This window comes from Exiguobacterium sp. UBA5002, from assembly GCF_002396765.1.
Taxonomy (GTDB): Bacteria; Bacillota; Bacilli; order Exiguobacteriales; family Exiguobacteriaceae; genus Exiguobacterium_A.
Window position 1 is genome coordinate 1 of sequence record NZ_DGYQ01000036.1, and the last position, 55,118, is coordinate 55,118.

The window sequence follows — 55,118 nt, forward strand, 5'->3', positions numbered from 1 at the left end:
AGACCCGCTTTCCTGCTTGAAGGAAGCAGGATAACTGGCTTGTGTCTCGCCTGAGGAAAGGGCGTGAGAAGATGCGTCATTTTTTTGGAGTCAGCCCGGTCTACTCCTTGAGTCGATGCTTATCGGCTTTTTTTAGGGAACAAAATAAATCGAAATCATTACGATTGACGTCAGGTGAAAAGTCGGTTACTCTATAAAACGTAACGATTACGTTTTAGGAGATGAATGATGATGCAACCGATATCGATCACCGTTTTATCTGGATATCTTGGATCCGGTAAAACGACACTATTGAACCATTTACTACATAATCGCGAAGGGCGCCGCCTCGCGATCATCGTCAACGATATGAGTGAGGTCAACATTGACGCGGCATTGATTGAGCAAGGCGGATTCTCGCGAACGGAAGAGTCGTTCGTCACACTTTCGAACGGGTGCATTTGCTGCACGTTACGCGATGATCTTTTGCTTGAAGTCAAACGCCTCGTCGACCAAGGCGATATTGACGGTATCGTCATCGAATCGAGTGGTATCTCGGAACCGATTCCGGTCGCCCAGACCTTCACGTACGAAGATCCGGACAGTGCCATCGACTTATCACAAGTCACGAAAATCAATGCGATGGTCACGGTCATCGATGGGTACCGTTTCCTGAAGGACTTCGAGTCTGGTGAATCGTTGATTGAGCGGAAACAGGCCGTCGATGAGACAGACGTGCGTGAAGTCGTTGACCTACTCGTCGATCAAGTCGAGTTCGCGGACATCATCGTCTTGAACAAAGTCGATCGTCTGACTCCAGAAGAACGCCATACCGTCATCGGCTATCTAAAGGTATTAAATCCAGTTGCCCGCTTGATTGAGACGACTTATGGTGAAGTCGATCCGGCAGAGATCTTAGACGTTGATCTATTTGATTTTGAACAAGCGGCAGCGAGTGCCGGTTGGATCCGCGAGTTGAATGCGGAAGAACATATTCCGGAAACGGAAGAGTACGGGATCAGTTCGTTCGTCTACAAGCGCGACGTGCCGTTCCATCCTGAGCGCTTGTTAGCCTTGATTGAAGACTGGCCGCAAGAAGTCGTCCGGGCGAAAGGCTTCTTGTTCCTTGCGACACGTCCTGAGATGGCATTATTGTTCCATCAGGCAGGATATGCGTCAAACATGGAATACGCTGGTCGTTTTGCATCAGATGAGGATCGACGGACCGAGCTTGTCTTGATCGGCATCGGACTGGAACAGGAGAAGCTCGAAGCGCTATTTGATGCGTGTCTCGTCCGGGAACACGAAACGGATTGGGCGTCACTGAATGATCCAATCCCTGGTCGCGAGATGTACGAAGAAACATTTTTATAAGAGGTCAATCTTTCGAGAAACCGTATCTGCGGTTTCTCTTTTTTGTTATATTTTCATAGTGAATGGGGAAAGAATACTAGTGAAGGTATGTTAATTGAAGGAGGAAGGTCTGTGCGTAACCGGATTTTACAATTCGCACTCGTATTTTTAGTCGCCGGTGGTATCATTTGGGGACTATATCAACTCGGCTATTTATTTTATGTCTTAACGATTTCAGCGACGGTCGTGCCGCTTGCTGTCATCATGATCATCTTCATCGAGAACCGGACCGCAGAATCAACGATCGCTTGGTTTCTCGTTCTAATTTTCTTACCGATTCTCGGAGTCATCATCTGGTTGATGTTCGGTCGAAATCCACGGCGCCGGCGCCGGAATCGTCGTTCGCATGACGAACGGAAATTGCTCAAGCAAGCGATTCGTCCAGTTCGGTCGCTTGCTGTCAGTGGGTTGCCATCGAATCACTTGAAGCTTGCGAACACGATTCGTAACTTCGGTGGCGGCGGGGTGGACGTTCATACGGCAAGCGACATTCTGACGAATGGAGAAGAGACGTTTCCGGCGATCCTTGACGCGATTCGTCAAGCACAGCATCATGTCCACATCCAGTACTACATCTATCGGAACGATGAGACAGGTAAAGCGATCCGGGAAGCATTGATCGAGCGACTCGAAGCCGGTGTGACGGTTCGATTCATGTATGACGGACTCGGAAGTTATATGCTCGGTGAGAACTTCTTGCGCCCGCTACGCGACGCGGGAGCGCATATCGCAGCCTATGACCCAATCTCAAGTCCCTTGTTCATCTTCACGGCGAACTTCCGCAATCACCGGAAAATCATCGTCGTTGATGGAAAAGTTGGCTTCACCGGTGGATTGAACGTCGGGGATGAGTACGACGGTAAGAGTAAGAAGTTCGGTTTTTGGCGTGATACGCATTTGCGGCTTGAAGGACGCGCCGTCAAGGAATTACAAGCGACGTTCCTCGACGACTGGATCTATGCCCAAATTGAATCGAGTGACACATGGGAGACGTTTGCAGGGGATGAGTCGATCCACCAGTACTTCCCGAAACATGATGTGACGTCAGACGGGGCGATCCAAATCGTCACGAGCGGACCGACGTCAAAGGATCCCGCGATTCGCAATGCCTTGATTGCCGCAATCATCGCGGCACAACGTTCGATCTGGATTGCGACACCGTATTTGATTCCGGACAATGAGACGATGACGTTGCTCCGACTAGCAGCACGTGCCGGACTCGATGTCCGTATCTTGACACCGGGAAAAGGCGATAGTTTTACGTCTTATTACGGGACCCGGTCCTACTTCGGACCACTTCTGAAGGACGGCGTCAAGATTTACACGTATAACCGTCACTTCATCCATGCGAAACTGTTTCTCGTCGACGGGAAGATCGGTGCCGTCGGAACGGCAAACATGGATATTCGCAGTTTTATCCTCAACTATGAACTGATGGCGTTCTTGTACGACACAGAAAGTACGGAACAACTCGAGCGTGACTTTATCGCTGATTTCGATGTCTCGATTCAGTTATCATCGAACGATTACGTCAAACGTCCGCTTCGCTTCCGCATTTTTGAGTCGCTCTCGCGCTTGATTTCACCTTTATTATGACGCAACGTTCCGCATCGATTTTCAGGTGCGGGACGTTTTTTTGGTTCATTCTTCCTTGAAGTGGGAACATGAACTCTTATACACTAGATGTGTAATCGGTTGCACACTACTTAGCCTGGAAGGAAGTGAAAGGGGCGCAAGTCCCGAACCCGTATGCGAACAATTGATGAATCCCATTTCTACACGCGCGACATGAAACCACAAGCACGACCAGACGCCATCATCCAAGGAGATGTCTACCGTTTCACGGTCTTGACGAGTCGGATGATCCGACTTGAGTACGCGGCGGATGGACAGTTCGAGGATCGACCGACCCAAACGGTCTTCAATCGTGATTTTCCGGTACCTGCTTACCGCATCGTCGAAAACGAGGAAGAATTGCAAATCATCACCGAGCACGTCCATCTGCATTATACGAAGGGACCGTTCGCTGCGAACACGCTCTATATCGATGTCTTAGGGAACTTCAGTACCTACTACAGCCGCTATACGTTCGGCGGACCGCTCCGGACGTTAAAAGGAACGGCACGGACGCTTGACCATGCGGACGGTGTCATCCCACTCGAAGAAGGAATTGTCTCCCGACAAGGTTACGCAGCGATCGACGACTCGAACGCTTTCGTCCTGACGGAAGACCACTTCGTTGAACCGCGACGCTCCGGTACGCATGACATCTACTACTTCGGATACGGTCACGACTACAAACAGGCATTGCGTGACTTCTACCACCTGACAGGACCGACACCGATGTTACCACGTCAGGTACTCGGCAACTGGTGGAGTCGCTACTGGCGTTATAGTGAGAAGGAATACAAGGATTTGATGACGCGCTTCAAGACAGAAGACATTCCATTCTCGGTCAGTGTCATCGATATGGACTGGCACGTCACCGATATCCCGGAACGGTACGGGAGCGGTTGGACGGGTTATACGTGGAACCGTGATTTGTTCCCGGATCCACGCGGCTTCTTGCAGTGGTTGAAGGACGACGACAGGATGGTCACGCTTAACTTGCATCCAGCGGACGGGGTGCGTGGGTTTGAGGAAGCATACGAGGCGATGGCGGTCGCAATGGGCGTTGATCCCGAATCGGATGTCCGGATTCCGTTTGATTTTTCGGACCGGACGTTCATTGAGAACTACTTCACGAAGCTGCATCATCCGCACGAGGCGGATGGCGTCGACTTCTGGTGGATCGACTGGCAGCAGGGCGCGAACTCGAAGATGAAAGGGCTTGATCCGCTCTGGATGCTCAATCATTATCACGCGCTTGATATCGCCCGCGATGGTAATCGACCGTTGATTTTCTCACGTTACGCGGGACCCGGAAGTCACCGTTATCCGGTCGGGTTTTCGGGCGATACGATCATCTCATGGGCATCGCTCCAATTCCAGCCGTATTTCACGGCGACAGCGTCGAACATTGGCTACGGCTGGTGGAGTCATGATATCGGGGGTCACCAGCGCGGGGAAAAAGATGACGAGTTATCGACACGTTGGCTCCAGTACGGTGTCTTCAGTCCAATCATGCGTCTGCATAGTACGATGAGCATCTTCAATGGGAAGGAACCATGGCGCTATTCGACCGATGCGGCGAACGTTATGAAGAAATATTTACGACTCCGGCATCAGCTTGTGCCGTACATTTACACGATGAATGCCCGCAATCACTTTGACGGCTTGCCCCTCGTCTCACCCATGTATTATGAGCATCCAGAAGACGATCAAGCATACAACGTCCCGAATCAGTTTTACTTCGGAACGGAATTGATCGTCGTGCCAATGGTCACGCCGATGCATCGGAAACTGCACATGACGGCTTCGACTGCATGGCTGCCAGAAGGGGAATGGTTCGATTTCTTCAATGGGCACCGGTATCGAGGTGGCAAACAAATCCGTCTGTTCCGCTATCTCGAAGACCAAGGCGTACTTGCGAAAGCCGGTGCAATCGTCCCACTCGGTCGTCATCTCGAACAGTCGAATGCATTGCATAATCCAGACGATCTCGAAGTTGTCGTCTTCCCGGGAGCCTCGAACCGGTTTACGTTGTTCGAAGACGACAGCACAGGGGTCGCACACCGCGATGGCGTCAATGTTGAGACGACATTCGCGCTCGACTGGGAAGCGCGTGAACTGACGATCGCTGCACCGACTGGACATCGTGACTTGCTACCGGAAAATCGGTCGATCACATTGATTTTACGTGGGGTCCGCGAAGGTTACGTCCAGCGCGACGGGGAAAGTGTCACCGGCGTCTATGATCATGCGACGCAGTCACTTCGTGTCGAACTGGGTGAAGTGACGGAGACGATCACGTTGTCGCTTCAAGTCGAGATCTCGACGAACGAGAACAAGATGGACCGGTTGTATGCGTTCCTCGACCAAGCGGAAATCAGCTATGACCTGAAGGATCAATTGTACCGTCTATTGTCACAAAAGCTTGACCCGGTCAACATGATGCACCAGTTGCAAGCACTCGAACTCGAGAAGGATCTCGTCGACTGTCTGCTTGAGTTGATGCTCAATTAACTCTAAAAAGCTTCTGGATGTCCCATTACGATTAATGGACATCCGGAAGCTTTTGTTATTTATCGAAAAGAAGGCAGATCATTCAGCGACTGACGTATCCTGCATTTTGTTGTCCTGTTGAATGATTCCAATCAAGACTTGTCTGACGATGTCTAGTTCTTCCCGTGAAGCATGCTGCGTCAGCGATTGATTTAATTCTGCTACTGTCGCCTCAATGTCAGTTTGTAGTGCGACTGCCTTTTGAGTACAACGCACTAAGACATTTCTGCGATTGGTGACATCGACGGACCGATCGATCAGTTCTGCTTGCTGCATTTTGTCCAAGATTCCGGAAACGGTAGACGGTTCTAAATGTAACATTTCTGCGATTCTTCTTGGGGCTAACGTATCGTGCTTCCACAGGCAGTTTAAGACACCGTATTGTGCCGGCGTGACATGATATTGATCTAGCTCCTTGCTGAATTGCTTGAAGACTTTATTTTGACTGACGCTTAATAAAAAGTTGATGCATTCAGTTAATTCCATACTATCTCCTCCAGTTTGACATCTTAATAGTACCATGCTAAGTTTTGTGGTGTAATTATTTTGTGACCGAATGATTCGTTCGGCGAATGAAAAGAGGGAGTTCGATGGAGTCTTTTAAAGCGATCGTCGTTCGGGAGATGGATGCAGGAGTTCGTTTTGGTATAGAGGAAGTCGGGATCGATCAATTATCGCCAGGTGAAGTCCTGATTAAAGTGGCGTATTCGTCGATCAACTATAAGGATATGCTAGCGGTACAAAAAAAGGGAGGCGTCATTCGCGATTATCCGATGATTCCGGGAATCGATGTAAGTGGAACGATCGTCGCGACTGAAGACACTTCTCTTTCCACCGGACAAGAAGTGCTCGTGACAGGATTTGCGATGGGGATGTCGCATACGGGTGGTTTCGCAGAATATGTTCGAGTGCCGAAGGAGTGGGTCGTACCCGTGCCATCTGGAATGTCTTTAAAGGAAACGATGGTCATCGGTACGGCTGGATTTACGGCAGCATTATCCATTCTAGCGTTGGAGCGTCATGGCATGCATATCGATGGGGATCCACGTATTTTAGTGACAGGTGCTACGGGAGGCGTCGGGAGTCTAGCACTTCGAATGTTGCGTAAGGCAGGTTATGGTAACGTCACCGGGATGATTAGAAAAGAGCATCAGGAAGAGATCGCACGAACTCTTGGAGCAGGCGATATCATACATGCGGAGGATGTCTCAACAACAAAGAAACCTTTGGAAAAACAACAATATGACTATATCTTGGATACAGTCGGTGGTGAGGTTGCTGCTGCGTTACTCCCGCGGCTTGCCTACGGAGGCAGTATGAGCATGTGTGGGAACGCAGCCGGGATTGATCTAGAAATGACGGTATTGCCGTTTATCTTAAGAGGAGTAAACATCCTTGGAATCGATTCAGTTAACGTCCCATTAGCGGAGCGACACGCCGTTTGGGAGAAGTTGGCACAGGAATGGAACATCGCGCTTGAAGCGCTTGTGCACGAGATTTCTCTTCAAGAGGTTCCAAAAACGATCAAGGACTTGAAAGAAGGAAATCATCTAGGCAGAACGATCATCGCGTTTTAAGTGAAGTCGAACAATGAAAAAAGGGTCATCGAAACAAACGGTTTCGATGACCCTTTCTATTGGAGCCCCTTATTTACGACGCAATTTTTTCGCTTTTTGTTTCATGTCGTTATACGTGATCATCGGGCTATCGTCCATCGTCAAGCGTAGATGGTTCGGTTCCCCTTTGTTCGTGATGCCGGAGCAATAAAGGATGTCAGCATATTGATCAAACAGTTCCTCATATGCCGGCAGGTGGTGCATCAGACGACCAGGAGACCCCCAGCCACAGAGGACGACGCCATTTTTCGCTTTGACATCGGCAAGCGTCTTCGCGACGAACTCATAGTTCGTCTCATCGAAGCTTGCTTGCGCGAACGGTAGATCCTCGCTGACAAGTAGGTCCGGCATCAAACTGATGATGTCATATTGTTTGACGGGATCACTGACATACTTCTTCATCAAATTGTACGCACGTTGTGTCGTCGTTCCAGAGAGAAAGGCATCCGTCGTCCGTGGTGTGTAAATTAAAGCGGCGACGTGCGTTCCTTCTGCGATGTCGTCAAAGATATAGCTGCGTAAATAGCGTTTCGTCTTGTCTCGATCAAACGTCGTCTGGACGCGGATCGACGATTCCTCAATCAAGAGTTCGGAAGAATCGGCTGGTGTCATGGGTGGTGCCTCCTTTTAATTGGTCAAACGTGAGCTGATGCGAAGGAAGAACGCGAGTGTCTTCTTCTTGAGGTCGAGGTCGTTCGCATCGATCGCCTCGACGTGTTGCTGGTAACGATCGTATTGGGCGAGCACGTCAGAGACATATTGTTCACTGCGATTGTATTCAAACAGTGCTGTCGCGAGCGTGTCTCGGTCGGATGTCTGTGTGACATCGTGTTGCTTCAGGTATTTCGCTGCCGTGTGGGCGCTGTCGACGAGACTTGTCGGATCGGCTTTCCCGTCACCGTCCGCGTCAACTCCGAGACCCCCATACTTCTCGATGGCTTTTGGATCCGTGACGTCGATGCCGTCATGCTCGATGTCACCGAGCGACGTGCCACCTTCGTATCCCCAACCGACCCATGTTTTCGGCATGAATTGGAACGGGCCGATTGCGCCAACGGACGATTGCATCGCTGACGAGTTCGAGAAGATCGTCTCGACGCGATGAATGGAGGCGAGTAGCTTCCAGTCGATGCCGTAACGTGCCGCGGCTTGTTCGTAGATGTCGATGTTCTCGGCAGGTACGCCATGCTGTCCATAATACGTACGATACATTTCATTTTGAACACGTTCCCGATTTTGCCAGTAGATGAAGCTACTGACGATGAGGGCGAACAGTACGAACAAGATGCTGATTCGAAAAACTTTTCGCATATTGTTCTCTCCTCTGTTTAGGATTCCACTGAATGGTATCATATTTTAGTAGGGTCTAATAGCACTTTCTGTGACGGGAGTGTGGAATCAAAAAAGGAGTCGAAGTCATGTATCTCTTCGTAAATGGGTTTTTACTCGGATTACTCGTCGTCCTTTCGATCATCGCAGCGGTTCGTCCGGTCGATTTGACGATCGTTCCTCGCAAGGAATTCTACCCCTCGATGGTCCAGTCGAGCGGGATCTTATGTTTGTTGCTCGTCGGTGGAACACTGATCAGCGGCACGCAGTTGCTAGAAGTCGGCTTGACGTTTTTTGTCCCAAGTGGTCCTGTCTGGTACGCGACGATTGGACTGATCGTCCTTCTCTGCTTCGTTTTAATTTTGACGGCGACTGTTCCGGCGTTTCGCAAACGTTTGTTGCCGCTTTATCAAAGTGAGGCGGAGCGACTGATTCTGCCGCGAACGAAAGAGGAACGGACCGGGTTTCAGATGGTCGCGCTGATGGCAGGAGTGACGGAAGAGTTGATTTATCGCGGATTTCTCTTTCATGTGCTCGGATTATTTTTACCGTTTTCTGACGTCAGTTTCGTCTGGATCGGAGCAATCTTGTTTGGTGTCGCGCATCGTTATCAAGGGTGGTTCGCAATCCTCGTGACAGGACTGATCGGGGCGGGATTCGGTTACTTGTACCTAGCACTTGAGACACTCTGGCCGCTGATCATCATCCATGTCTTGATCGATCTCGTTGCCGTCTACATTTACAAGGATGATGTTAATTCCTGACATCGTCAAAAAGCGCTGAATTTGATAGACTGAATGTCAAGCGAAGTCATCATTTAAATTGGTCAAGTTGACGGTTGCAGAACAGGTCAAATGACAGGTAGAATGAGAAGGTAAACGCTTACACATCAAAAGGAGATGGATGAAACCATGCGAACGATCACTTCCACTGGCGAGCGAAAAAAGACGAGTTGGACATTGAATATCGGCAATCAGCCACATTTGATGATGGATGGTGTGACAGAACAGACCCTTGATGCCGAACAACGTGTCGTCTATAACGAATTTTTGATTCCAACGACGGACACTTTGATTCATCGGTTCAAAGCCCGCTTCCCGAACCATCTCTGCGAGAACGGGTATGATGTGTATGGCGCTGCCGCTTTTGACGAACAGGTCGTCGAACTGATCTCGAATTGGTTCATCGAGCTGGTCACCGTCTTAACAGCGATGCAGCGGACGAAAGGCATTCAGCATGTACAGATTGAAGGCGGTGTCGCAAAACGGACCGACTTCTTACCGACCGTGCGTCGGACATGCCGGGCACTGGAGTCAACGATTGATATTTATTGAAGCACCAGTCACGTTTTCAGAGGGGACGTCCGTTAGGATGTCCTCTCTTTTTTTGTAGACGCATAGAACGAGTCGGTCGTTGCTTCCCGGCTCTTTTTTCATTTTCTGGATAACATGAGGAAAAAACAGGTTGACGCTAGACTGTATGGCATGTACCATACAGTTAACAGATGTACTATTGTCTTAATACAATGGTGACAATCAAGGAGGGTGAACCGGATGCTTGAGGTAAAAGGATTACAGAAGCGATATGGACGAAAAAAACAGGTCTTACGTGACGTGACGTTCTCCGTCGCTCTAAACGAAGTGACATGTTTGATCGGCTTGAACGGGGAAGGGAAGTCGACGATCCTAAAAGCAATTCTCGGTCTGATTCCGGTTGATGCTGGGACGGTGACGGTCGACGGTAAAACATCGCGCGACAAAATTGCGTTCGTGCCTGATCTTCAGACGATGCCGAGCTACATGACGATCGGACAAGCGCTCGCATATATGGCAGATCATTATCCAGACTGGAATCAAGAGACAGCGGAACGACTGCTGCAGACGTTCCAGCTGTTTACGACGGATAAAATGGCGAACTTATCAAAAGGGAATAAAGCGAAGTTCAATCTCGTCTTAGGATTCGCCCTCGATCGTCCATACATATTACTCGACGAACCGCTCGCGGGAATCGATTTATTCATGAAGGAACAGATTGCCTGGATTTTCTCAAGTGAGTTCATGGAAGGACGGAGCATCCTGATGACGACTCACGAAATCGCCGAAGTCGAGCAAGTGATCGATCGAGTGTTGTTCTTACGAGACGGTCAGATCGTCGAAGTCAAAGAGACGGATGAACTGCGCGGTCATCATCATCAATCGGTCCAAGACCGGATGCGGGAGGTATATCAAGGATGAAACGCTGGTTGTTATTAACGAATGAAGAACTGAAACGAAGTACGAAATTACTGGTGTTGTTGATTTCAGGCTTGATCGTCGCGGAAATCGCGTCACTGCTCTATCAGATTTACGATTATCAAAGCACGATCGAGAAAACGATGCGGATCGAACAGATATCAGAAATGGACGCAATTGCGCGAGCAGGTGGTGCGTTGACATTCGCACAAGCAACGGATTTTTACGATTCAATCATTGTATTAGCAATGGGGATGATCATCCTGTTTGCGTTCTGGATTTGGTACCGCGACTGGATGGGTGAGACGAAGTACATCTACAGATTGCTATTGTTACCGGGATCACGCCGGGCGATTTTTGGATCGAAAATGACGGCACTCTTACTTGTCGTGACTAGTTTGATCGGAATTCAGTGGGGACTGTTGTTACTTAGTCGTAATCTCTACTTATGGTTGTTACCAGATGCTCAACAGGTCACAGCCAGCATCAATGAATACTCCTTCTACATGAATCTGTTCTATACGATGTATCCGAGTGATATTTTATTCATCTTACTGATGTCATTCATCGTCATCTCGTTCGTCTTCATGACAGTATTACTTGAACGATCGTTCCGAAAGGGAAAAGCGTTCTTGCTCGTCGGATTACACGGAATCGCATTGATTGTCGGTTATATCATTTTAGGTGTAGCATTGTCAGCTATTTCGAACGATTTGAGTCAACTGCACATGCAATTTTATCTCGGGTACATCGTGCTCTTGACGTTATATGTGTCGTACAAAAATCTGCGGTTAGTCCAGACGCGTCTATCCGTCTAAAGGAGAAATCTCATGAAACGATATCGTCAACTTCTGATCTATGGAGTGATCATTCTCATAACAATCGGAAGCTACATCGGCTACACGCTGTCGATCAAAGGAGCAGACTTTTCGCTCGAGACCGTCAGTGGAAAACCTTCGCAAATCGAAAATTTTAATTTACGTCTTCAGACGAAAGGCATGCGTTCGACGATTTATGATGTCAACGCTAAGGGAGACATCGAAAAACAGTCAAATTCGTACATCGGGCAACTATTCCGTGATGATAGCATGACGGATTTGCCGGATGAATATTACGAATTCACGACGCATATGGAAACGAATGTAAGTGGAGATGGACAATCAGAGTATGCGATTCAGATCAAACACAATAAACTGCAATTTAAGATGTTTACGTTTAAGACGGAGGAGATGTTCGAGAAAACATTTCAGTATGATACAAAACTTGAGACGGGGATGGACATACGAGCCAGTGTCGTCGATAAACAGGCGATGAGGGTCTACATCCAACTCGATCGAGTCGATCAGCCAAGGGAAACGAAACTGCTTGTACTCGATTTAACAGGCGAGCGGGTCGAAGAGATCGTTCTTCAAAAGCCAGTAGCGCCTAAACACGCTCGTCAATTTTTAGCGATTCATCAAAATGAGGTGGTCTACACGGAACAACCGTCTGACAGCGATGAGGAGAACACTAAACTATCTTATTTCCTCGATGACGGCAAAAGCGTTCGTTCCATCAAGGAGTTGAATCAGCAACAAATCGGTTATACGCCCTATGCGAACGGTCGTTATCTCATCGGCTTCCACCTGCCGGAAGGGGAGACGAAACGAATCGAATGGTCGATGTTCGACTTGGAAACGAAGCGATTATCCGAGCATAGCGTAAGCAGTCCGCTCGTTTTGAAAAAGATTGAATGGTTGGACTCTAAGGACGAGATGCAGCTTTATCTCTCTTCCGAGACAAACGATGGATTCCAAGTGTCCGTGATCGATCTGAAGAATGACCAACTGATGTATCAAGGAGAAATCAAAGATGCGAATCGTAAAAAAGGAACGCGTATCTATGATTTTGCGGTTCAATGATCCACGAAAAAAACGCTTCGCACCGGAAAAAGTTATCCGGTCCGAAGCGTTCTTTTTTTCGTTTTGACTAGGAATCGATACATTCTAGGGCGAAAGCATCAAGACGTGAAATTTTTCTCTGTCGCTTTACAAGCACGCAATAAGGCGTCCTTGAAGAAACGATCTTCCTGCGAAGCGAGTTGTTGTGTCGCTTCCTCGTCTCCACGCAGTGAGCGGGCGAGCATCTGGATGACCTTGACCCAGCGCCGGACGTGATCAAGTTGCGGACGACCCATCGCGACGTACACTGTGAACCAATCATCCTGATCGCGACGGATCATCCGTTGGAACAGTGATTTCGCGAGATCGACTTCTTCGGTCGTCGGGAGTTCGTTCGTCTCGAAATAACGACGTAAAGCGGCGACGGCAGTTGCATACGCTGCTTTAACGTCGTCTGACGGCTGATGTTTGCCGTAGTCGGATGTCGACAGATGAAGTAAGGCAGGTTTTTTCTCGACACCCGTGATCCAGGCAGAGATCGTCTTATTGCCTTTATAGGCTTGACGGTTCGCGACCGGGAGCTTCGCCGTGACGTTTCCGACTTTCCCGATCAAGGTCACTTTGTTGTTGCGATCCTGAATTTCGGTCACTTTCATCTCGACCGTATCGCCCATTTCATGAGGAATGGCTTTCGGCTGGAGCTTTTCTCCTGCCGAGAGCGGCGAACGCTTGCGGATCATCCGCAATGCTTCTTGTTCAATCCGGTCGTCAAGCGACCACAGATGTTCCGGTGGGACGTTGCGGAACCGGCGACGCCGGACCTTGATGTACTGGTCAAGCGCGTCAGCAGCTTGCTCCCGCGTCGATTCACCACGTGCGACGGGGCCGATGATGTCTCGGAGCGTAATGGATTCGAGACGTTCCATGATGCCTTCGAACGGGATGAGTTCCATTACGTAGAGACTACAGACGACGAGTTCGCATTCGCGAGGAGTGAGTGGGCGTTTGGCCATAAATTGACTTCCTTTCAGCTGGTTGATGTTTCTAGTATACCAAAAAAAAGCCATCGTCACGTAATCCCGTGACGATGGACTGAAAAAGCTTACAAGACGAATGGCGATTCCGAACTATTTTGCAATTCAGCGGACGCGAGTCGTGTGACACCGTTCATGAACGGGTCATGGGCGACGAACAAGTCACCGATTGCTTTGATCTCAGCCACGGTCGCATTTTCCTTCGCACCAGCGATCCGCAAGCGATATGGTTTTTTTGTCACCGTATCAAATGTCAGGACGATCGTATGTTCCATCAATGGTCACTCCTTTCATGAAATGTAGGGACGAGTTATGCCTTGAGTAGAGCGTAGTCACGGCTGATTTCCGTCAGCGCGTAGCGTCCGTCGAGTAAGCTGCCGACCGCTTGACCGATCGAAGCGACGACGTCTGCTGGAAGATTCGAACGTAAGCCGTTGTAGCGGCGGCGAGCGACGACGGCATCACCGTTTGCTGTCACTTTGTCCTTCCGCTCGAAGACAATGACGAGACTCGTCTTGATTTCTTCTGCTTGTGTCATGTGTATCACCTCCTTCGCCCTTATTGACAGGGAAAGAGACCGGATTGTTCGAAAGGAATGAAAAAAAGATGGTCTGGTTACGTTTTTTACGAAAAGTATCGTTTTTACGCATGCGGACGCTCGGATATGCATCTTTGATCTTCGTCTTTGGTGTCGCGGGCATCATGTATGCTCTTGAGCCAGAGACGTTCGGTTCCTACTTCCGGGCCGTCTACTGGACGATGACGACCGTCGTCACGGTCGGGTACGGCGACTTCTTCCCGAATTCTGATACCGGTCGGATTCTGACGATTTTCGTCTTCATCTTTGGAATCGGGATCGTCGGTGGATTGATCTCAAAACTGGTCGACGGTGTCCAGTTGATTCGCAATCAAAAGGAAAGAGGGTTATTACAAGTGAAAGAAACAGGGCATACCGTCGTTTTCGGTTACAGTCGGCGTTCGAAGCACGTCATCGAGTCATTACTCGAACATACGGATGTCGTCCTCGTCGATGATTTAGAGCGCGAGCCATTCAGTCACCCACGATTTCATTACGTCTGTGGTGATCCGGCACTGACATCGACGCTCGAACGGGCACACATCGAAAAGGCGGTTCGCGCGATCGTCCTCGCCGATCATTCGATTCCACCGGTCCATGCTGACGGACGGACATTGTTGATTGCTTCAAGCATCGAACGGGCGAATCCGAACATTTATACAATCGTCGAAATGATGCTTGAAGAACACCTCGACAGCTTCGAACAGGTTAAGGTTGATGAGGTGTTACTTGGTGATGAGACGATTGCCCGGATGGCGATCCTCGCGTCCCATCATCCTGGTGTGACGAAGGTCGTGACGGATTTGTTGACGAAGGACGGTGAGGGCATGTTCTCGATTCCGAGTAGACCGGAGTGGGGGACGTACCGTGACGCCTATCATGCTTTGCTAGAAGAAGGCGTCACGATCTTATCTGATGGAAAACGACTCGATTTGAACCGTCGACTCGATGAAGCGATTCCGAAAAACGGGACGTTGATCGTCTTGTGTTCGGAGGAAACCGCCCAACGAATCGGAGCGATTTAGAGAAGAAAGGATTTAACCAATCTTTTTTCGGGTATAGTAAATAAATTTACTAGACGGAGGAAAAAGATTATGACACAACCACAACCAGAATGGATTCAAGAATTATTTGAGACGGTCGATCAAGGCGAAATTAAAAATGCACCAAAATTACTCTATATGGCACTGACGCTTGAACCAAATTATTTTACGAAAGCAGTTAGCCGATTCAATCAACGGCTAGAAGTCGAACCATTAACGGACGTTTCGGAATTGTTGACGGTCTATCGTCAATTTTTCCTTTCAGCTAATCCATCAGAGGAGTACTGGTCACTTGCCTGGAACGAACTCATCCAGACGCTACAACATATGATCGATCGACCAGAAGCACAGCAATTACTTAAAGAGCATGTCGATTTACTCGACTGGTGGTCGAGCGAATCGTTGCTTTCACTCCCGAGCTGGTTGACGATTTTAGATGTCGCTGAACGAATCGACGCGCTTGATCAATTTAGCAGTTATCTTCCAGATATCTTCGAGAGTTATGCGCTTGAAACGGCGAAGGACGAACCGTTTGCCCGTCTTGCCTGGTACGCACTCGCAAGCAATCAACAAGAGTTGCTTGCCCCTTACAGAGACCGGATTGAAGCCGGTTCTTCAAAGGAAATTCAGTCTCTTCGTCAAGCGGATCTCGTCGATCAAATTGAAACGACGCGGGTCGTTATCGTTATGTTAAAGTCGAAAGATAACGAGCCGATTGAATTAACATTTGATCGAAAATGGACATTATAAATTATCGAAGAAAAAATGACACCTAGAAGCCGCACGAATTCAGTCCGAGGGGGGTAGGGATGATTCACGTCAATTTACCGAGTGGTGACTATGTCGTGTTAGTAGAAATAAATCGTGAAGTGCTGCTGTGTCATTCGATTGAAGAAGCGGAACAAGCACAACACGACCGGTATGAACTGGTCGGACGGATGAGCGAACGCTTGCCGGCAGAAGTGATTGGACCCTCGATTGCGGATTTTGTCCGCTTTTCGACCGGGTTCATCGGCGAAGAAGTGACGTGGCATGAGGAGGAAGAAGCCTTCTTTTGCCAACAGTTCGAGACATTCGACGGTTCCCCGTTAGGTGAAGACCTGACGGGGATTGATGCAACGCGTTGGCGTGCGGTCCTTGCACGCTATTATGCTTACGTGACGATCGGAAAGATCATTCCTTTTGAAGTCAGCGAAGAACCGGACGGCACGGTTCCGCTTTAGTCCAGACGATTCTTCGGTCGGCGCGTAATCAGAGAAGGGCAGGGTTCCCATGAAAAAGCAACTTGCACTACTCACGCTAGCGACAATCGTCGCCATGCCAACGTCTGCTTTCGCGCAGTCTCAATACGTACAATATGATCCGACGTTTACAGAACAACAAAAACAAGAGTGGTTGGCGAATCAGGGGCTGACCGAGATTCGTGCCTTGAAACAAAAAGGATTCTCGCTCGTCGAGCCGCTTGCGCATCTCGAGGAAAAGGATATCGATGTCGATTTGATTCCAATCACGGACGTCAAGAGAGCGACGGATTCTGCTCAGTTTCAACAAACGTATCTTGATCAGTCGCGCATTCCGGCTTACTGGAAGTACAGCCGCGGAAAATCGGACATCCGGGTTGCAATCATCGATGATGCGATCGATACGAAACACCATGAGTTCAAGGACGTCATCTATAAGACGACGACGATTTCTGGAATCCGGAAACCAGACGACCACGGGACACACGTCGCCGGCATCGTCGCGGCGCGTGAAGACGGTCAAGGGATCGTCGGTGTCGCATCTGGTGTCAAACTGATCGGGGCCGATGTCTTCGATGGCGACTTTGCTGCATCAATCGACATCGGCGACGGTATTTTGTATGCAATCGAGCAGGGAGCAGATGTCATCAATCTGTCACTCGGACAATATGAGTTTGATCCGTACATGGAAGCAGCGGTTAAAAAGGCGGAAGCGAAAAATATCCTTGTCGTCGGAGCAGCCGGAAACGACGGACGCAATAAGGTACTCTTCCCAGGATCGATGAGTCAAGTCGTCGGTGTCGGATCCGTCGGAACGCTGGGGCGTGCCTCGACGTTCTCGAACTACGGTAAAGGACTCAACATCATGGCACCGGGGGAAGGGATCTACTCGACGATCGTCGGCAACAAGTACGGCTACTTGGACGGAACATCGATGGCGACACCGGTCGTCAGTGGTGTGTTGGCGCTCGCAAAATCGAAGAATCCATTCGTCTCGAACACGACGATGCGCAGTAAGTTATATGCTGCAGCGTCGAAAAAATCAGGTGATACGAAGTTGCATTACGGAACAGGTCGCTTGAATGCCGGTATCTTAGCGACACTGCCGGCACCGATCTCGAAGATTTCGTTACCGGCAACGGTTAAGCCGAATCAGGCGTTTACCTTCTATTTTGATGAGTATGCGAGTGCGAAGACGACGACACGTCTCTATAAGGACGGGAAGGTCGTTAAGACATTCACACAATCGAATTTAACGAACGGTACGCATAAGTTTACGTATAAGTTGAAAGACAAGGGAGCGTATAAACTTGTCTTTACAACGACAGGTGGACGGCATACGCGGACCGTCGAACGCTTACTGACAGTCAAATAAAAAAGCGCCTCCCACTGAGTGGGAAGCGCCGTACGAGACCTGAAGGTTACTTCGGGTCTTTTCCTTTTTTATAGACGGGCGTCGGAGGCGTCAATGCCTCTCCAGTCCATGTGATCATCGCTTCCATCTTGTATCCTGTGTCATCCTCATGGACGAACGACAGGCGACTGGAATCGATCAATTGGTATAAACCATAAGCGACCTGGTCGGCCCAAGAGCGTAACGTCATCGCTTCATCATACAACGGGATTTGCTCAGGGAACCGTTCGTTCATAAGCAAGATATCGTGTTGATCGAAATGATAGCTACGTTTTGAGAGTGCATCGGGCGCCTTGACGTTGAACGGCTCGAACGCGTGGATGAGCTCTCCTTGACGATAGAAGGCGAAGATGCCGTTTCGCAGATGAAGTGCCTTGATCTCGTCGATCTCGATCAGGAATGTCAACTTGCGAACCGTTCGCCGGTTCGTACCAGAGCGTCGTTTTTTCATGCTGCATGCCTCCTTCTGAACTCTTGTACTATACCGTGAAATGAGGCAGGGACGCAACTTTTTCGTTTGTAAAACGAGAATTACCTCTTGCAGGAAAGCGGCATCTACGCTACACTCATAAGCAGTGACTATGTTGGTTCGGACAATCGCGGGGCATTTCGGTGCTTTGAGGAAAGTCCATGCTCGCACAGCCTGCGATGGCTGTAGTGATCGTGCTACACAAAAAGATAAGTGTAGGCAGCGTCAAGCTGACGGCAGAAGGAACGCCTAAGTCTTCGGATATGGCCGAAACTTCTTGAAGGTGCCACAGTGACGGAGCTTCATGGGAAACCATGAAGGTGGAACGAGGTAAACCCCACGAGCGAGAAACCCAAATTTGGTAGGGGAATTTCCGGAGCGGAACTGAACGCAATGGAGAGCGTATGCAAATACGGAGATAGATGATTGTCGCCTGCGTGTGAGGGTCAAACCGTTTGGAACACTAAGGAACAGAACATGGCTTACAGGACCACATAGGCTGTTATTTTTAAGTTGAACGAGAGTCCAGGTCCACCCTGGGCTCTTTTTTTATTGCAATGAAACGATACAGTGGAAGAAACGATAAAGGAGTGAACGCAATATGGCAAAACGCTTAGTCATCGCGACAGCGGCGATGGGAATCGAAGCGCTCGTCGCAAAAGAAGTCCGTGCGTTAGGATACGAGTGTACGGTCGAAGACGGAAAGGTCTACATCGATTGTGAGATGGAGGACATTCCCCGTTTGAACATGTGGCTTCGGACAGCGGACCGGATCAAACTTGTCGTTGCTGAGTTCCGCGCGACAACATTCGAAAAATTGTTCGATCAAGTCAAGGCACTACCGTGGCACGAATTAATGCCGTGGGATGCGAACTTCATCGTCAACGGTCGTTCGGTCAAATCGAAGCTGTTCTCGATCCGTGACTGTCAAAAGATCACTGAGAAAGCGATCGTCTCGCACATGCAAGAAGCGTACAACAAAGGAACGGAATGGTTGCCGAAGACAGGCGCGAGCTATCCGATCGAAGTTGCTTTGTTAAAAGACATCGCGACATTAACGATCGATACGTCTGGCGACGCGTTACACAAACGCGGCTACCGTGAGTTCCACTCGGCCGCTCCACTGAAAGAGACGATGGCAGCAGCAATGTTGATGCTGACGAACTGGAAGCCGGATATGCCGCTCTACGACGTCTTCACCGGTTCAGGCACCCTGGCAATCGAAGCGGCGATGATCGGGCGTAATATCGCACCAGGCATCAACCGTGAGTTCGTCTCACAAGAATGGAAATGCATTCCGAAGAAAGCGTGGTTCGATGCGATCAACGAAGCGAACGAAAAAGCGGAGTGGGACAAACCATTGAAGATTTACGCAAGCGATGTCGATCCAGAGATGGTCAAGCTTGCGAAAACAAACGCAGAACTCGCAGACGTCCGCGATGCAATCAACGTCATGCAACGCGATGCAGCAGACTTCAAACCGAAGGAAGACTTCGGTGTCATCATCGGGAACCCGCCGTACGGGGAACGTCTTGAGGATGCGCGTGAAGTTCATCAACTGTACCGCAAGATCGGAACAGCGTATAAAGAATTCCCATACTACAGTGTCTACATGATCACGTCGTATGTTGAGTTCGAAAAAGCGTACGGTCGTCCAGCGACGAAGCGCCGAAAGCTGTATAACGGGAACATCGAAGTTCAGTTCTATCAATATTATGGTTTGCGTCGGAAAAGACCGCAGTCTTAAGCCATTTCTAGCACATATAAAAATCTCATTGCACACTTATTGCACAGTTGATGTGAAAATCGGGATTTTTCTTACGAACCGCTCTGTTGAGCGGTTTTTTTGTGTTTTAAAAGCTGTTCGAATTGTTTCGCCGTATCCGATTGTAAAGTGTGCAATACGTGAGCATAGGTGTCCATCGTCAAAGTGGCGTCCGCATGACCCAGTCTTTCCTGGATTACCTTCGCGTGGACACCGATTTCCATCAAGAGTGAAGCATGCGTATGACGAAGACCGTGCAATGTGATTTTCGGGAGTGCAGCGGTCTTGAACGTCTCAATGTGACGCCGACGTAGCCCTGAATGCCATAGATAGGCGCCCGATACACCAAGGCAGACCAAGTCCTCTTCATTTCGCCAGCCCATACGCAAACTATCGTAGCGTTGTTCGACACGGATACGACGAAGTTCTTCAGCGACATGCGGAGAGATGGTGACGACTCGGACCTTCTTACCTTTCGTGTTTGAGAATGAATAGCCTCCCTTGACCTCGATTGCCGTCCGTTTCACCATGATGACCATCCGTTCGAAGTCGACATCCGACCAGCGCAAAGCCGTCGCCTCACGAGCACGAAGACCGGTGTAGCTGATCAACATCACCGCAGCGTAGTTCCCTGTCGTCATCACATCACGTGCGGTACGCAAGTAGCGGGAAAGTTGTTCTGCGGAATACGTCTGCATCTCCTTTAGACCTTCGTTCAACTTCGTGACCGCCGAGAAGGGATTTGACCCTCTGTAGTTGTTCATCCGAATCGCCCAGCTGAACATGCCGACGAAGATGGCACGTCTAGAGTTGACCGTCGAAGCTTTGATTTGATCCCGGTGCCAATCCGCGAGCAGACGTTGCGCATGGATGGCTTCAACCCGATCGACCTTTAGCTTCATGAACCAATCTGGTATTTGTCGGACGATGGAGCGGTAGGAATGATAGGTGGTTGTGGCCTTGGTCAGTCGGACATGGTCCTCGAGCCACAGTTCGATGAGTTGTTCCATCGTTCTTACTTGAATGACTTTCTGGATCGTCCCATCTCTTCGCGCAGTCAGTTGCTCTGCGATCCAAAACTCAACCTCTTGTTTTCGTTTGTTGGAGTAGTAGTGCTGGATTCGTTTTCCTCGTTCATCTGTACCGAGTGAGAGTCGAACCCACCATAGTCCAGTCTTCGGATTTTTTTTGATATTCGCCATAGTCATGGCCCCCAGTTCATGCTTTTTAGAACATACGTTCGATTTTAAAGTCTCAAAAAAGCACCAGAGAAGGTGCTTTGAGTATATCTGTTTTAATTAAAAATGTCTTTTTGTAATCTCTGTTACTAATTATAAAGAATTTGTTTCAAAACACCAGATCATTTTCCTTATTTAGTTAATAAGTATATGTATATATGGAAATGTTTTATAATATTTTTACAGAATAAAAGATGGGGGGAGTATGAATGGATTACTTTGGAAAGTTTGTTTATATGATTCATTGTATCGATTGCGATAGTGCTTGGAGTTTAGACGAAGAAGACTTAAAAAAGGATAGATTGAGTTGCCATGATCCTTCTTGTGAAGCTGAATTTTCTATATACGATGGTATTAAAAAGGGACTAAAAGTGTATGAAGAAAACGCACTTCAAGCAAATTCTTTTTTAGCAAACTATATTTTTTTTCATACAATTGATGTGAAGATAGGCTTCATGAAAAACTGTAAACTTCCAGAAGGAGTTTTAAGGGTCCATAAAGTTTGGGCTGTACCTCTCGAAAATTTTTCGGTTGGAGTATCCAATATTACAAGCGAAGGTTTTGATGTTTTTACATCTCTTCATGAGAATACCGATACTAGTCTTTTTGGTTTAGACGCCAAAGTAATGCTATATATAAATGCAAATATGGAGAATTATTCTGCTACATGGATGCATTTGTTACAACTCTCATTGAAAAATTTAGTTGATGGAGATTATTCAACTTCTATTTTATTTGCTGAAATTGCATTTGAATCCTTCGTAGATACATTTTTATTTCATGGCTACTTAGAAAAAGGTGAACTATCGGAAGGTGAAATTTATGATTTGTTAGAAGATAAGAAAATACCCTCTAAAGTTAACACTCTCATGAAAGAATTATATAAAACAAAACTTAGCAAAATGGATGATTGGATTGGATGGGAAACAAAAGTCTTGAGATGGCGAAATCAAATCGCACATGGATCAAGAGTTTTATTTGACAAAGAGGAAGCTCAATATGCGTATTCTCTTGCTGTAGATGCAATTTTCTATTTTGCTGAAAACATTGATTTGTACTTCAAAAGTATCGGAGAGCCCAATGGTTTGTTTTATAGAACATAGGATCGATAGATGTGTAACAATTAAAAAAAGTGACCCATAAGGATCACTTTTTTTAATTGCGTTCGCATGCAAAATTATCTTTGTCACGATCCATACTTGAATCATATGCCGGATGAGAGCTAGGTACACCGTTCGGATATTCAGTTCTTAAATCATCACAGTTATCAAAACTAACTTGGGTCACAGCAGCCTCATCTTCAGCTTTTTGAGCAGCTTCTTCTTTCGCCTTTCGTTCAGCTTCTTGTTGAGCAGCCAGTTTCGCGGCAGCCTTTTTCTTTTCTAAAGCAGCTTTCTTTTTCTCTTCAGCTTCTTTAGCCTTTTTAGCAGCTGCTAGTTCTTCAGTTTTTTTCTTCTTTGCGGCTTCAGAATCTGACTTCTTCGGTTCTTCTTCTGCCTCTGTCTGAACGACGGGTTGCTTCACGGCTTGTTTAGTATCATCTTCAACATCCTCCAAAGCACTGGCGAAGATCATTCCGAGGAAGAAGAAATAGAACATTGAAGCCATGACCATCTTCCAAGCGACCTGACTACGATATCCGGGAACCTTTCGATACCAAGGAAACTTCATCCAAGGTAAAAGTTTCCGACGTCCTTCAATCAGTTCAGCTACCATTTTACCCTCTTTATCACCGACAAAAATCGTCAGTAATAATTCTTCTTTTGTACGATATGTCTTGTCTTTCTTATCCTTTCGAAGATATAGCGTATCCGGAACTTTTACCCAAGGTAAGTGAAGATCCATATCGAGAGATCCACGTCTATTGACATAGAAGAAAAGCCCCTCTTTAGCAGTCGCAACGACGTAATAGGGAATACTGTAAGAATCACTTTGGTGCTGTCCGCTCGTTACGTACCCTTCAGGATGATTTGATTTCAGGGTACGACGAATTTCTTTAGAATCCATAGTTATCCTTCCTTTCAGTGTTTTACTTCAGTATACATTTAATAGAAAATATTCCCATAAATAAAAGATTTTATTAGATAATTAAGTAAAATAATGAAACTATTGCAATACTAATCCGAATATAATAGGGAGAATGATGAATTGAAGGAGGATGAACAAGATGGAGGAGAAACAGGAAAAGAAAGTCGAAAAAACATCGATAGAACGTCTTAAAGAACAATACCCAGGTCTGAATATAGCGAGCGGACGTTATAGAAAGAAGAGAATTGGTGTCGATTGGTATATTGTACAAGAAAGTGACGGACTTCGGTTTGTCGAGGAGAAAGACGGTATATTCGTACTCGTTGAGAAGGTAAAATGGGATGCGTTGCCCGAGCAGATGTATTTAGATGAATTGTTCTTGAAATCTTTTTATTATAGTGATGAAAAAGAAAGAGACGTTGTTTTAACTATCGCGAGGGCATATGACGGTGATGAGATACGTAAGGAAATCCAGAAACAGAAGCAAATCATTCTTAAGAAGCGGAAGGCAATCCAAAAGGTGCTAGGTTTCCGCAGCGGGTCCATTTGGAAGTCTGCGATTGCAATTAGTGTATATGCTCTTATGCTTTTATTCGTAGTCGGACTGTTCGTTGGGAATGAAGAAGAAGCAGTTGCGAAACCCGAAACGATTCAAAAAGAAAAAACAGAAATCAGTAACGACAAAGTAGTGTCGGAGCCTCAGGAATCAAAAAAGGAAGAGGCAGAGGTAAAGACACCGAAAAAGCAATCAATTACGTCATTCTATAAGAAAATCGGAAATGATTACATCTTCAAGACTCAAAAAGTCGAAAAGAACTTTTCTGCTCTAAATGAATCAAACCACACTATTATGTTGCGTGTTAAGCCTATTGGTGGATCTTTGGAACAAATCCATAGTCAATCCAAGCACTTAGCTGCTTCTGTTGTTAAAGAAGCGTTAGATAAAGATAAGAAACTAGATCAACTAGCTTTGTTTATAGATGATGAGAATGGAATCTTCATAGTAAAGTATGTATTTGATAAAAATTCTTTGATGGCGTTAAATGACTCTCGTACTTCAGATGGCTATATACTAAAGGACAACATCGAAAAATTAGCCTCTTCGGTAACTCTCACAGAAGAATTGAGATGATTTGTAAAGGATGAGAAATCATCCTTTTTTATTTCGACAAAAACTGTACTAATTTTTATAAACTATTATGAAAAACAGAAAAAGAAAAATGCTTGATTGTCGTTATGTGTCGAATTGATAACGTTGTAAAATACAGGGTATTGCTTGAAAATGGGTTATGCGTCATGCATAATGATGGAAACGAATAGAACAAATGTTCTTGTTTAAAGGAGAGTTGTGATGGATTACTCTGGCAATGAAAAATTGATGTTGAAAACTAATGATGGTCTTGTTCCGCTAAAAGGATGTTGGAGCGAGGAATTAGGCGCATACGTTCTCTTTGTGAATAGTGAGATTGAATCTGAGATCTCTAAAACGAATTTATGGCACAGTTCACTAAAAAAACTGATTGACGCAGCTGAATAGTTGGCGTCAATCAGTTTTATTTTTTAGTCTTATCATTTATTCCGGTTGATATCGCTAAAGCGATTTGGTCCTTCATGTAACTTACAATCTTATCGATTTTTTCTTGATCAAGAGAGTTAAGTTCTTCTTCTGAAAAATGCATCCCGATCAGTTTATTAGTTTTAGAGACATGTTCAATATAGTTGTTCAAAGTATTTCTAGGATCTTCGACTCTGCCAAGTAAATAATCTACAGTGACATCAAACGTGTCCGCTAATAAAACCAAAGTCGATGGATCCGGTTGACGCTTTCCAGTCTCAAATCTTGATAACGTCGCAGGTGTTATACCTAACTTCAATGCAGTGTCATCTTGTGCCCATCCGCGATTCAGACGCAGTTCTTTAAGTCTATCCCCTCGAAAAGCCTTCTCCATTAGTATCAACTCCATATTAGTATCTCCTTTCAAATATATCATTTTTGCCAAAACGGAAAACTGTTTTTACCGAATTGGAAATAAAGTATTGACGATTACCTAAATGGTAATGTATATTGAGTTCATAAGTTACCGATATGGTAATAAATAAGGAGGTGATTCATTTGCCGGAACCCAAAGTTGACCTTGAAAAATTAAGAAATGCTCGCAAGGAACGGAATCTTTCTCTAAAGGAAGTTGCTGATTTTACAGGTTACGAGTCAGCCGCAACGATTAGTAGGATTGAGGCTGGAAAGCGAGGAATCAAATCAACATTCTTGATGAAGCTCTCTAGATTGTATGGTAAGCCAATTGAATATTTTTTTGTCGACTGATTACCGAAACGGTAATTTATAAATGCAATAAAACTTTTCGTTTATTTTTACCCAATTTCTAAAAATGAAAATCATACGGAGGTTAATAATGAATCAGCTAACAAAAGTGTTCGAAGGAAACTCTATTCGCATGATCGGCGATAAAACAAATCCGCTATTTGTCGCTTCAGACGTAGCAAAGGCTCTTGGATATAAAGAACCGCATAAAGCTGTCAATCGGCATTGCAAAGGTGAGGGGATATTTCATCCCGTCATCGATAACTTAGGTAGATCACAGGAAACGAGAGTTATTCGAGAACCAGATGTCTATAGACTCGTCACGAACTCAAAGTTACCTGCAGCACAAAAATTCGAGAACTGGGTGATGGAAGACGTTCTTCCGTCGATCCGCCAGACCGGATCTTATGAAATGCCGAAGGGTATCCCGTTTGCAGAGTTGTTCGCTGCGACATCGCAAATGCTCGTCAAGCAAGAGGAGACGGAAGCAGCCATTACCGTGCTGACGGAGAAGATCGATGAGCGGATGACGCTCGACTATGGACAGCAACTTGCTATTGAACGTGCTAAGAAGAAACGTGCGGAACATATCTGGAAAGAGTTAGATGAGCGACCATCGGAACTGTATGACACGAAAGGGAAATTGTACGGTCGATTCGGTAGTGACATCAAGCGTGCGTTCGCTGTTGCCTCTTACCGCGACATTCGGCAGAACCAATTCGACGAAGCCTTGAAGTACGTCAGCAATTGGCGCCCGACGCTTGTATGAAGGAGGGAGTTCATTCATGGATGCGATAGAAATTATCACATTATCCAAGATTCAACTAGAACATCTACTGGAGGAGAGCGCAGACCGCGCAATCCGTAAGCTGAGTGACATACAGCCTCAGTGGATGCAACGACAAGCAGCCGCGCATCATCTTGGGATTGATGCAGCGACCCTCGACAAATATACGATACGCGACGGTATTCCCTATCATACTCCGCAAAATTCGAAGCTCAAGCTTTACAACAAAGTGGATTTGGATGCATGGGGACGCGGAGAGGTCTGGAAATGATTTCACAAAGGGAGGAAGAAAAGACATGAAGCTTTATACCAATTTAGATGTATTAGCTAATACGCTCGTGGAGCGATTTTATGAGAACCCGACTCTGTTGCCGCTCATCAATGTAGAGGACGTCGTATCGAACATTCTCGTCGATGTGACCCAGGAGATGGTTGAAGAAGGTCAGCCGGATGCGTTAGTCCAGTTCAAACAGATGGTCAAGAATGATCCGATCATCGTGATCGACGCCGTTAACAAACAGCATGTCCTGCATCTGATGGAAGACACGTTCGACATGCATCTGCTTCAGATGGATCCTCCGAACAAGCTGAAATGAACGCATACGTCATCTATGGCTTCGGCTTGATCGCTTTTAGCATCGCCTTCGGTGGCGTCGGGTTCGACGTCCTGAAGAATCGTTCGGAAAGGAGGTGAACAAGTTGTCACCAGAGCTCATCTACATGGCGGGCGTCACTTGGCTCTTCGTCATGATCATCGCGCCACTCGCATTCGTCTTCCTCCGTTGGCTCGAACACGAACCGGAAGACGCAAAAAATGCCATCACTCAAGAGAGCGATGACACACTTTAGCCTAGGAACTCTAGTGTATCACGCTCCGGACAGGAGGGAAACCATGAGAGTCATACAAGTTAGCCGCACACGAGCGGAAGATCCGCATGAGGTGATCCAACAGGAAGCAGAGACGATCCGTTATTTCATCGAACAACTGGACGTCCTCTTCCCGAACGCGGTACCGGAAGGGTCAGCCGCATGGAGCGCCTTGAACGCCATCCACACCGCGTCGACTCGAATCACAGAAGCAAATGAACGTACACGAAACGTGTCACAGAAAGCACTGGGGTGAATTACATGTCCATCATACGCATCAAGAAGGAAGACAACTATGTCGTTCTCGACAAGACGCTCTTGAACGAAAAGACATTGAGCTGGAAGGCAAAGGGACTGCACAGCTATCTCATGGGATTGCCGGACGATTGGAAGGTCCGGGAGACGGATCTCGTTAATCGTTCGAGTGACGGAAGAGCGAGCACACGATCGGCCATCAAGGAACTGACGGACGCTGGTTATGTCAAGCGCGTCCCTGTCCGAGAGAAAGGCAAGTTCAAGGAATGGGAGTTCGTCGTCCATGAACGCCCGGTGTTCGCAAGCGATTCAGAAGAACCGGATGCCGACAAGGGACGAAATGAAGAGCCGGATGAACCGGAGGGAGAACCAAGCCCACCAGAATGCGAAAATCAGAAACTGGTCCCACCAGAATCCGATTTTCCAAAAGTGGAAAAACCAAAAGTGGAAAATCGAACACTACTAAGTATTGAAGGTACTAAAGAACCAAAAGAACTAAAAGATTTAGTAGTAGCAGACGCACTGACGAAACTGATCGACTTCTACCGAAAGAACATCGAACCACTCGCGCCACCGTTCACGATCGAGAAGATCGAGGACGACGTCAAGAGTTATGGCGCTGAGCTGGTCCAGTTCGCCATCGAGACGGCGACGCTCTCGAACGTCCGTAAGTACACCTATATCACCGGCATCCTGAAGACCTGGGCACAAGCAGGCGTCCAAACGGTCGAACAAGCGAAGGATCAAGCGAACCAGTTCCGTGAACGACAACGGACCCGTGGCGGAAATCGACGTCATGCATCGTCCGGCATGAAGGAACCGGAATGGCTTGCGAAAGAGAAGGCGAAGCAGCAAGCGCACGAAGCGAAGCAGAAGGAGGCGTTCACATCAGACGTCCCCGATGACGAAGAGGTCGCGGCACTCCTTCGATCGCTCGAGACACCGGAAAGGAGTTGAGCATTCCGCACATCATCGAACGGTTGACGACTGAGCATCTCCGGAAGCTTCGGTACGCGCTCGGTCTGAACAAACGGAAGAAGCCGTGGCGAAACTACTACGGATCGATCGGTGCGAACGCCGACTGGGAGCACCTTTGCGACCTCGGTATCGCTAGACGATCTCCGAGTGCTACGAAACACGTCACCTATACCGTGACCTTTGAAGCGGCAAAGGCACTCTATAGCAAGCCGATGTCACGGAACTACTTCGACAATTGTTTAGACGAACAAGGGACGACCGGCAAAGAGCATATTCGTCGCTCAGGAAGGAAACGACGTCGCTGTCACCCGCTTGGTTGACATGGTTAGTTTCTCTCGAGGAGGCATAAGATGCGAATCAGACTGACAGACACGGATGAAGCACGTCTGGACCGTCGCATCGCGGAGCATGAGAGCCGCGGTGCACGGTTCCTCGGTAAAGAACAGTATCTTCACAACAAGAAGGAGTTCGCGACCGAACACTACACCGGTCGTAAGCGATACGTCAGCAGTCACGGCAATACCCGACACACGGCATACATCGAGTTGCCGGACCGGGAGAAAAAAGGAGGGGTGACATGAAGACGCTCGTCTTCCGGAAACACACACTCGAGCACGAGCAGATCCTGCTCATCTCGAACCAGATCCGTCGGCATACGCTGATCGACGGGAAGCTCGTCAAGGTCGAGGAAGGACTACGACCGATCACGACGGCAGTAATGCTATCGAACGAACGACGCGAGTGGACGCTCGAAGGGCGTGCCCTCGAGGAACACGAGGTAACGGCACGATGGCCAAGCGTCGAGCACGCATAAAATACAGCGGATCAAGCCCCCAATTATTCTAGCGTCGCGAGAAGAACCAGTACATAGTGCTGTACATCCCGGACGCACCACAACATGAAACGCAACGCTTGATCAAGGAAGGGTGGAGACCGCTGAGACTCTAACACGAAAGGGAAGACGGCACAGGATGGAATTCATCGCACATAAGTTGACCAAAGCACAACGGACGTTGGTCGAGAACAAGCTGAGAAGCCTGTTCACGCTCCCGTCCCGCATCGAGTCACTCAAGGCACGGAGCGCACCGTCCATCACGGCTGGGTATCAGGCAAGCGAGGTACAACACAACACGAGACCGTCGAGCAACGTCGAGAAGGCGGTCATGCTACTCGAACAACTCCGGCAAGCAGAAGCGGAACATCGGCTTTTGCTCCGGATCCGGGAGGAACTCGAGGAGACCGATCCAGACTTGAACCAGATCTGGGATCTTCGATTCCGTCCGAAGTTCAAGTACACGGATAACGTCGTCATCGAGATGATGCGCTACGGCAACCGCAACACCTACTACGAGGCGAAGGACAAGTTACTCGGGACCGTCGCCGACCATTTCGGTATCTGGGAGGACTGACATAATTATCGATTTCAAACGTTATCGCTACGAACGACTGGTCCAGCAACGACCACGCAGCGTTTCCTTGTTCCTCGCGGACGAGACAACGAATCCATTCCGGAAGGAGAATCCTAATGAGACACCACGCAAACCGTGGAAAACGGTTCGAGACGATGCTCGAGATGTCGAACCGTCACTACAGACTTAAGAAAGTCGCGCACGTCCGGAAGACCTTTCCGGAAGCGAAGTTCCAGCTCGACAAGGAAGGTAATGTCCGCAAGTACTGGTTCGAAAAGTCAGGTGGACTGGACTTCGCTGGGATGCATCAAGGGCGGTACCTCTCGTTCGACGCGAAATCGACGAAGAATGCGACCTCCTTCCCGCTGAAGAACATCGAGACGCATCAATTCGACGAACTCCGACGCATCGAGGATTTCGGTGGCATGGCGTTCCTGTTGATCCACTTCGAGAAACTAGGCAAGACGTTCTATCTCTCGAGCGGTGACGCACTAGACTGGGCGAACCAACGCGAACGCAAGTCGATTCCGCTGAGTTGGTTCGAGGAACAGACGAGCGAGGTCGTCTCGAGAGACGGCGTCCTGCTCGACTATCTGAGTATCGCAACGGAACATCACTAAACATGAAATGGGGCGAATGACATGGAACAAACAACACAACTAGCTGGGCAAGAAGAGACGAAGGTGACGTTCAACACGCTCTACCGTCTCGTCGAGGACGAGTATCACATGCTCGGCGCTGGAGGGAACGGACAACGTGTCATCCTGATCGACATGATGGGCAAGATGGACGCCATGCGTCCGGAAGTCGAGACGGACGAGGAAGCGGTCGTCGGGATGATCCTAGAGGACTGGGAACGATGCTATGAGGAAATGCGCATCCCGCGCTTCCGGAGTGAGCAAGGCATGCTGTTGCGCCTGATCGATACCGTGAAGTCTGCGTCATGAAACGTAGACCACCGAAGTCACGGACCGGCTATTGTCCGGTCTGCGGACGTCGGCTCACGACGACGGCTCACGACGAAGGAAAGCCAAAGGGAAGGCATCGGACCCGTCTGCAAGGAAAAATGGCTGCGGCGACAGAATGATGTCGGTAATCAACTTCAACTTGCACTCGAAAGGAGCGACACACATGAGTCCTGATCCAATGCTCGAACGCATCCTAGCGGACAAACGCCCGATGACGACGACACAAGTCGCGAAAGGATATGGCATGTCAGCAAGGAAGCTGAACGCTCTCCTCGAGCACGCTGGTATCCAGCGGAAGGTCAACGGGAGCTGGGAACTCTGTACAGCACACTTGAAGCGCGGTCTCGTCACGATCAACGAATATCCATTCATGCACCGTAACGGTAGCATGGGCTGCAAGACCACGATGACGTGGACGCCGATCGGTCGGCTCCAAATCCACGACATCATCCAATCACAATCAACCAATCGGAGGGAATCACATGCCACAACCTAAAATCAACCTCAACGAATTCGCGGAAGGCGCATTCGCAGAACGTGTCAATAATGCCTTGAGAGAAGTCTATGCGAACATCGCGGACCTCAACACGGATCCGACGAAGAAGCGGAAGGTGACGATCTCGATGACCTTGTCAGCGGATGAACAGCGTGACCTTGCGATGGTCGACATCAGCGTTAAGACGACGTTGACGCCAGCACGTGCTATCGGTTCGAAGATTATCATCGACGTCGATGGCGAAGGGAACGCAGTTGGCCAAGAGCTCAAGTCGAGCATGCCAGGTCAGATGATGATCACGGAAAACGGCGACATTGCGAATGACGTCGGTGTACCGATTGAAGAGAGTCCAGAATACCCGAACGAAGTCGTCATCGACTTACGAGACGCACGTTCTTCACGCGCATAATCCCAACACAACACAACCCACCACAATCAAAGGAGCTGTTCATATGTCATTACTGAAAGACGCATTCAACTGGATCAAAGATCACGGTCAATTCCAAACTACTCAGATACACGGTCGTATTGTCTCAGACCGCGAACTTTACGCGATCAAGGCACCAACTTCAAGCGTACTTCAGGTTCATACGCTGACGGCACTCGTCGAGTATATCCAAAGCGAGTTCGACACAAACGAACCGCTACTCATCCACATTAAAGATCCAGAAACGGTCACTGTCATGAGCAAACTCAACAATGATCAGAATCGGAATCACTACATCCAAGCTAGTACCTACGTCCCGTCCTTCCGATTCGACTCGTACTACGATCCGGAAGACATCAACATCAAGCTGCAGTCGGTATTCGTCCCGAACAAGGATCAAGCATTGATTCTGAAAATGGTCGGTAACCTCAAGGAAGATAATGTCCGAGGTGTTGGAGACGACGGTATCTCGCAAGCGGTGACGATGAAAACGGGTGTCGCGACTGTCGCAGACGTCAAGGTCGTCAATCCAGTGACGCTTGCACCATACCGGACGTTCATCGAAGTCGATCAGCCGGAAAGCAAGTTCGTCCTTCGGATGCAGAACGGTCCGCGTGTCGCCTTGTTCGAAGCAGACGGTGGTGCTTGGAAGAATGAAGCCATCCGGAACATCGAAGATTACCTGATGGAAGCCTTAGCTGAATACAACGAAGCGGATAAACTCACAATCATCGCCTAATAAGGTGAACGACGGAGACGCCGGGCGGAATGCCCGGCAGTACTCCAGCAGTAGGAGGCAATCATGACACCACCCGAAACCTTATTTATCCTCACACCGATTCTGATTATCGGGATTCTCAGCGTCGAGTTCATCGGCAAGAAACGTTCGAACCCTTCAAAACCGAAAGTGGAACACGATAATCAGCACGTGTTCGAAGAGACCTTCTCCCGATTGAGACGAGACACGGAAGCACGACGAGCGGACATCCAGCACTCGTTCGAGGATCAGCATAAACGAATACCCTATCTCATCAAGGCGCACCCTACGCGGACGAGCACCAGTCAACCCAAAACAGCAGCAGTCATTCAGAAGGAGGACGAGATAGATGGGACATACCCAGCTGAGAGAGAACATGACGCATAACACGTGCATCGAACTCGCCGAGAAACGCGTACACGTCACACGAGAGGAACCGATGAAACGCTACTTCCATCACCCGTTCGGCATGGCATACCGTATCAACAACGAATGGTTACCGTGCCCATGCTACGATGAAGCCGAACTGATTGCTCAAGAAAAACTTAATCGCACAAACGTATATAGTAAGACTAATAGTTTCGATTAAATTAAAAATTGTCGAAAAATGTCATACGTTTTTTCGGTTGGATATTAGGTGAATTTACAATTTTAGCTTTACCATGAATTAGTAGATTGATTTTTGGGGGCTAAAACATGGAGAAAACAATAGAAATAAACATTCAGGATAATTTATTAAATATTTTTACGAATGCTACTTTGGATGATATCTTAAAAAGCATGATTAAGCTTGATATAGATAGCTTTACAAATCGTCATTATGAAGAACTTCAAAAGAATAAAAGAGGATACAAAAGCGAAGAGAAAAAAATTGAAGCCATATTATCTATTATCGATAGAGAAAATGCTTCTGCAGGTACTAGGGCAGACGGATATGTTAAAAAACTAAAGAATGAATTCTTTAACCGTGAACAGAAATATGCAGAACTTTTTCATGAACAATATTTAACTAATTTAGAATATCATTTTAATGTTAGAAGAGTTTACGGGATGAGTTACTCAATTGAAAATTATGATTGTTTAGAAGATTACATGAACTCACTGTATCTATTGCTAATAAAAAAATATGATCCAAAAATTACAGGAGAATATAATCCCTCAAAGATTACAGACATAAAACTAAAAAATGATCATTACTTTAGTATATACAAAGATAAAAATAAAATTGAACTGTATGAAAAAATTGGTGTGATTTATCAAACAGAAAAGAAAAATACAAAATCAGTATTTGTTAAGTATACATTTGACTTTGAAAATGACTTTTTTGAATTATCATATAATGAGAATACGTTAAAAGACTTATGTAATCCTACAATTGATATGAAAAAAATCATTTTAGAATCAGCTGATATTAATAAAACAATTACTTCTAAATTCAAAAACGAAAAATCTGCTACTTTAACTTTGTATAGCAGAATTAAGAGTCTTGTAGAGTCGGAACTTTATATTCATTCTATTGGTGACCAAGTTGCTAGGATTGCCTTAGAAGAAATGAATAATGAGAAAGATGACGCAACTAAATTCAATAATCTTAAAACATTTAATACAGAAAACGAAGCATTTAATAAGTCTCCTTTTGAACTAGCTATGTATAAGTTATTTAAGGAAGACAGAGATTTAATGATTTCGAGAATTCTAGGAGAAAATGAGGAAAAAGATACAGGTGATATTGAAAAATTTATAAATGAAAAATTTAAGGATTTTGATAATCATAGTGTTGGAATGAGTGTTAAATTTTTAAAAAATATGAAGGCTTTCACAAAGCTAAAAAAGAAATATCATATTATTAATGGGCTTGAAGATTTTATTTTCTCATTTACAGTACGTGATTGGGAAGTGACAAAATCAACTACTAAAAATCAAGAGAGACTTCCAGTATATACATCAGATTTTTACTGGCATCTTCAGGAGGTAGTCGATGGTATCAAGTTGATAAATGAACTTGGTCTGCATGTTTCAACAGTAATTCCATCAGGAGAAAAATTTTCTCAAGAAATTAAAATAACACTAAGTAACGATCACTTGATTTTTATTTATTATCAAAATGATAAAAGAATCAGCGGAAGAGTTAAACCAATAAAAAATACGTTGAAAATATCTGAAGCGAGGGCACAAATCAATGACAATGTTAAAAACAAATTTAGAAAAATTATATCAGAGAAATCCGAGTCTCAATGAGTTATATCCATTTGACGAAACTTATGAGAAATTAAATTACTTTATTAATTCTGAGGTTAAGAGCGGGAAAAAATTTCTGAATCCATATCGATTCTCAAAAGTTTTTAATATTGAATTATCAAAAGTTTTCGTTCTGTTCGTATATATCAGCTCGATAAACGATAATAGAACACTTGAATTAAAGTATCGTTATACATGTAAAAATAATACTGATGTTTTTCTTACTGAAGATGAACTAGAAGATTTTATTTGCGATGAGGATTGTGGATGTGAGGAAGAATTCAATTTACGAGAAGCGATTGAATCTGAAGCGGTAGATGTTCCAATATTTTTTGAAATTGATGCTTATTTAATCTCAAACATCCTTTCTTCAATTGGAGACGAATCTTCTTTTTTCAAAAGAGATGAAGGAGGTATGTCTAATGAAAGCATAAATAACTTAAAAATTTCAAAAGATGAAATTGACCTTTTGGAAGAACATGCTGATGATAATCAAATGATTATTCGGCAATTATCACAACTCGAATATTTAACAGAAGCAGCGAATAGAGCTAAACTACGTTGACACTTTCTTTAGACATTATCGTACCTGTATTAGGATCTGCATTGCTTACTATAATCATTAGAAGTTTTTATGAATTAAGTAAGAACTTAGTTGTTGCAAGGAATATAAAAAAGTTATTAAGAGTTGAAATCGAAAAAAATAATCAGATTTTAGAAAATTTAGAGGAAGCATTAAATTTCTTAGATAATAAAGGTGAAGTAACTCAGAATATTGACATTATGAATTTGACAGAAGAGGAATTTAAGAATCATTACGTTGATGACGATTCTCTTCTTAAAGTAATCAAAATTTTAATTAACACAGCAGACAGGCAAATTAACTTATTATCTGTACTGGTTTATAAAGATATTTTTTTAAAGAGTGCAATTAATTTCCATTCAAAGGAAGACAGATTAATTCATAAAATTTATGTTTCAATCATTGACATAGAAAAATATATGACATTCATTTCTTCTTTTGATAAGGAAAAAAATGAACTAGAAATGTACCAAGCTTACTTTAAAATACTCGATAAAGTTACGAATTCCCTAGAAGAGATAAAAAATTGGAATAGAACAAGTAGAAAAACTTATGAAAAATTTATGTATTTATTTATACCAAAGGATATGAAAGAAAAAAGTAATACAAATACGTAAGAAAACGTAATACATTTTTGATACAAACTTGATACAAAAACTTGCCAAATACGTGATATTCTTTCCATGTAGACGAATTGGGTGCGACGACGGTTGCATTGTTCTACAGGACATAGGCATTACTCACATACCAAGCGCCTTGTAACGGACAGGGCGCTTTTTGTATGCAGAAATATCCGGATGAGTGAATTTGACCTTTGACCTCCCTTAGTCAGCCTATCGATCGGTTCCATGTCATTCCCCCAGATGCTTGCAATGATCGGTCTCATCCGGATGTTTGTACATATAAGGAGTGATTGCATGAAACGCAAACCATACACGATCCACTGGAAAGTGAGTTCAAGTCGTAAAGATAAACGCACAGGACCTGTCACGAAGATTCCTCAAAGTGACTGGCTGAAGTACCTCTGGAAACAGGAGACCAAACGCATGAAGTAATTCACTTCTTGCCAACAACGTATGACGCAGCCAAAAAAATGTGAAGCAAGCTTTGAAGCGTGAGGGCGGAGTGGTCGTGCGTTGTTGGTTAGAGAATGGATTTAATTACAATAAATGACATGGTATCATCTAACCCTTACAATGTTAGTTAATTAACAATAAGGGGTGCCTGCGATGAACGATGATGATTTGTTAAAGGGATATAGGGTTAGAAAACAAAAACTGCGAGAGAGTTTGGAAGAGCAAGCCGTTTGGAATGAGGAAATTGAAAGAGACTTTAAAGTAAGTGATCTTACAAAAGACTATATTTCTTTAGGCGAGTTAACAGAAAAACCTTTGTATGACCTCGTTGAAAATAATATAAGTAGTCTGATGAATCATAATCATGTGCCTTTCAATTATAGAGAAGGGATTGAAGCGCATAATAAAACTATAAAGGAAAAAGAGGCAGAAGAGCTTAGAAGACATAATGAACAAGTAGAGCTTTTAAAAAAACAAATTCAAATACTTTCTTCGCTACTTCGCAATAGTCAAAACTCAAATGAGCAACGTGATGCCATTATTCATTTTATGGTCCGAATGATGATACAAATGGAAGCGTCACAAAAGGAAAAGAAAAAAACTTTGAGCGGGATTTTAATGCAGATATCTTCCTTTACGGCTTTTGGAGCTGATGTGAGCAGTATATATGAATTTATAGAAAATGAACTAAAAAAGTTATCGAAAGAAGATTAAAATTTTAGGCATCCTTCTGGATGCTTTTTTTGTGCCTTGCAACGAGCGGACGGGAATCGACCTAGTCGGTTCGTTGGAAAGCATAAGAGAGGAGGGAGACCATGACAGAGATGAATTTAGAAACGATTCGAGATGCGCTTAAAACAGTAGTGATAGATTTCGTCGAACGTGCATGGAACATGGTGAAAGAAATTCTACGAAGAGTCGGAGACAACCTCCGGAAGATGACACGGACTGCACTAGTAGCGGATGCCCCTCAGCATAGCTATACGGCACGTTACGAGCGGGAGACATCTTGGCATGTGAATCGCCTTGTCGCATCAGGAACGAAGCGTCAGACGCATCGAATGATGAAAGAGCGGCATAAGCAAGGTCGTCGGTCGTCCTGAAAAACAACACAATCCAGTAATTAGGAAGGCGGTGGGAGCGTGGCGAGACCAAGAGACCCCCGGCGGGATGAGGCTCGCGAGAAGTGGCGCATCGCCATCAAGCAGGATCCGACATATAAATTGGTCGACCTGGCGAAGGAGATGGGTGTCTCCCCGAGCGCGATTCGCAAGTGGAAATCGACGGACCGCTGGGATGATGAAGAAACAGACGGCAAAGGGAGCGCTCCTAAACTGAAAGAGAGCGCTCCTAAACGACGTAAGAGTGGCGCACCAAAAGGGAACAAGAACGCCGCCGGCAACTGGGGTGGTGCTCCGGAAGGGAATAAGAACGCGTTGCTGCATGGCCTGTTCCGTCAGTACATACCGGAATCCATCCTTGAGATCATGCATGGCACACAGGAACGGAATCCCGCTGATTTACTCTGGGATCAGATCCAGCTGATGCATGCGAACATCATCAATTCTTTGAATATCATGCATGTCAGCAATGCCGATGACATGTCGAAAGAATTGAGCGCAAGCGGCGAATCGAAGGATGAGTGGGAAATCCGCTTCGCCTACGAGAAACAAGCGACGTTCATGTCTTCCCTTGCTACAGCGATGGGACGGCTCGACGCGATGATCCGCTCCTATGAGAAGTTGACCAAGGGAGACGAGGAACGCGTCCTGAAGCTAGAGAAACTGAAACTCGAAGTCGAACAGCTAAAGAATGCGGATACGGATGACGAGACGACGATCGACTGGAAAGACGGCGTCCTTGCCGCTGCCGAGCGACGTCGTAAGCAACAGGTGGAAACGCCATGAAGCAAACGAAGCCGTATAACGTACTCGCTAGCGTCATCGACGTCTACTGGGACGATCCCGCGGCATTCGCGGAAGACATCCTCGGTTTTTATCCGGACGAATGGCAGCGTGGCGTACTCGACGATTTATCGAAGAAGAACAAGGTCAGCGTCCGCTCCGGACAGGGTGTTGGGAAGACGGGACTTGAAGCTGTCGTGACCCTTTGGTACCTGACATGCCGACCGAATCCGAAAGTCATCGCGACCGCGCCGACCAAGGATCAACTGTTCACCGTCCTCTGGGCAGAGATTGCCAAGTGGATGGAGAAATCCGAACTGTTGAAGCGGCTGCTGAAGTGGACGAAGACGAAAATCTACATGATCGGGAGTGAAGAACGTTGGTTCGCTACCGCTCGTACCGCGACGAAGCCAGAGAACATGCAGGGCTTTCACGAAGACTACATGCTGTTCATTGTCGATGAGGCATCCGGTGTCGCTGATCCGATCATGGAAGCCATCCTCGGGACATTGACCGGGGACGAAAACAAAATCTTGATGTGCGGAAACCCGACTCGAACGAGTGGGGTCTTTTTTGATTCCCATAACCGCGACAAGCATCTCTGGAGTACGCACAAGGTCAGCTCCCTCGATAGTCCGCGTACATCACGAGACACGATCGAGATGCTGAAGCAGAAGTATAACGAAGACTCGGACGTCTACCGTGTCCGAGTCCTAGGTGATTTCCCGAAAGCAGAGGCAGACGCCTATATCCCGCTCGAATTTACGGATCAAGCCATCAACGTAACTGTGACACCTGTTAAATACGCGGATATCCATATCGGGATCGACGTCGCCCGGTACGGGGATGATGAGACCGTTATGTATGCCCGTGTCGGGAACAAGGTCGTCGCACGACACACCCATAGCAAGAAAGGAACGACGGAGACGACAGGAGAAGCCATCCGCTTCGCTCGGAACACGCTCAATCGTTTCCCGCAAGCACCCCGCGTCGTCTTCAAGGTCGATGATACTGGTGTCGGTGGTGGTGTCACGGATGGGATTGACGAATGGATTGATACCCATAACATGCAGAAGTTCGAAGTCCACGGCATCAACAACGGATCGAGAGCGGATGACCCGGATGTCTATGACAAGCTTGGCGATCAGTTGTGGGGTAACCTACGCGATCTACTCGAGACGAACTTCAGACGCCGGATGCTAGGGGAGGAGCCGACCCTCGAATTGCTCGAGGACGACAAGCTCGTTTCCCAGCTGACGACGCGGAAGTATCGGGTCCTCAGTAAAGGCGTCATCAAGGTCGAACCGAAGGACAAGATGAAGAAGCGCGGACTGGCATCTCCTGACCGCGCGGACGCCCTCGCCTTGTGCTTCTATGAGCCGGAGGGTGGCAAAGGCTTCAGCGCCTTCGAGCGGACATTCTAAGTGAGGTGAAAGACCATGTGGCGTTCATTCATCGAATGGCTACGTTCATTATTCAACAAGAAAGGAGGCGGTGGCGTGGAAGCGACGACGTTCACGCAAGAACTACAGAAGAACAAATGGGCAGGATTGAACCAATACATCGCACAACACGAAATCCTGCTGAAATCAATTGTCCTGCAGCAATCCTACTATGACGGAAAGCATGCCGTACTCGTCCGACAACCGAAACGAGCGGACGACCCGAACCATCGCCTCGTCATCAATTATGCGAAGCTGATCGTCAACCTCCCGACGGACTATATGGTCGGGAAGCCGGTCAGCGTCGAGGTACCGGATAGTGCAGCCAGTAAATACGGTGCGGATCTCGAACGACTGAAGGGATTCCGGCAGAAGCTCGAGGACGTCCGCGAGGATAACAGTGATCATCACATCGACTTCACGACCGTCCGGAACGGATTGACGGCTGGTGGAGCGGGTGTGCTGTTCTACTTCGACCATCGTCTGGATATCCGCTATCGTGCCTACCCGCTGAACCGCCTCTTCCCGGTGACGAACGAATACGGCGACATTATCGGTGCGATTCATCGGTACACGAAAGAAGAGATACGGAACGGGACGACAGAGACCGCTGAATACGTCGAGTGGTACGACGACACTCATGTCTACTACCTGAAGCGAGACGGTACCGATCTCGTCGATGATCCACGAAAAGAAGTTAAGGTCGCCTATCACCAGTTCCCAATGGTACCGATTGCGTGGTTTCGTGGGGATGAAGCACAGACACCGCCGACGACGAATATTCCGACGGGCATGTCAGCCATTGACGAACCGAGCATCACGATCATTGATGAAATCAACCGGGCGCTGAGCGATAACGCGAACAAGATGGATGTCTTCAACGATCCCTTCCTCAAATTCATCGGTGAACTTCCGAAACCGGAAGAAATGGCGAAGATGCGCGCCTCTCGTGCGGTCGGCTCTAAGAATCCGGAAGCCGTCATCGAGTACCTAACACCACCGATCGACGAGAAACCGATCGTCGCGCACCTGAAGGAATTGACGGAGCGGCTCTTCGATGTCGCGCAACTCCCAAAAATCTATAAGGATACAGCGAACGGCAATCTGTCAGGTGTCGCCATTCAACAGATGTATGCACCGCTCGAGATTGCGACGAATGCGCGAGAGATTCACTTCAACGAATACTATCGCCGCAAGAACATGCTCCTGACCTACGGCATCCAAGCGAAGGACTGGATGATCGAGGGGAAGGACACCATCACCGAGTGGCAGAACGTCGCGAAGTCGCAAGACACCTCGATGTTATACAACTGGCGCTGGATCTACTGGACCGTTCACCGGAACCTACCGATCAACGTCAGCGAATACGTCACGATGTTGACGGGCTTGAAGGACTTCATCTCGGATGAGACCATCCTGCAGCTGAATCCGCTCGTCGAGAACGCGACGGAAGAGAAGGAACGTCTTGAGCGACAGAAGGCAGACCGGAAACAAGTCGACCTCGACAACATTGATGGTTACATCGATGGAGCGGACAAGAAGATTGAGAAGCGTTCGACGGAAGACGACGAGGATTAAGCCATGCTCTTGACAGCTGAACAACTCGATCAGATGGTCATCGACCAGCAGAAGCGATTGATCAAAATCAAGGACAAGGAAATCAAAGTGCTTCTCCGCGGCTATGCGGAGTTCTTGCGTCAAATCAAGGGAGACATTCTCTCGCTCGCTGTAGATGTTTCTGGAGAAGACCAACTCGTCTGGGACTGGGGAAAGCTCAACAGTCAGCAAGCGCGTATTCAAGCCTTGCTTGCGCAGACGAACGTTCACATCGAAGAACTCGCTCGTACGACTGTCGCGATGACAGACAGTATCCTACATGCCGTGGCGATGCAAGAGTATGCTTTCACGGGTTACTTGTTGACGATGCAAGGAGAGGGCAGGTTCCCCGTCTTGCCATTGCTCGACAAGGAAAGCATCCAGTCCCTCGTCAATCGGGATTGGTCCGGGAAGCGATTCTCGAATCGGATCTGGGATAATACCGCACGCCTAGGTAGGCAGCTCCAACAGGAATTGCTTTCGTCGATGATGCGCGGTGAGTCGGTCGCGAAGACGACACGTCGTCTGAAAGAGATGCTCGAGACGGATGCCTACAAAGCAGAACGTCTGGTACGGTCTGAAATCATCGCTGCCGGAAACTCCGCGAAGAAGAAATCCGTTCAGGACTTCATTCAGGATCATGGAGCGGACGGCATCGAAGGCATGCGTCGTCTCGAGACACTCGACCGGAAGACATGCGCGGTCTGTCGTGCCGCTGATGGTCGCATCTACAAGATGGACTCCATCGCTTCAGCACCAGACATCGAGCACCCGAATTGCCGCGTCACCTATACGCCGGTCGTCAAAGGATTCAATCAAGTCAGCCGTCGGAATGTCCGGATCTATCTGGATGATGGCAGAACCTCGACCGGCATTGCACAGGACATCGACACCTTTGCTCAGTATCAACAGAAATTCAACATCCCGACGTACCAGGAGTATCGACGGATGTATGAAGCGGAACGTCAGGCACGTGCCGCGAACTAGGAGGACATTGCACATGGAAACAGCAAAACCGTTGAAACCGACCTATCGTTTGAAACTCCCGATTCAGTTCTTCGCGGATGACCCGCCAGCGGATCCACCGAACGATCCACCAAATGATCCACCGGCTGACCCGCTAGTCGATCCGCCGAACGATCCACCCAATGATCCGCCACTCGATGAGAAGGATAAGTTGATTGAGAAACTTCGTCGGGAGAATGCACGACACCGTACCAATGCAAAGGAGAAGGGTGACGACAAGGATAAGCTGATCGCCGTTCTGAAGAAAGAACTCGGCATCGACGAGAACAGCGACGTCGCAGCGCAAATCAAGGCTGCGAACGACAAGGCGAACGAACGCATCATCAACGCGGAAGTCAAAGCCTTGGCGACACAGATGAACTTCATTGATCCAGCAGATGCGAAAGCGTTCCTCGACCGCTCCGCTATCGAAGTGGACGACGAAGGCAACGTGAACGGACTCCAAGAAGCGCTCGAAGCCGTGAAGACCGCGAAGCCCCACCTCATCAAGCCCTCGGCGACGCATCCACCGACGCCTCCAGGCGGTGGGAATCCGCCAGCACCGAAAGAGGGGTACGACCTCGGAAAGTCTCTAGCAGAGCGTTTGAACGGAAAGAATAAACAATAAGACTACGAAGCGAAAGGAAGATTCCTCATGAAACTAACACCCGTAACGAAGAATTACGCAGCCGGAAAAGAGATTCTAGCGGACACGGTCGGCTCAAAGACAATCAACGTGACGCTTGACTCAACGAAGTTCCCGGCAGGACGCCTAGAAGCAGGAGTGGCGTTGCTCGTCGTCACAGCGACGAAGAAAGCGGAGCCGTGGGATGACGCGAAAGCCGCTACTGGTAAAGCGGTCGTTCTTGGTCGTGAACTCGTCCTTGATGGAACGGACGTCGTCGGGATCGGCTACATCGGCGGATACCTCAACGAATCGAAGTGTACCGGTATCACGGCAGCCTTCAAGACAGCCGCTAAGATGATTTCATTCCAGTAATCCATTTGAAAAATAGAAAGGGTTGAACTACATGCCAACATTCCTCACGTTAGACGAATTCAAACCACAAGCCTTACTCGGACTAGTTGAGAACCGTGAAGTACCATTCACACCGATTCTCCGCTCGTTCTTGCCGCTCGAGGAATCCTTCTCGACGAACTTCATGTACGACATCATCGACCAGACGCGCGTTACTGCAGCGTCGCTCAGCGAGTTCGGTGCACCTGCGCCGTTCCGCGACAAAAAACAGGTGGCACAATCTCTTGGTGAGGTCGCGAAGATCCAGCACCGCATCCGCTTCAGTGAAAAAGACCAGCTGGAGTACATGAACGGACGTAATGACCGGGAGAAGCAAGCGCTCCTCGACCATGCCTTGACGAACGTTGCGGATCTCCGGATCGGCGTCGAGCACACGGAAGAGTTACTTCGAGCGGCAGCCGTCTATGAAGGGAAGCTTATCTACGATCATGACGGCGTCAAACTCGATATCGATTTCGGCATCCCGCTCGCGAACAAATTGAACGTGACGGGTGCCGACAAATGGGATCAAGCCGATACAGCGAATCCGCTCGAGGACTTGATCGAAGCGTCGCTCGTCTTCAAGGACAAGAACGCGGGTCATATGCCGCTTGAGATCCACATGCCTTTCGCGCAACTCCGCGAGATCATGAAGGCGAAGAGCACGATCAGCGCCATCAAGGGTGTAGCGGGCGGAAACGTCTTGCCGCGTGACATCGATGAGTACCTACAGGCGAACATGTTGCCAGCAATCAAGGTCAACGACCAAGTCGTTACGTTACCAGACGGTGTGACGACGAAACGCTATCTACCAGAGCGTCGGATTGTATTGCTCGGAACGGCGATGGATCCACAACTCGGTTACACGGCACTCGGTCCGACGGTCGAACGCCAAGGGCAACCAGGTATCTTCGTCAATCCATGGGAAAAGCTAGAGACGAAAGACGAAATCGTCGAAGTCGGTGAAGCGGCATTCCCAGCGCTCCAACGTCCGAACGCGGTCTTCCACATGAACGTCTGATGCATCACAACTACCATCCATCGAAAGGAAGTGAATGATATGAAAGTCAAGGCTCTCACGCATATCAAGTACAAAGGAGTACTCCATAAGCCGGGTTCTCGCTTCGAAGTCACGAAGGCAGTCGCAGAAGAACTGCTGGAGGGCGGAGTGATCGAACAGCTAGACGGAGGTGTCGAAGATGATTCAAATGACGACTACGGAAGCGGCGGAAAAGCTCCCGACACTAAGTAACCTACCTGAAACAGAATTAGCCGCTGCTCTGACCCGCTCGATCATCGAGGTCGAGCAGCGTTTTTTAGTGAAACAGATTCCGGTACCGTTACCTGTTCCGGAAGCCATCAAGCTAGCGGTCTGCTATCTCGTCATGGATGAGGCGGTTCCGAAGGTGAAGAGTATCGAACGCTCGGATTACAAGGAGACGCTCGATACATCGGGTCAATACCTGAACAAGGCATTGCTTTTCCTCGAACCGTATCTCAATCCACCACCTGAACCGGAGTCGTCTGGCGTGGTATTCCTATGAACCCGTTCAGTCCTTATGAGTCTCTCTTGTTCCAACGAGCGGACGTCTTCCGGATGGTCCAGTCGTCCGCGAAGTACAACGCGACCTCGACGCGGACGGAAGTCCTGCATGATGTCGCGGTCGGCTTAGCGGAGCAAGAGAACCGGCTCAGCGTGTCCTATCAGCAGAATGAACTGAATCGTCGCTTCCTCGTCCATACGAAAGTACCGTTGTTAGCGGGTGACGAACTGCGGATCTACTCGAAAGACCGATCGCATGCATACGGGACGTTCACATGCGGACGTCCTTATGCTGTCCATGATCGTCTAGGCATCCATCATTATGAGATTCCGGTCGAGGCAGTGGATAGCGCATGAGTGATTTCAAGTTCGAGTTGAATGATAACGGCATGTTCGACCGCTTCAATGCGCAACGTGAACAACTCGATGAGGAGCTGGAGCGAATCGGGAAGCTGACCGCTTTCGCGTTCCTTCATCGCGTCACGGCTGTCGCACCGGTCATGGATGGACGGCTCAGAAACTCGTTAGCAGCGGCATCGAGCGGAACGGATGGCGAAGACTCCATCTTCAAGATGCAGAAAATAAGAGGGATCAAACTGGTGTTCGGCACGAACGTCGAATATGCGGACTGGGTCGAAAACGGTCACCGGCAATCCCGGCGATTCGTACCCGGTGAATGGAAGAATGACAAGTTTGAATATCGTCCGGACCATGACGGCGGCATGTGGTTGAGACCGATGACCGTCATGGGAAAGCATTTTTTCAAGAACGCATGGCACTCATTCGAGAGCGACGGTCAGGATTTCATCAATCGTGAATTGGAGGCATTTTTCAATGAGCTACTTTGATAGTGATCAGTTAGGTGTCCAAGACGTACGATCCGTGCTTAAGTTCGTGCAGGACACCACCAACGTCCGCGGCTATGACCGCCCAGTCGAGCAAGGGGCAGAACGTCCCTTCTTCGTCTTGGCGCCACCGCGCGGGACACCGGAGATTTTCAGCGCCGGCTGGTACCGATACAAACCGATGATCCTCGGTACGCTATTCGTGGATGAACCCGAGCAGATGCAAGAATTCGTCTCACGGATTGCGACGATGCTCATGGTGAACTGTCAAGAAATCCCGTTGATCAGCGTAACAGCTGAGGGAGACTGGGTTGAGACAGAAGGGAAACTGGATGAGTGCGAGTTTGCGAACAACTTGATCTCGGACGATGCGCTGAACTTCCAAGTCATCGGCCAACGGTACGTATCGGAACGAGAAGTCGAACTCCCGTCTCTCGATACGGCAGTATTTAACAAGGAGTTGAACACTTATGGCACGTAAGCAAGTAAGCGAAGCGGTCACAATCGTTTCGGATGAACCGGTCTACCCTGCGGAAGAACTGATCGAGGCGCATGCCTCCCTCGGTTATCCGCGGCATATCGTCGTCGGTGCCTTGTTCGGGCAGGCGGAGATGTCACAAACGGATGCGATCGAACGCATCGAAGCATTCAAACAGAAAGAGGTGCAATGATCCATGGCAAAAGCAATGATTCCAGGTCGCCACGAGCGACAAGCGGACGTCTATGTCCGGTTCAACATCGCCACGACGTCCGGCGTCGAATCGTCAGCACGTGGCACGCTCCTGATGCCTATCCGGGCAGACTGGGGTCCGATCAACCAGATCGTGACCGTCCGCTCGATGGATGAAGCGAAGACCGCGTTCGGAAGCGGACAATCCGCGTTCCTTTTACAAGATGCGTTCCTCAACAGCGCCTTCATCCGAGAAGACGGGACGAGCGTCGTATCCTTGAAGGAAATCAAGGTCTATCGTCTAGCAGCAAGTGCCGCGAAAGAAGCCTCGCTCGATTTGACATCGATCAAGGTCAAGGCACGGTACAAGGGCGCACGCGGAAACCAGTTCGCGGTGACGGTCCGTCCGGTCATCGGCGACAACAACAAGAAGGAACTGCTCTTGACGGAGAATGCACTGCAGCTCGAGAAGTTGACGTTCGCATCGAACGACGATCTTGTCGCGCTTGCGGCGAACTCGAAGTACATCCGCGTCGAGAAAGTGACCGATGCCCTTCCAGCGAACGTCGTCGCGCAATTGTTGACGGCAGGACACTCAGGGGAAGCGGTGACGGCACTCGATTACGGGGAATTCCTCGAAGTCGCGAAGCCGGAATATGCGAATGCCATCATCCATGACGGTGTATCGGATAGCGCGATCCAAGCGATGTTCCTTGATTTCGTCCGGACGCAACGACCGAACGGTCAATTCGTCAAGACGGCACTCGGTGGACTCGCGTCAGCGGACGTCAATTACTATGGTGCCATCTCGACGATGCAGAAAGCGTATAAGGAGGGTGTCGAGTACTCCCCAGCGCAACAAGCCGTCCTTGCGTTAGCAGCGGCCATCTCGATTCCGGTCAACCGCTCACTCGCGGGTCATCTGACGATCTTCGACGATCTCGAGAAGCTTTCAGACGTCGATGCGAACCAGAAGATTGAAGAGGGTTACTTGTTGCTGAAGGCGGAAGGCAAGAACGTCGTCTACAATGCACCGGTCAACTCGATGACGGACTTCTCGCGACTCGATCCGCTCATCGGTATCGACGCGGACGCCGATCCGGACGCTGCCTTACGTGACTTGCAACAAATCCAGACGATCAACGTCTTCGATTTGATCACGGAAGAGCAAGAGTTCGTCTTCAAGAAGTACTTCCGCTCCCAGTCGAACAGTCCTTCGAAGCGGGACGCTGTCGCGGAGAAAATCAAACAACTGGTCCTCGAGCCGCTTGCGAGTTCAAACATCGAAGTCATCGAGCCGGTCTATGATTGTGTCCCAGACAGCCGCTACCATGGCGAGGGAGCGACGGAACAAGCGTACAAGACCGAAGCCTACTTCAAGACGGTGTTCACTGTCTACGGGACGGCTACGCAAATCTACGCAAACAATACGGCGTCCTAAGTCGCTGAAACGAAACAGGAGGGAATCAGATGCCACAATCCTATGATGATAAGTTACCGGTACTTGATCCGCGGAAAGTTCTCCGCGGGAAGTACGGGCAGGTCTATGACGAAACCGGGCGTGCGATGGTCGAAGTCACGGAAGCAGAAGCAAAGGTCAAGTTCAACAAGAAGAAGGTCGAACGCGGGAATGCGAAAGCGGACGGCAACCGGACGATGGGTTCGGAGATCAGCGGGAAGATCAAGATGCACTGGACAGAAAAGATTGCGGAATTCCGTCGTAGTATCTTGGATGACCCAGATGCTCCGCGGACGCTCATCTTCGAATTACGCGACCCGGATCTCCGTGGAGAAAAAATCGCATTGATGGGCGTCACGTTCGATGAGGTCGACTTGGTCAACTTCAAGGTCAAAGATACGGGTGACACGGATCTCGCCTTCACGGCGGACGATTACAAATTCCTATAAGACGGACATAAAGGAGACTTCGGTCTCCTTTTTCATTTCAATTTCAGAGGAGGATACATATTCATGGAAACAGCAGACCGTTACGCACATGAAGTAGACGAAGCATCACAGGACGAGGTGGTACAGGAGAAGAAATACGTCTCCTTGTCCGACTTGATGGACATCGACATCTCGAATCGCCGCGCAGGAAGCGTCAAGATGATGTCGATTGACGGAAAATGGTTCGAGATTCCGATTACTGCCCTCAACGCGGATGAAGAAAGCAAAATCCGGAAAGAAGCCATTAAAAAGAAGCATGGTCCACGTGGTCAAATCACGGAAGAACTTGATGAACTGAAGTACAACAGCTTGATCGTCGACAAGGCACTCGATTCACGTCGAACGCCAATGTCATTCCGGAGTCCGGAACTCGCATCGAAGCTCGGACTACCGGTTCCGCTGCCAGAATTGATCATCCCGAAACTGTTCGGAACAGTCAGTCTCGCGGATGCTTCACGGGAAGTCATTGCCTTGTCTGGACTCGATGAGCCAGATGGTGCGATGGGAAAGTAAAGACGAGCATCCTCGAAGGTGAAGATGCAGAACTCCGCTGGGCGCACGTCCTTTGGCAACGGAAGCAAGTCAGACCGGAAGATTTCTGGAATGCGCCCTATAACGTGAAGCTGTTCTTGATGGCATCCGAACAGATCATCATCGACGCGGAAGAGGAAGAACGGGAGGAATGATGAATGGCAAGCAATCAGACATTAACGGCATCCATCATCCTGCGTGATATGTTCACGGAGGTCTCTGGACGCGTCAGCCGCTCGATGCGCAACATGCAAGAGGATGCGAGACAGACACAAACGACATTCGAACGCCTGCAAGGAGCATCCGGATCACTGACTGCAGTCGGTGGCGCCGCCTCACTCATGGGATTAAGTGTCGCCGCTGGACTAGGTATGGCAGTGAAGACTGGAGTCGATTTTGACGCACAGATGAGTCGTGTCGGTGCCATTGCGGGTGCATCGAGTGGTGAACTCGATCGTCTGAGACAATCCGCGCTCGAACTTGGTGCGGCTACTTCAAAGAGTGCGACAGAGGTAGCGGCTGGACAAGAATCGCTAGCCGCGCTTGGGATGACGACGAAAGAGATTCTTTCTGCGATGCCGGGAGTCATCAGTGCGTCAGAAGCATCGGGTGCAGACATGGCACAAACGGCTGAAGTCGTAGCTTCCACGCTCAATGTTTGGAGTATGAGAGCATCCGAAGCAAGTCGCGTATCCGATATCTTAGCAGAGACAGCGAACCGTACGGCTGCTGACATCACAGATATGCAGTACGCTCTGAAGTATGCAGGACCACCTGCAGCGGCATTAGGTGTCAGCATAGAAGAGACGGCAGCGTCAATTGGTCTCTTGACCAATGCAGGAATGAAAGGTGAACAAGCCGGTACCACATTACGCGGCGGACTTCTTGCGTTGCTGAAACCATCGGAAGAGACTGGCAAAATGATGGCGACACTTGGCATCAACATTACGGATGCATCAGGAAAGTTTGTCGGTATCTCTGGATTGATCAAAAATCTGAAGAGTTCTTTTGAAGGCATGACTAATGCGCAGCAACTGGCAGCATTGGCTCAATTGGTTGGTACTGAAGCCGCTTCCGGATTTCTGACCTTGATGCGAGCTGGACCGAGCGAAATCGACAAGATGACGAAGTCGTTAGAGAACAGTGCCGGAGCCTCGAAAGAAGCAGCGGACAAGATGAAAGATAACTTGAAAGGTGCGTTAGAAGAGATGACGGGTGCAGCGGAGTCCGCTCAAATCGCTCTCGGGGATGGACTGAAAGGTCCGATTCGATCTGCGGCGACGGTCATCACGAGTCTCGTTAATGCATTCAACCAATTGCCGCAACCGATGAAGACGATGATTGCTACGAGTGCTGCCATTCTAGCGGGAGTCTTAGTACTCGGTGGAGGGATTGCGATTCTTGTCGGGTTACTGCCGATGATGGTCGAAGGATTCGCGCTCATGGCACCGTTCATTGCGCCAGTCGCCTTAGCAATCGGAGCGGTCGTCGGTACCATCGCATTACTCATCGGAGGATTCAAGGCAGCATGGACCTATTCCGACAAGTTTCGCGGTGGGATTCAAGGTCTGAAAGCCATGTTGTCAGGAGACTTCGTAAAAGCGCGGAAGATTATGATCAGCGCGCACTTCAATCATGAACAGATTGACGCCTTCCGGGATAAGATTTTGTTCCTGAAAGATGCAGCGAAGACCGCAGAAGAAAAGTTCAAACAGTTCGGCACCTTGGTCAAAGGTGTCTTTGCGTCGTTGGTCGGAAATGATGGAGCATCAAAAAACATCTTGAGTCGATTAGGTCTCTCAAATGGATCAATCGCACAGGTACTCTCCATCACAGGCAAGATTCGATCGACACTTTCGAGCGCATCCACGGCTATCGTTAATATAGCGAAGTCAATTTTCTCGAAAATTCGCGCTTTTTGGCAGAGTGATGGAGCGCAACTGATGCAAGCGTTTAAAAATATTTTTCAATTTATTGTTAATGTAGTTAAGTTTTTCATGCCAATTGCTTTGTTCATCATTAAGGGAATTTGGATTAATATCAAAGGTATTTTTCAAGGTGGACTAAATATTATTTTGGGAATAACAAAAATTTTCTCAGGATTGTTTACTGGTGATTTTAAGAAAATGTGGGAAGGCGTCAAGCAATCATTTTTCGGAGCGATTCAATTTATTTGGAACTATGTCAACTTATTGCTCGTTGGGCGAGTTCTAGGCGGCTTCCGCTTATTGGCTGCGGGTGGGAAAGGAATCATTTCAGGATTTTGGGGCGCTATAAAGGCGTTCTTTTCTGGAGGAATTGCAAGTATTAAAAATGCGACTGTCAATGGGTTCAATTTTGTGAAATCGAATATATCTAATGTCCTCTCGGCTGTACGAGGTTTTATTATGAATATGTTTAAAAGTTATATAAATATAATAAAATCAGCAATAAATCTTATACTGTCAGCTGTCAAGTCAGGATTTAATTTTATAGGAACGTCTATTCGTGTTTCTATGAACGCGGCAAGTTCGCTGATTCGATCGACATGGAGTGCGATTACCAATATTTTCCGAAATGTAACACAAACAATTTCCGGGATTATTTCAGAAAAGTTCTCTAGTTTCGGAAATGTTATTTCATCTGCAATGAAATTTGTAAAGACGGCTATTGACGACGGCTGGAATGCTGCGGTCAAATTCTTGAAGGACATTGACCTGAGTTCAGTCGGGAAAAGTATTATCCGNNCGGTCTTGTGGATGGTATGGGAAGTGGATTCACTTGGGTTTCAGATAAGGTGTCTGAATTGACAACGATGATTCCGAGTTGGATGAAGAAAGGGCTTGGCGTCAACTCACCCGCGAAGAAAATCATTCCGATCGGCGCGGACACAGTGCGTGGTCATGAGGAAGGGATGAAACAACGTATCCCTGCTCTCCAACGAATGGCACAGACCGTTGTTAGCCAAGGTGTAGTGGCGCCATTCAAAACGCAATCTAGGCAGGCATTACCGTCCGCGACGGGCAAACGCATCACGAATCAAGTCAACCAGTCGCAGAATACGCAAGCGCAGAACGTCTTCAACGTGCATATCCGTCCAGACGATTTAGGCGCTTTAAGCGATGATCCAGCGAAGCTCGAGCAAATGGGCTTGCAATTTATGGCGTTCATCGCAGACAAGATGGAAGAACTGGACCGGAACCTACCGACACATAACTTGGAGGCGATGTTGGATTGATTACGATCAAGCATAGTAAAGGAACACTTACGTTCCCCGTCACGCCTCCGGGTCTTGGGTTATCCGGGGGAGACAAGAAAACAGAATCGCACGACGGGATCCGCGGGAAGACGTATTCCTTCATCACGGCGACCGGACTCCGGACGTTCTCCCTGACGAGTCATTTTCCGGGAACGAAGCGGACGTATCAGACGGGGACTTTCGTACTGCCACGGACGTTGGATGCATCGTTACGTCGCATCAAAGGAAAACAAGAGGTCGTGACTCTCGCCATCACGGACACGAAGCAGACGATGCGCTGTCGCATCCTTTCCTATCGTTCCTGGCAGGATAAACCGAAGCTCGGACGATCGGCCAAACAAGCTGATCTCGAGTTCGAAATCAGCTTCGAGGAATACGCGTACCCGAAAGTCAGCAAATTGAAGAAAAAAGGAAAAGGCTCGTCGAAGCGTGGGAAATCCACGAAGAAGAAAACGACGAAGAAGAGTTCGAAACCGAAGAAGTACGTCGTAAAGCGGAATGATTCACTGACGGTCATCGCTCAACGGCTGAAGATCAATTGGCGGACGCTCTACACCCGTAACAAGAAGACGATCGGCAAGAACCCGAACCGACTCTATCCAGGGATGGTGTTGTACTATGGCTGATCTCCGCGTCTACATCGATTCCAAGTATGACGTCAGTGAATCCGTCATCATCCCGATCAAGCTCGAGGACAGCGTCTCGCAAGCGGCGGTCAAACTGTCCCTCGACTTGATGCGCGTGTCCGGGTTACCGGAACTGGATGGGGCACATATCTCCGTTCGGCAAGGAAAGCGACTCTGGTTCTTCGGTCACATCTTCGTCATCAAGCGGAAGGATCGCGTGATCAACATCACCGCGTACGATCCGCTGCTCTATCTCGTCAAGAACAAGGACGACTTCTATTTCAAGAAGGGCACGACGACACGGAAGGCGATCGACACGATCTGTAGACGAGCCGGCATCAAACCGAAACTGCTACCAGCTGGGAAGTATACGCATCGCCAAACGCTCGACTACCGCGCGGATAAATACGACAGCTATTATTCCGTCCTTGCTTCTCTTCTGACGGAAGACAAGAAGAAGACGAAGAAGTCGTACTGGATCCGCTACGACAACGGGCTGAAGGTCTACGAGCGGAGTCGACCGAAGAACGTGCCCGTCCTCAGCGAAGGCATCACGGACGCGCAAGTCGAGCGTTCGAACGAGGACCGGAAGAACTATGTTCGGGCACGGAACCGCGAACGACGAGCGGATGGCATTGCGAAGAGTGCGTCGAGCATCAAGAAATACGGACGGCTCTCGACCTACATCAAGAGTGATGCGACGAACGATGCCGATGCACGACGGGAAGCAAAGAAAGCTCTCGATCGACAGAACCGGTCGAAGGTGACCCGCTCGTTTCGTCATGTTGCGACGTCAGGGACGCAGCGCTTCTTCTCCGGTGATTACGCCTATATCAAATCGAAGGATGACTTGATTGCACACGGGTACTACTTCGACAACGTGAAATATGAGATCTACCCGAATCATGTCGTCATGGACGCGGACGCCGTCGTGAGCACCTCGTTGCCGTCGATTAGCTATGAGAAGCCGGACGTCCAGAAGAAACAGGACGGTCTCGGCAACACCACAGAATCGATTAAAGGCATCCGCTTGAAGTTCAGCAAGGGTTGGGTCGCGACAGCTTATAACCCCGCTCTAGGAGGCATCAACGGTACTGGGACGACCGCATCCGGCAACAAGTTCAAGACGAAGCGAAGCATCGCCGTCGACCCGAAGCTCATACCGATGGGTTCCGTCGTCTATATCAAGTGTCGGGCGAAACCGGAATACAGCGGCATCTATCTCGCGGAAGACATCGGGGGTGCCATCAAAGGCAAACGGATTGACATGGGACTCCCGGCAAAGGAAAGCATCCCGTTCGGACGGCGGGACGTCGAGATCAGCATCCTCGAAAAAGGACTGGGTCGAGCGGATGCCCGGCAAAAGGCAGGCGAGTGGGATAAGATCCGCTCGCATTACAAGGTCCGGATTCAAAATGGAAAGACGTCGCCTTCAAAATCGAACAAGGCATTCGTCCGTCCGATGAGCGGTGGCTGGATGGGACGCAAGCAATTCAAGACACCAGCCGGTCATTTCGGGATCGATATCCTGATTGACCGCGCGAAGACCGGAAAGGTGCGTTTGCATCCAGTCGCGGACGGTACCGTGACACGATCAGGCTGGTCGACGTCGTATGGCTGGGTCGTCTACATCGTCCATTCGGTCAATGGTCAGACGTGGGAGAGCGTCTATGCTCATATCCATGCGAAGCCTAAGGTGAAAGTCGGACAAAAGGTGACGGTGAACACGACGATCGGCTATGTCGGGAACACCGGTTGGTCGGATTGGCCGCATCTTCATTTCGAACTCCACCGTGGTCGGTGGACCTATAGCAAGAGCCATGCGGTCAATCCGCACACGTACATCAACTTCTAGGAGGGACGAGCATGAAAGATCCAGCTACCCGTTTCAGTCAGCTGTTCCTGACACCAACGACATCACAAGAACATATCCTGATCGGGACGGTCGTCCAAGTCGAACCGCTCGTCGTCAACATTTCAGGTGTCGGCGAACGGGACGCGGACGCCTTCGTCATGGATGCGCACTTCTTCGTCAAAGGAGAGCTCGTCATCCTGCAGGCAATCAGCGATACCGGAGCCAGCGGTGCCCAGTGGGTGTTACAACCGGTGCGACAAGGTGGCTACGTCGGTACCCGCTCGTCAACGGATTTCATGATCGATGAGAAACGGGT

At 48.3% G+C, this 55,118-nt stretch carries 72 protein-coding genes and 1 other RNA gene (1 of these 73 running past the window's edge); 63 read left to right on the forward strand and 10 right to left on the reverse strand.

Annotated elements, in window-relative coordinates; all coding sequences use genetic code 11:
* Window positions 1-231: 231 nt before the first annotated feature.
* The 3 genes from B4C70_RS10935 (at window position 232) to B4C70_RS10945 (ending at window position 5,517) form a co-directional block, all read left to right on the forward strand.
* Window positions 232-1,353 (forward strand): GTP-binding protein, encoded by a 1,122-nt coding sequence (locus B4C70_RS10935; RefSeq protein ID WP_290779533.1) that lies wholly within the window; start codon window positions 232-234, stop codon window positions 1,351-1,353.
* A 111-nt stretch (window positions 1,354-1,464) separates the two neighbouring features.
* Window positions 1,465-2,988 carry a cardiolipin synthase gene (locus tag B4C70_RS10940; RefSeq protein WP_290779302.1) on the forward strand — a complete coding sequence of 508 codons (1,524 nt, stop codon included), beginning with the start codon at window positions 1,465-1,467 and terminating at the stop codon, window positions 2,986-2,988.
* Window positions 2,989-3,141: 153 nt separating this feature from the next.
* On the forward strand, window positions 3,142-5,517 hold the full coding sequence (locus B4C70_RS10945; protein ID WP_290779305.1) for a glycoside hydrolase family 31 protein: 2,376 nt from the start codon (window positions 3,142-3,144) through the stop codon (window positions 5,515-5,517).
* Between the two features lie 78 nt (window positions 5,518-5,595).
* On the opposite strand, the gene B4C70_RS10950 is transcribed toward B4C70_RS10945, so the two are convergent.
* On the reverse strand, window positions 5,596-6,042 hold the full coding sequence (locus tag B4C70_RS10950; protein WP_290779307.1) for a MarR family winged helix-turn-helix transcriptional regulator: 447 nt from the start codon (window positions 6,040-6,042) through the stop codon (window positions 5,596-5,598).
* A gap of 104 nt (window positions 6,043-6,146) precedes the next feature.
* On the opposite strand from B4C70_RS10950, the gene B4C70_RS10955 reads away from it, so the two are divergent.
* A complete protein-coding gene (locus B4C70_RS10955; protein WP_290779310.1) occupies window positions 6,147-7,133 on the forward strand; it encodes a YhdH/YhfP family quinone oxidoreductase in 987 nt (328 codons plus the stop codon).
* 69 nt (window positions 7,134-7,202) lie between these two features.
* Here B4C70_RS10955 and B4C70_RS10960 read toward each other — a convergent pair whose 3' ends face one another.
* Window positions 7,203-7,784: a DUF1643 domain-containing protein gene (locus tag B4C70_RS10960; RefSeq protein WP_290779313.1), complete on the reverse strand. Its 582-nt coding sequence runs from the start codon at window positions 7,782-7,784 to the stop codon at window positions 7,203-7,205.
* 15 nt (window positions 7,785-7,799) lie between these two features.
* Window positions 7,800-8,483 carry a lytic transglycosylase domain-containing protein gene (locus tag B4C70_RS10965; protein ID WP_290779316.1) on the reverse strand — a complete coding sequence of 228 codons (684 nt, stop codon included), beginning with the start codon at window positions 8,481-8,483 and terminating at the stop codon, window positions 7,800-7,802.
* Window positions 8,484-8,590: 107 nt separating this feature from the next.
* Here B4C70_RS10965 and B4C70_RS10970 point away from each other — a divergent pair, with 107 nt between their 5' ends.
* The 5 genes from B4C70_RS10970 (at window position 8,591) to B4C70_RS10990 (ending at window position 12,633) form a co-directional block, all read left to right on the forward strand.
* A complete protein-coding gene (locus B4C70_RS10970) occupies window positions 8,591-9,265 on the forward strand; it encodes a CPBP family intramembrane glutamic endopeptidase (RefSeq protein WP_290779319.1) in 675 nt (224 codons plus the stop codon).
* Between the two features lie 147 nt (window positions 9,266-9,412).
* The gene (locus tag B4C70_RS10975; protein ID WP_035408466.1) at window positions 9,413-9,835 is read left to right on the forward strand and encodes a hypothetical protein; all 423 of its coding nucleotides are present in this window, start codon (window positions 9,413-9,415) and stop codon (window positions 9,833-9,835) included.
* A gap of 219 nt (window positions 9,836-10,054) precedes the next feature.
* Window positions 10,055-10,735, forward strand: a complete 681-nt coding sequence (locus tag B4C70_RS10980) for an ABC transporter ATP-binding protein (RefSeq protein ID WP_290779322.1) — start codon at window positions 10,055-10,057, stop codon at window positions 10,733-10,735.
* Window positions 10,732-11,550, forward strand: coding sequence for a hypothetical protein (locus tag B4C70_RS10985; protein WP_290779324.1), 819 nt, complete (start codon window positions 10,732-10,734; stop codon window positions 11,548-11,550). Before B4C70_RS10980 ends, B4C70_RS10985 begins: the two co-directional genes overlap by 4 nt.
* 12 nt (window positions 11,551-11,562) lie before the next feature.
* A complete protein-coding gene (locus tag B4C70_RS10990) occupies window positions 11,563-12,633 on the forward strand; it encodes a hypothetical protein (RefSeq protein ID WP_290779326.1) in 1,071 nt (356 codons plus the stop codon).
* A 98-nt stretch (window positions 12,634-12,731) separates the two neighbouring features.
* Here the strand turns inward: B4C70_RS10990 and B4C70_RS10995 are convergent, their stop codons facing one another.
* From B4C70_RS10995 to B4C70_RS11005, 3 genes are all read right to left on the reverse strand, one after another.
* Entirely contained in the window at window positions 12,732-13,625 is an 894-nt protein-coding gene (locus B4C70_RS10995) for a hypothetical protein (RefSeq protein ID WP_290779329.1), read from the reverse strand.
* An 89-nt stretch (window positions 13,626-13,714) separates the two neighbouring features.
* Window positions 13,715-13,921, reverse strand: a complete 207-nt coding sequence (locus tag B4C70_RS11000; protein ID WP_035408457.1) for a DUF2922 family protein — start codon at window positions 13,919-13,921, stop codon at window positions 13,715-13,717.
* A gap of 35 nt (window positions 13,922-13,956) precedes the next feature.
* Window positions 13,957-14,184 carry a hypothetical protein gene (locus B4C70_RS11005; protein ID WP_035408455.1) on the reverse strand — a complete coding sequence of 76 codons (228 nt, stop codon included), beginning with the start codon at window positions 14,182-14,184 and terminating at the stop codon, window positions 13,957-13,959.
* 68 nt (window positions 14,185-14,252) lie between these two features.
* Here B4C70_RS11005 and B4C70_RS11010 point away from each other — a divergent pair, with 68 nt between their 5' ends.
* The 4 genes from B4C70_RS11010 (at window position 14,253) to B4C70_RS11025 (ending at window position 17,882) form a co-directional block, all read left to right on the forward strand.
* On the forward strand, window positions 14,253-15,248 hold the full coding sequence (locus B4C70_RS11010; RefSeq protein WP_290779332.1) for a potassium channel family protein: 996 nt from the start codon (window positions 14,253-14,255) through the stop codon (window positions 15,246-15,248).
* A gap of 69 nt (window positions 15,249-15,317) precedes the next feature.
* Entirely contained in the window at window positions 15,318-16,016 is a 699-nt protein-coding gene (locus B4C70_RS11015) for a hypothetical protein (RefSeq protein WP_290779335.1), read from the forward strand.
* 59 nt (window positions 16,017-16,075) lie between these two features.
* Window positions 16,076-16,489 carry a hypothetical protein gene (locus B4C70_RS11020; protein ID WP_290779338.1) on the forward strand — a complete coding sequence of 138 codons (414 nt, stop codon included), beginning with the start codon at window positions 16,076-16,078 and terminating at the stop codon, window positions 16,487-16,489.
* Between the two features lie 49 nt (window positions 16,490-16,538).
* The gene (locus B4C70_RS11025; RefSeq protein ID WP_290779341.1) at window positions 16,539-17,882 is read left to right on the forward strand and encodes a S8 family peptidase; all 1,344 of its coding nucleotides are present in this window, start codon (window positions 16,539-16,541) and stop codon (window positions 17,880-17,882) included.
* Between the two features lie 46 nt (window positions 17,883-17,928).
* Here the strand turns inward: B4C70_RS11025 and B4C70_RS11030 are convergent, their stop codons facing one another.
* The gene (locus B4C70_RS11030) at window positions 17,929-18,372 is read right to left on the reverse strand and encodes a hypothetical protein (RefSeq protein ID WP_029341396.1); all 444 of its coding nucleotides are present in this window, start codon (window positions 18,370-18,372) and stop codon (window positions 17,929-17,931) included.
* A 134-nt stretch (window positions 18,373-18,506) separates the two neighbouring features.
* Here B4C70_RS11030 and rnpB point away from each other — a divergent pair.
* Window positions 18,507-18,880: RNase P RNA component class B (gene rnpB, locus B4C70_RS11035), an RNA gene on the forward strand.
* Between the two features lie 111 nt (window positions 18,881-18,991).
* Entirely contained in the window at window positions 18,992-20,137 is a 1,146-nt protein-coding gene (locus B4C70_RS11040) for a THUMP domain-containing class I SAM-dependent RNA methyltransferase (RefSeq protein WP_214855602.1), read from the forward strand.
* 71 nt (window positions 20,138-20,208) lie between these two features.
* Here the strand turns inward: B4C70_RS11040 and B4C70_RS11045 are convergent, their stop codons facing one another.
* Window positions 20,209-21,357, reverse strand: a complete 1,149-nt coding sequence (locus B4C70_RS11045) for a tyrosine-type recombinase/integrase (RefSeq protein WP_290779346.1) — start codon at window positions 21,355-21,357, stop codon at window positions 20,209-20,211.
* 245 nt (window positions 21,358-21,602) lie between these two features.
* Here B4C70_RS11045 and B4C70_RS11050 point away from each other — a divergent pair, with 245 nt between their 5' ends.
* On the forward strand, window positions 21,603-22,496 hold the full coding sequence (locus tag B4C70_RS11050) for a hypothetical protein (protein WP_290779349.1): 894 nt from the start codon (window positions 21,603-21,605) through the stop codon (window positions 22,494-22,496).
* Between the two features lie 52 nt (window positions 22,497-22,548).
* Here the strand turns inward: B4C70_RS11050 and B4C70_RS11055 are convergent, their stop codons facing one another.
* On the reverse strand, window positions 22,549-23,400 hold the full coding sequence (locus B4C70_RS11055; protein WP_290779352.1) for an excalibur calcium-binding domain-containing protein: 852 nt from the start codon (window positions 23,398-23,400) through the stop codon (window positions 22,549-22,551).
* Between the two features lie 160 nt (window positions 23,401-23,560).
* On the opposite strand from B4C70_RS11055, the gene B4C70_RS11060 reads away from it, so the two are divergent.
* Window positions 23,561-24,553 (forward strand): hypothetical protein, encoded by a 993-nt coding sequence (locus B4C70_RS11060; protein ID WP_290779355.1) that lies wholly within the window; start codon window positions 23,561-23,563, stop codon window positions 24,551-24,553.
* A 421-nt stretch (window positions 24,554-24,974) separates the two neighbouring features.
* Here the strand turns inward: B4C70_RS11060 and B4C70_RS11065 are convergent, their stop codons facing one another.
* A complete protein-coding gene (locus B4C70_RS11065) occupies window positions 24,975-25,385 on the reverse strand; it encodes a helix-turn-helix domain-containing protein (protein ID WP_023467932.1) in 411 nt (136 codons plus the stop codon).
* A gap of 149 nt (window positions 25,386-25,534) precedes the next feature.
* Between B4C70_RS11065 and B4C70_RS11070 the strand changes: the two genes are divergently transcribed.
* From B4C70_RS11070 to B4C70_RS11295, 46 genes are all read left to right on the forward strand, one after another.
* Window positions 25,535-25,744: a helix-turn-helix domain-containing protein gene (locus B4C70_RS11070; RefSeq protein WP_023467933.1), complete on the forward strand. Its 210-nt coding sequence runs from the start codon at window positions 25,535-25,537 to the stop codon at window positions 25,742-25,744.
* Between the two features lie 88 nt (window positions 25,745-25,832).
* Complete coding sequence (locus B4C70_RS11075; protein ID WP_290779362.1) at window positions 25,833-26,510, forward strand: BRO family protein; 678 nt, start codon at window positions 25,833-25,835, stop codon at window positions 26,508-26,510.
* Window positions 26,511-26,526: 16 nt separating this feature from the next.
* A complete protein-coding gene (locus B4C70_RS11080) occupies window positions 26,527-26,799 on the forward strand; it encodes a hypothetical protein (RefSeq protein ID WP_290779365.1) in 273 nt (90 codons plus the stop codon).
* A gap of 25 nt (window positions 26,800-26,824) precedes the next feature.
* Entirely contained in the window at window positions 26,825-27,124 is a 300-nt protein-coding gene (locus tag B4C70_RS11085) for a hypothetical protein (protein ID WP_290779368.1), read from the forward strand.
* Between the two features lie 103 nt (window positions 27,125-27,227).
* Window positions 27,228-27,377 (forward strand): hypothetical protein, encoded by a 150-nt coding sequence (locus B4C70_RS11090; protein ID WP_290779371.1) that lies wholly within the window; start codon window positions 27,228-27,230, stop codon window positions 27,375-27,377.
* A gap of 43 nt (window positions 27,378-27,420) precedes the next feature.
* Window positions 27,421-27,651: a hypothetical protein gene (locus B4C70_RS11095; RefSeq protein ID WP_290779374.1), complete on the forward strand. Its 231-nt coding sequence runs from the start codon at window positions 27,421-27,423 to the stop codon at window positions 27,649-27,651.
* 5 nt (window positions 27,652-27,656) lie between these two features.
* Window positions 27,657-28,607, forward strand: a complete 951-nt coding sequence (locus B4C70_RS11100; RefSeq protein ID WP_290779377.1) for a DnaD domain-containing protein — start codon at window positions 27,657-27,659, stop codon at window positions 28,605-28,607.
* Window positions 28,604-28,948: a hypothetical protein gene (locus tag B4C70_RS11105; protein WP_290779380.1), complete on the forward strand. Its 345-nt coding sequence runs from the start codon at window positions 28,604-28,606 to the stop codon at window positions 28,946-28,948. Before B4C70_RS11100 ends, B4C70_RS11105 begins: the two co-directional genes overlap by 4 nt.
* Before the next feature lie 30 nt (window positions 28,949-28,978).
* A complete protein-coding gene (locus tag B4C70_RS11110) occupies window positions 28,979-29,209 on the forward strand; it encodes a hypothetical protein (RefSeq protein WP_290779383.1) in 231 nt (76 codons plus the stop codon).
* Window positions 29,206-29,442, forward strand: a complete 237-nt coding sequence (locus B4C70_RS11115) for a hypothetical protein (RefSeq protein WP_055968565.1) — start codon at window positions 29,206-29,208, stop codon at window positions 29,440-29,442. The genes B4C70_RS11110 and B4C70_RS11115 overlap by 4 nt, the downstream gene beginning before the upstream one ends.
* A gap of 157 nt (window positions 29,443-29,599) precedes the next feature.
* The gene (locus B4C70_RS11120) at window positions 29,600-30,037 is read left to right on the forward strand and encodes a hypothetical protein (RefSeq protein ID WP_290779387.1); all 438 of its coding nucleotides are present in this window, start codon (window positions 29,600-29,602) and stop codon (window positions 30,035-30,037) included.
* A 116-nt stretch (window positions 30,038-30,153) separates the two neighbouring features.
* Window positions 30,154-30,657, forward strand: a complete 504-nt coding sequence (locus B4C70_RS11125) for a Holliday junction resolvase RecU (protein ID WP_290779390.1) — start codon at window positions 30,154-30,156, stop codon at window positions 30,655-30,657.
* A gap of 21 nt (window positions 30,658-30,678) precedes the next feature.
* Window positions 30,679-30,984: a hypothetical protein gene (locus B4C70_RS11130; protein ID WP_290779393.1), complete on the forward strand. Its 306-nt coding sequence runs from the start codon at window positions 30,679-30,681 to the stop codon at window positions 30,982-30,984.
* A gap of 30 nt (window positions 30,985-31,014) precedes the next feature.
* Window positions 31,015-31,179, forward strand: coding sequence for a DUF6011 domain-containing protein (locus B4C70_RS11135; protein WP_414654475.1), 165 nt, complete (start codon window positions 31,015-31,017; stop codon window positions 31,177-31,179).
* On the forward strand, window positions 31,169-31,501 hold the full coding sequence (locus B4C70_RS11140; RefSeq protein WP_290779399.1) for a phage antirepressor KilAC domain-containing protein: 333 nt from the start codon (window positions 31,169-31,171) through the stop codon (window positions 31,499-31,501). Before B4C70_RS11135 ends, B4C70_RS11140 begins: the two co-directional genes overlap by 11 nt.
* Window positions 31,488-31,910 carry a hypothetical protein gene (locus B4C70_RS11145; RefSeq protein ID WP_023467947.1) on the forward strand — a complete coding sequence of 141 codons (423 nt, stop codon included), beginning with the start codon at window positions 31,488-31,490 and terminating at the stop codon, window positions 31,908-31,910. The genes B4C70_RS11140 and B4C70_RS11145 overlap by 14 nt, the downstream gene beginning before the upstream one ends.
* Before the next feature lie 43 nt (window positions 31,911-31,953).
* Window positions 31,954-32,667: a hypothetical protein gene (locus B4C70_RS11150; protein WP_290779402.1), complete on the forward strand. Its 714-nt coding sequence runs from the start codon at window positions 31,954-31,956 to the stop codon at window positions 32,665-32,667.
* A gap of 63 nt (window positions 32,668-32,730) precedes the next feature.
* A complete protein-coding gene (locus B4C70_RS11155; RefSeq protein ID WP_290779405.1) occupies window positions 32,731-33,072 on the forward strand; it encodes a hypothetical protein in 342 nt (113 codons plus the stop codon).
* Entirely contained in the window at window positions 33,035-33,274 is a 240-nt protein-coding gene (locus tag B4C70_RS11160; protein WP_290779408.1) for a hypothetical protein, read from the forward strand. Before B4C70_RS11155 ends, B4C70_RS11160 begins: the two co-directional genes overlap by 38 nt.
* A gap of 107 nt (window positions 33,275-33,381) precedes the next feature.
* Entirely contained in the window at window positions 33,382-34,923 is a 1,542-nt protein-coding gene (locus tag B4C70_RS11165) for a hypothetical protein (protein WP_290779411.1), read from the forward strand.
* Window positions 34,865-35,488: a hypothetical protein gene (locus tag B4C70_RS11170; protein WP_290779414.1), complete on the forward strand. Its 624-nt coding sequence runs from the start codon at window positions 34,865-34,867 to the stop codon at window positions 35,486-35,488. Before B4C70_RS11165 ends, B4C70_RS11170 begins: the two co-directional genes overlap by 59 nt.
* Entirely contained in the window at window positions 35,485-36,123 is a 639-nt protein-coding gene (locus tag B4C70_RS11175; protein ID WP_290779417.1) for a hypothetical protein, read from the forward strand. Before B4C70_RS11170 ends, B4C70_RS11175 begins: the two co-directional genes overlap by 4 nt.
* Before the next feature lie 300 nt (window positions 36,124-36,423).
* The gene (locus tag B4C70_RS11180) at window positions 36,424-36,561 is read left to right on the forward strand and encodes a hypothetical protein (RefSeq protein ID WP_290779419.1); all 138 of its coding nucleotides are present in this window, start codon (window positions 36,424-36,426) and stop codon (window positions 36,559-36,561) included.
* A 174-nt stretch (window positions 36,562-36,735) separates the two neighbouring features.
* Window positions 36,736-37,296: a hypothetical protein gene (locus B4C70_RS11185; protein WP_290779421.1), complete on the forward strand. Its 561-nt coding sequence runs from the start codon at window positions 36,736-36,738 to the stop codon at window positions 37,294-37,296.
* Window positions 37,297-37,397: 101 nt separating this feature from the next.
* Window positions 37,398-37,685 carry a hypothetical protein gene (locus tag B4C70_RS11190; RefSeq protein ID WP_290779423.1) on the forward strand — a complete coding sequence of 96 codons (288 nt, stop codon included), beginning with the start codon at window positions 37,398-37,400 and terminating at the stop codon, window positions 37,683-37,685.
* Between the two features lie 39 nt (window positions 37,686-37,724).
* Window positions 37,725-38,489 (forward strand): phage terminase small subunit, encoded by a 765-nt coding sequence (terS, locus tag B4C70_RS11195; RefSeq protein ID WP_290779425.1) that lies wholly within the window; start codon window positions 37,725-37,727, stop codon window positions 38,487-38,489.
* Window positions 38,486-39,910, forward strand: coding sequence for a terminase B (locus B4C70_RS11200; RefSeq protein ID WP_290779427.1), 1,425 nt, complete (start codon window positions 38,486-38,488; stop codon window positions 39,908-39,910). Before terS ends, B4C70_RS11200 begins: the two co-directional genes overlap by 4 nt.
* 15 nt (window positions 39,911-39,925) lie before the next feature.
* A complete protein-coding gene (locus tag B4C70_RS11205; RefSeq protein ID WP_290779429.1) occupies window positions 39,926-41,506 on the forward strand; it encodes a phage portal protein in 1,581 nt (526 codons plus the stop codon).
* A 3-nt stretch (window positions 41,507-41,509) separates the two neighbouring features.
* Window positions 41,510-42,511 (forward strand): minor capsid protein, encoded by a 1,002-nt coding sequence (locus B4C70_RS11210; RefSeq protein WP_290779431.1) that lies wholly within the window; start codon window positions 41,510-41,512, stop codon window positions 42,509-42,511.
* Window positions 42,512-42,524: 13 nt separating this feature from the next.
* The gene (locus tag B4C70_RS11215; RefSeq protein WP_290779433.1) at window positions 42,525-43,157 is read left to right on the forward strand and encodes a hypothetical protein; all 633 of its coding nucleotides are present in this window, start codon (window positions 42,525-42,527) and stop codon (window positions 43,155-43,157) included.
* Window positions 43,158-43,184: 27 nt separating this feature from the next.
* Window positions 43,185-43,529, forward strand: a complete 345-nt coding sequence (locus B4C70_RS11220; RefSeq protein ID WP_290779435.1) for a hypothetical protein — start codon at window positions 43,185-43,187, stop codon at window positions 43,527-43,529.
* 31 nt (window positions 43,530-43,560) lie between these two features.
* On the forward strand, window positions 43,561-44,568 hold the full coding sequence (locus B4C70_RS11225) for a major capsid protein (protein ID WP_290779437.1): 1,008 nt from the start codon (window positions 43,561-43,563) through the stop codon (window positions 44,566-44,568).
* A 39-nt stretch (window positions 44,569-44,607) separates the two neighbouring features.
* The gene (locus B4C70_RS11230; RefSeq protein ID WP_290779439.1) at window positions 44,608-44,799 is read left to right on the forward strand and encodes a hypothetical protein; all 192 of its coding nucleotides are present in this window, start codon (window positions 44,608-44,610) and stop codon (window positions 44,797-44,799) included.
* Window positions 44,747-45,091: a hypothetical protein gene (locus B4C70_RS11235; RefSeq protein ID WP_290779441.1), complete on the forward strand. Its 345-nt coding sequence runs from the start codon at window positions 44,747-44,749 to the stop codon at window positions 45,089-45,091. Before B4C70_RS11230 ends, B4C70_RS11235 begins: the two co-directional genes overlap by 53 nt.
* Window positions 45,088-45,447 carry a hypothetical protein gene (locus tag B4C70_RS11240; RefSeq protein WP_290779443.1) on the forward strand — a complete coding sequence of 120 codons (360 nt, stop codon included), beginning with the start codon at window positions 45,088-45,090 and terminating at the stop codon, window positions 45,445-45,447. Before B4C70_RS11235 ends, B4C70_RS11240 begins: the two co-directional genes overlap by 4 nt.
* A complete protein-coding gene (locus tag B4C70_RS11245) occupies window positions 45,444-45,938 on the forward strand; it encodes an HK97 gp10 family phage protein (protein WP_290779445.1) in 495 nt (164 codons plus the stop codon). The genes B4C70_RS11240 and B4C70_RS11245 overlap by 4 nt, the downstream gene beginning before the upstream one ends.
* Window positions 45,925-46,416: a hypothetical protein gene (locus B4C70_RS11250; RefSeq protein ID WP_023467965.1), complete on the forward strand. Its 492-nt coding sequence runs from the start codon at window positions 45,925-45,927 to the stop codon at window positions 46,414-46,416. The genes B4C70_RS11245 and B4C70_RS11250 overlap by 14 nt, the downstream gene beginning before the upstream one ends.
* Entirely contained in the window at window positions 46,406-46,606 is a 201-nt protein-coding gene (locus tag B4C70_RS11255) for a hypothetical protein (protein ID WP_290779448.1), read from the forward strand. The genes B4C70_RS11250 and B4C70_RS11255 overlap by 11 nt, the downstream gene beginning before the upstream one ends.
* Before the next feature lie 3 nt (window positions 46,607-46,609).
* Window positions 46,610-48,046, forward strand: coding sequence for a phage tail sheath N-terminal beta-sandwich domain-containing protein (locus B4C70_RS11260; RefSeq protein ID WP_290779450.1), 1,437 nt, complete (start codon window positions 46,610-46,612; stop codon window positions 48,044-48,046).
* Window positions 48,047-48,075: 29 nt separating this feature from the next.
* The gene (locus B4C70_RS11265; protein ID WP_023467968.1) at window positions 48,076-48,513 is read left to right on the forward strand and encodes a phage tail tube protein; all 438 of its coding nucleotides are present in this window, start codon (window positions 48,076-48,078) and stop codon (window positions 48,511-48,513) included.
* 63 nt (window positions 48,514-48,576) lie between these two features.
* Window positions 48,577-49,065 (forward strand): phage tail assembly chaperone, encoded by a 489-nt coding sequence (locus B4C70_RS11270; protein WP_290779452.1) that lies wholly within the window; start codon window positions 48,577-48,579, stop codon window positions 49,063-49,065.
* 359 nt (window positions 49,066-49,424) lie between these two features.
* The gene (locus B4C70_RS11275) at window positions 49,425-51,872 is read left to right on the forward strand and encodes a phage tail tape measure protein (RefSeq protein WP_422653574.1); all 2,448 of its coding nucleotides are present in this window, start codon (window positions 49,425-49,427) and stop codon (window positions 51,870-51,872) included.
* Window positions 51,860-52,300, forward strand: coding sequence for a hypothetical protein (locus B4C70_RS11280; protein WP_290779456.1), 441 nt, complete (start codon window positions 51,860-51,862; stop codon window positions 52,298-52,300). The genes B4C70_RS11275 and B4C70_RS11280 overlap by 13 nt, the downstream gene beginning before the upstream one ends.
* Window positions 52,297-52,947 carry a LysM peptidoglycan-binding domain-containing protein gene (locus tag B4C70_RS11285; protein ID WP_290779458.1) on the forward strand — a complete coding sequence of 217 codons (651 nt, stop codon included), beginning with the start codon at window positions 52,297-52,299 and terminating at the stop codon, window positions 52,945-52,947. The genes B4C70_RS11280 and B4C70_RS11285 overlap by 4 nt, the downstream gene beginning before the upstream one ends.
* Complete coding sequence (locus B4C70_RS11290) at window positions 52,940-54,802, forward strand: XkdQ/YqbQ family protein (protein WP_290779460.1); 1,863 nt, start codon at window positions 52,940-52,942, stop codon at window positions 54,800-54,802. The genes B4C70_RS11285 and B4C70_RS11290 overlap by 8 nt, the downstream gene beginning before the upstream one ends.
* An 11-nt stretch (window positions 54,803-54,813) precedes the next feature.
* Window positions 54,814-55,118 carry the 5' portion of a DUF2577 family protein gene (locus B4C70_RS11295; protein ID WP_290779462.1) on the forward strand. It continues 115 nt past the right edge of the window, so the window shows 305 of its 420 coding nt (coding positions 1-305); its start codon is at window positions 54,814-54,816; its stop codon lies beyond the right edge, outside the window.

Excerpts from the sequence above, each read along its gene's own strand:
- B4C70_RS10935 (WP_290779533.1), top strand. The coding sequence starts at position 232 with ATGCAACCGATATCGATCACCGTTTTATCTGGATATCTTGGATCCGGT.
- B4C70_RS10945 (WP_290779305.1), top strand. The coding sequence starts at position 3,142 with ATGCGAACAATTGATGAATCCCATTTCTACACGCGCGACATGAAACCA.
- B4C70_RS10950 (WP_290779307.1), bottom strand. The coding sequence starts at position 6,042 with ATGGAATTAACTGAATGCATCAACTTTTTATTAAGCGTCAGTCAAAAT.
- B4C70_RS10955 (WP_290779310.1), top strand. The coding sequence starts at position 6,147 with ATGGAGTCTTTTAAAGCGATCGTCGTTCGGGAGATGGATGCAGGAGTT.
- B4C70_RS10960 (WP_290779313.1), bottom strand. The coding sequence starts at position 7,784 with ATGACACCAGCCGATTCTTCCGAACTCTTGATTGAGGAATCGTCGATC.
- B4C70_RS10965 (WP_290779316.1), bottom strand. The coding sequence starts at position 8,483 with ATGCGAAAAGTTTTTCGAATCAGCATCTTGTTCGTACTGTTCGCCCTC.
- B4C70_RS10970 (WP_290779319.1), top strand. The coding sequence starts at position 8,591 with ATGTATCTCTTCGTAAATGGGTTTTTACTCGGATTACTCGTCGTCCTT.
- B4C70_RS10975 (WP_035408466.1), top strand. The coding sequence starts at position 9,413 with ATGCGAACGATCACTTCCACTGGCGAGCGAAAAAAGACGAGTTGGACA.
- B4C70_RS10980 (WP_290779322.1), top strand. The coding sequence starts at position 10,055 with ATGCTTGAGGTAAAAGGATTACAGAAGCGATATGGACGAAAAAAACAG.
- B4C70_RS10985 (WP_290779324.1), top strand. The coding sequence starts at position 10,732 with ATGAAACGCTGGTTGTTATTAACGAATGAAGAACTGAAACGAAGTACG.
- B4C70_RS10990 (WP_290779326.1), top strand. The coding sequence starts at position 11,563 with ATGAAACGATATCGTCAACTTCTGATCTATGGAGTGATCATTCTCATA.
- B4C70_RS10995 (WP_290779329.1), bottom strand. The coding sequence starts at position 13,625 with ATGGCCAAACGCCCACTCACTCCTCGCGAATGCGAACTCGTCGTCTGT.
- B4C70_RS11000 (WP_035408457.1), bottom strand. The coding sequence starts at position 13,921 with ATGGAACATACGATCGTCCTGACATTTGATACGGTGACAAAAAAACCA.
- B4C70_RS11005 (WP_035408455.1), bottom strand. The coding sequence starts at position 14,184 with ATGACACAAGCAGAAGAAATCAAGACGAGTCTCGTCATTGTCTTCGAG.
- B4C70_RS11010 (WP_290779332.1), top strand. The coding sequence starts at position 14,253 with ATGGTCTGGTTACGTTTTTTACGAAAAGTATCGTTTTTACGCATGCGG.
- B4C70_RS11015 (WP_290779335.1), top strand. The coding sequence starts at position 15,318 with ATGACACAACCACAACCAGAATGGATTCAAGAATTATTTGAGACGGTC.
- B4C70_RS11020 (WP_290779338.1), top strand. The coding sequence starts at position 16,076 with ATGATTCACGTCAATTTACCGAGTGGTGACTATGTCGTGTTAGTAGAA.
- B4C70_RS11025 (WP_290779341.1), top strand. The coding sequence starts at position 16,539 with ATGAAAAAGCAACTTGCACTACTCACGCTAGCGACAATCGTCGCCATG.
- B4C70_RS11030 (WP_029341396.1), bottom strand. The coding sequence starts at position 18,372 with ATGAAAAAACGACGCTCTGGTACGAACCGGCGAACGGTTCGCAAGTTG.
- B4C70_RS11040 (WP_214855602.1), top strand. The coding sequence starts at position 18,992 with ATGGCAAAACGCTTAGTCATCGCGACAGCGGCGATGGGAATCGAAGCG.
- B4C70_RS11045 (WP_290779346.1), bottom strand. The coding sequence starts at position 21,357 with ATGGCGAATATCAAAAAAAATCCGAAGACTGGACTATGGTGGGTTCGA.
- B4C70_RS11050 (WP_290779349.1), top strand. The coding sequence starts at position 21,603 with ATGGATTACTTTGGAAAGTTTGTTTATATGATTCATTGTATCGATTGC.
- B4C70_RS11055 (WP_290779352.1), bottom strand. The coding sequence starts at position 23,400 with ATGGATTCTAAAGAAATTCGTCGTACCCTGAAATCAAATCATCCTGAA.
- B4C70_RS11060 (WP_290779355.1), top strand. The coding sequence starts at position 23,561 with ATGGAGGAGAAACAGGAAAAGAAAGTCGAAAAAACATCGATAGAACGT.
- B4C70_RS11065 (WP_023467932.1), bottom strand. The coding sequence starts at position 25,385 with ATGGAGTTGATACTAATGGAGAAGGCTTTTCGAGGGGATAGACTTAAA.
- B4C70_RS11075 (WP_290779362.1), top strand. The coding sequence starts at position 25,833 with ATGAATCAGCTAACAAAAGTGTTCGAAGGAAACTCTATTCGCATGATC.
- B4C70_RS11080 (WP_290779365.1), top strand. The coding sequence starts at position 26,527 with ATGGATGCGATAGAAATTATCACATTATCCAAGATTCAACTAGAACAT.
- B4C70_RS11085 (WP_290779368.1), top strand. The coding sequence starts at position 26,825 with ATGAAGCTTTATACCAATTTAGATGTATTAGCTAATACGCTCGTGGAG.
- B4C70_RS11095 (WP_290779374.1), top strand. The coding sequence starts at position 27,421 with ATGAGAGTCATACAAGTTAGCCGCACACGAGCGGAAGATCCGCATGAG.
- B4C70_RS11100 (WP_290779377.1), top strand. The coding sequence starts at position 27,657 with ATGTCCATCATACGCATCAAGAAGGAAGACAACTATGTCGTTCTCGAC.
- B4C70_RS11110 (WP_290779383.1), top strand. The coding sequence starts at position 28,979 with ATGCGAATCAGACTGACAGACACGGATGAAGCACGTCTGGACCGTCGC.
- B4C70_RS11115 (WP_055968565.1), top strand. The coding sequence starts at position 29,206 with ATGAAGACGCTCGTCTTCCGGAAACACACACTCGAGCACGAGCAGATC.
- B4C70_RS11120 (WP_290779387.1), top strand. The coding sequence starts at position 29,600 with ATGGAATTCATCGCACATAAGTTGACCAAAGCACAACGGACGTTGGTC.
- B4C70_RS11125 (WP_290779390.1), top strand. The coding sequence starts at position 30,154 with ATGAGACACCACGCAAACCGTGGAAAACGGTTCGAGACGATGCTCGAG.
- B4C70_RS11130 (WP_290779393.1), top strand. The coding sequence starts at position 30,679 with ATGGAACAAACAACACAACTAGCTGGGCAAGAAGAGACGAAGGTGACG.
- B4C70_RS11140 (WP_290779399.1), top strand. The coding sequence starts at position 31,169 with ATGAGTCCTGATCCAATGCTCGAACGCATCCTAGCGGACAAACGCCCG.
- B4C70_RS11145 (WP_023467947.1), top strand. The coding sequence starts at position 31,488 with ATGCCACAACCTAAAATCAACCTCAACGAATTCGCGGAAGGCGCATTC.
- B4C70_RS11150 (WP_290779402.1), top strand. The coding sequence starts at position 31,954 with ATGTCATTACTGAAAGACGCATTCAACTGGATCAAAGATCACGGTCAA.
- B4C70_RS11155 (WP_290779405.1), top strand. The coding sequence starts at position 32,731 with ATGACACCACCCGAAACCTTATTTATCCTCACACCGATTCTGATTATC.
- B4C70_RS11160 (WP_290779408.1), top strand. The coding sequence starts at position 33,035 with ATGGGACATACCCAGCTGAGAGAGAACATGACGCATAACACGTGCATC.
- B4C70_RS11165 (WP_290779411.1), top strand. The coding sequence starts at position 33,382 with ATGGAGAAAACAATAGAAATAAACATTCAGGATAATTTATTAAATATT.
- B4C70_RS11170 (WP_290779414.1), top strand. The coding sequence starts at position 34,865 with ATGACAATGTTAAAAACAAATTTAGAAAAATTATATCAGAGAAATCCG.
- B4C70_RS11180 (WP_290779419.1), top strand. The coding sequence starts at position 36,424 with ATGAAACGCAAACCATACACGATCCACTGGAAAGTGAGTTCAAGTCGT.
- B4C70_RS11185 (WP_290779421.1), top strand. The coding sequence starts at position 36,736 with ATGAACGATGATGATTTGTTAAAGGGATATAGGGTTAGAAAACAAAAA.
- B4C70_RS11190 (WP_290779423.1), top strand. The coding sequence starts at position 37,398 with ATGACAGAGATGAATTTAGAAACGATTCGAGATGCGCTTAAAACAGTA.
- B4C70_RS11200 (WP_290779427.1), top strand. The coding sequence starts at position 38,486 with ATGAAGCAAACGAAGCCGTATAACGTACTCGCTAGCGTCATCGACGTC.
- B4C70_RS11205 (WP_290779429.1), top strand. The coding sequence starts at position 39,926 with ATGTGGCGTTCATTCATCGAATGGCTACGTTCATTATTCAACAAGAAA.
- B4C70_RS11210 (WP_290779431.1), top strand. The coding sequence starts at position 41,510 with ATGCTCTTGACAGCTGAACAACTCGATCAGATGGTCATCGACCAGCAG.
- B4C70_RS11215 (WP_290779433.1), top strand. The coding sequence starts at position 42,525 with ATGGAAACAGCAAAACCGTTGAAACCGACCTATCGTTTGAAACTCCCG.
- B4C70_RS11220 (WP_290779435.1), top strand. The coding sequence starts at position 43,185 with ATGAAACTAACACCCGTAACGAAGAATTACGCAGCCGGAAAAGAGATT.
- B4C70_RS11225 (WP_290779437.1), top strand. The coding sequence starts at position 43,561 with ATGCCAACATTCCTCACGTTAGACGAATTCAAACCACAAGCCTTACTC.
- B4C70_RS11230 (WP_290779439.1), top strand. The coding sequence starts at position 44,608 with ATGAAAGTCAAGGCTCTCACGCATATCAAGTACAAAGGAGTACTCCAT.
- B4C70_RS11235 (WP_290779441.1), top strand. The coding sequence starts at position 44,747 with ATGATTCAAATGACGACTACGGAAGCGGCGGAAAAGCTCCCGACACTA.
- B4C70_RS11240 (WP_290779443.1), top strand. The coding sequence starts at position 45,088 with ATGAACCCGTTCAGTCCTTATGAGTCTCTCTTGTTCCAACGAGCGGAC.
- B4C70_RS11245 (WP_290779445.1), top strand. The coding sequence starts at position 45,444 with ATGAGTGATTTCAAGTTCGAGTTGAATGATAACGGCATGTTCGACCGC.
- B4C70_RS11250 (WP_023467965.1), top strand. The coding sequence starts at position 45,925 with ATGAGCTACTTTGATAGTGATCAGTTAGGTGTCCAAGACGTACGATCC.
- B4C70_RS11255 (WP_290779448.1), top strand. The coding sequence starts at position 46,406 with ATGGCACGTAAGCAAGTAAGCGAAGCGGTCACAATCGTTTCGGATGAA.
- B4C70_RS11260 (WP_290779450.1), top strand. The coding sequence starts at position 46,610 with ATGGCAAAAGCAATGATTCCAGGTCGCCACGAGCGACAAGCGGACGTC.
- B4C70_RS11265 (WP_023467968.1), top strand. The coding sequence starts at position 48,076 with ATGCCACAATCCTATGATGATAAGTTACCGGTACTTGATCCGCGGAAA.
- B4C70_RS11270 (WP_290779452.1), top strand. The coding sequence starts at position 48,577 with ATGGAAACAGCAGACCGTTACGCACATGAAGTAGACGAAGCATCACAG.
- B4C70_RS11290 (WP_290779460.1), top strand. The coding sequence starts at position 52,940 with ATGGCTGATCTCCGCGTCTACATCGATTCCAAGTATGACGTCAGTGAA.